The 55755-nt window shown below is 40.6% G+C and carries 70 protein-coding genes, 1 pseudogene and 2 other annotated features (2 of these 73 only partly in view); of the genes and pseudogenes, 69 read left to right on the top strand and 2 right to left on the bottom strand.

The features are described 5' to 3' along the window. From radA to NSQ61_RS14870, 68 genes and pseudogenes are all read left to right on the top strand, one after another. A protein-coding gene (gene radA, locus NSQ61_RS15205) for a DNA repair protein RadA (protein WP_130156460.1) crosses the window boundary here: on the top strand, positions 1–1018 show its 3' portion. The gene continues 359 nt to the left of window position 1, outside the view; the window shows 1018 of its 1377 coding nt (coding positions 360–1377); its start codon lies beyond the left edge, outside the window; the stop codon is at positions 1016–1018. 3 nt (positions 1019–1021) lie between these two features. Further along, positions 1022–2083: a DNA integrity scanning diadenylate cyclase DisA gene (gene disA, locus NSQ61_RS15200; protein WP_066247900.1), complete on the top strand. Its 1062-nt coding sequence runs from the start codon at positions 1022–1024 to the stop codon at positions 2081–2083. 99 nt (positions 2084–2182) lie between these two features. After that, positions 2183–3277, top strand: coding sequence for a PIN/TRAM domain-containing protein (locus tag NSQ61_RS15195; protein WP_063387133.1), 1095 nt, complete (start codon positions 2183–2185; stop codon positions 3275–3277). A gap of 15 nt (positions 3278–3292) precedes the next feature. Continuing rightward, positions 3293–3985 (top strand): 2-C-methyl-D-erythritol 4-phosphate cytidylyltransferase, encoded by a 693-nt coding sequence (ispD, locus tag NSQ61_RS15190; RefSeq protein ID WP_340807468.1) that lies wholly within the window; start codon positions 3293–3295, stop codon positions 3983–3985. Then, positions 3982–4461 (top strand): 2-C-methyl-D-erythritol 2,4-cyclodiphosphate synthase, encoded by a 480-nt coding sequence (gene ispF / locus NSQ61_RS15185; protein ID WP_063387135.1) that lies wholly within the window; start codon positions 3982–3984, stop codon positions 4459–4461. Before ispD ends, ispF begins: the two co-directional genes overlap by 4 nt. Before the next feature lie 71 nt (positions 4462–4532). Further along, positions 4533–5993 carry a glutamate--tRNA ligase gene (gene gltX / locus NSQ61_RS15180; RefSeq protein WP_063387136.1) on the top strand — a complete coding sequence of 487 codons (1461 nt, stop codon included), beginning with the start codon at positions 4533–4535 and terminating at the stop codon, positions 5991–5993. 42 nt (positions 5994–6035) lie between these two features. After that, positions 6036–6269: a binding site (T-box leader), on the top strand. A gap of 35 nt (positions 6270–6304) precedes the next feature. Then, positions 6305–6985: a serine O-acetyltransferase gene (gene cysE, locus NSQ61_RS15175; RefSeq protein ID WP_082829424.1), complete on the top strand. Its 681-nt coding sequence runs from the start codon at positions 6305–6307 to the stop codon at positions 6983–6985. Beyond that, positions 6982–8379 carry a cysteine--tRNA ligase gene (gene cysS, locus NSQ61_RS15170; protein WP_094244874.1) on the top strand — a complete coding sequence of 466 codons (1398 nt, stop codon included), beginning with the start codon at positions 6982–6984 and terminating at the stop codon, positions 8377–8379. The genes cysE and cysS overlap by 4 nt, the downstream gene beginning before the upstream one ends. Positions 8380–8381: 2 nt before the next feature. Further along, complete coding sequence (locus NSQ61_RS15165) at positions 8382–8810, top strand: Mini-ribonuclease 3 (RefSeq protein WP_066247904.1); 429 nt, start codon at positions 8382–8384, stop codon at positions 8808–8810. Next, entirely contained in the window at positions 8800–9543 is a 744-nt protein-coding gene (gene rlmB / locus NSQ61_RS15160) for a 23S rRNA (guanosine(2251)-2'-O)-methyltransferase RlmB (protein WP_327857008.1), read from the top strand. The genes NSQ61_RS15165 and rlmB overlap by 11 nt, the downstream gene beginning before the upstream one ends. A gap of 3 nt (positions 9544–9546) precedes the next feature. Further along, positions 9547–10062 (top strand): NYN domain-containing protein, encoded by a 516-nt coding sequence (locus tag NSQ61_RS15155; RefSeq protein ID WP_063387141.1) that lies wholly within the window; start codon positions 9547–9549, stop codon positions 10060–10062. Positions 10063–10141: 79 nt separating this feature from the next. Then, on the top strand, positions 10142–10795 hold the full coding sequence (gene sigH, locus NSQ61_RS15150) for an RNA polymerase sporulation sigma factor SigH (protein ID WP_063387142.1): 654 nt from the start codon (positions 10142–10144) through the stop codon (positions 10793–10795). A gap of 63 nt (positions 10796–10858) precedes the next feature. Then, positions 10859–11002, top strand: coding sequence for a 50S ribosomal protein L33 (gene rpmG / locus NSQ61_RS15145; RefSeq protein WP_082829425.1), 144 nt, complete (start codon positions 10859–10861; stop codon positions 11000–11002). 34 nt (positions 11003–11036) lie between these two features. Next, complete coding sequence (secE, locus tag NSQ61_RS15140; protein WP_063387143.1) at positions 11037–11219, top strand: preprotein translocase subunit SecE; 183 nt, start codon at positions 11037–11039, stop codon at positions 11217–11219. A gap of 116 nt (positions 11220–11335) precedes the next feature. Continuing rightward, complete coding sequence (gene nusG / locus NSQ61_RS15135) at positions 11336–11869, top strand: transcription termination/antitermination protein NusG (RefSeq protein WP_063387144.1); 534 nt, start codon at positions 11336–11338, stop codon at positions 11867–11869. A 180-nt stretch (positions 11870–12049) separates the two neighbouring features. Beyond that, positions 12050–12475, top strand: a complete 426-nt coding sequence (rplK, locus tag NSQ61_RS15130; protein ID WP_063387145.1) for a 50S ribosomal protein L11 — start codon at positions 12050–12052, stop codon at positions 12473–12475. 103 nt (positions 12476–12578) lie between these two features. Continuing rightward, positions 12579–13277: a 50S ribosomal protein L1 gene (rplA, locus tag NSQ61_RS15125; RefSeq protein ID WP_063387146.1), complete on the top strand. Its 699-nt coding sequence runs from the start codon at positions 12579–12581 to the stop codon at positions 13275–13277. 55 nt (positions 13278–13332) lie between these two features. Then, positions 13333–13475: a sequence feature (ribosomal protein L10 leader region), on the top strand. A gap of 43 nt (positions 13476–13518) precedes the next feature. Then, positions 13519–14019, top strand: a complete 501-nt coding sequence (rplJ, locus tag NSQ61_RS15120) for a 50S ribosomal protein L10 (RefSeq protein WP_063387147.1) — start codon at positions 13519–13521, stop codon at positions 14017–14019. A 54-nt stretch (positions 14020–14073) separates the two neighbouring features. Then, positions 14074–14439 (top strand): 50S ribosomal protein L7/L12, encoded by a 366-nt coding sequence (gene rplL, locus NSQ61_RS15115; RefSeq protein ID WP_063387148.1) that lies wholly within the window; start codon positions 14074–14076, stop codon positions 14437–14439. A 104-nt stretch (positions 14440–14543) separates the two neighbouring features. Further along, complete coding sequence (locus NSQ61_RS15110) at positions 14544–15146, top strand: class I SAM-dependent methyltransferase (protein ID WP_117017154.1); 603 nt, start codon at positions 14544–14546, stop codon at positions 15144–15146. Positions 15147–15400: 254 nt separating this feature from the next. Beyond that, positions 15401–18979 carry a DNA-directed RNA polymerase subunit beta gene (gene rpoB, locus NSQ61_RS15105; protein ID WP_340807465.1) on the top strand — a complete coding sequence of 1193 codons (3579 nt, stop codon included), beginning with the start codon at positions 15401–15403 and terminating at the stop codon, positions 18977–18979. Positions 18980–19021: 42 nt separating this feature from the next. Continuing rightward, positions 19022–22624 carry a DNA-directed RNA polymerase subunit beta' gene (rpoC, locus tag NSQ61_RS15100; protein ID WP_063387151.1) on the top strand — a complete coding sequence of 1201 codons (3603 nt, stop codon included), beginning with the start codon at positions 19022–19024 and terminating at the stop codon, positions 22622–22624. Positions 22625–22735: 111 nt separating this feature from the next. Further along, the gene (locus NSQ61_RS15095; protein WP_340789369.1) at positions 22736–22984 is read left to right on the top strand and encodes a 50S ribosomal protein L7ae-like protein; all 249 of its coding nucleotides are present in this window, start codon (positions 22736–22738) and stop codon (positions 22982–22984) included. Positions 22985–23085: 101 nt separating this feature from the next. After that, positions 23086–23499, top strand: a complete 414-nt coding sequence (rpsL, locus tag NSQ61_RS15090) for a 30S ribosomal protein S12 (RefSeq protein WP_063387153.1) — start codon at positions 23086–23088, stop codon at positions 23497–23499. Between the two features lie 42 nt (positions 23500–23541). Next, positions 23542–24012, top strand: a complete 471-nt coding sequence (gene rpsG / locus NSQ61_RS15085) for a 30S ribosomal protein S7 (RefSeq protein ID WP_063387154.1) — start codon at positions 23542–23544, stop codon at positions 24010–24012. Positions 24013–24059: 47 nt separating this feature from the next. Continuing rightward, entirely contained in the window at positions 24060–26138 is a 2079-nt protein-coding gene (gene fusA / locus NSQ61_RS15080; RefSeq protein WP_066247907.1) for an elongation factor G, read from the top strand. A gap of 131 nt (positions 26139–26269) precedes the next feature. Then, the gene (tuf, locus tag NSQ61_RS15075; protein WP_063387156.1) at positions 26270–27457 is read left to right on the top strand and encodes an elongation factor Tu; all 1188 of its coding nucleotides are present in this window, start codon (positions 26270–26272) and stop codon (positions 27455–27457) included. 272 nt (positions 27458–27729) lie between these two features. Beyond that, positions 27730–28038 carry a 30S ribosomal protein S10 gene (gene rpsJ / locus NSQ61_RS15070; protein ID WP_063387157.1) on the top strand — a complete coding sequence of 103 codons (309 nt, stop codon included), beginning with the start codon at positions 27730–27732 and terminating at the stop codon, positions 28036–28038. A gap of 39 nt (positions 28039–28077) precedes the next feature. Continuing rightward, the gene (rplC, locus tag NSQ61_RS15065) at positions 28078–28707 is read left to right on the top strand and encodes a 50S ribosomal protein L3 (protein ID WP_063387158.1); all 630 of its coding nucleotides are present in this window, start codon (positions 28078–28080) and stop codon (positions 28705–28707) included. Positions 28708–28735: 28 nt separating this feature from the next. Continuing rightward, the gene (gene rplD, locus NSQ61_RS15060; RefSeq protein WP_144597965.1) at positions 28736–29359 is read left to right on the top strand and encodes a 50S ribosomal protein L4; all 624 of its coding nucleotides are present in this window, start codon (positions 28736–28738) and stop codon (positions 29357–29359) included. Then, positions 29359–29646, top strand: a complete 288-nt coding sequence (gene rplW / locus NSQ61_RS15055; protein ID WP_063387160.1) for a 50S ribosomal protein L23 — start codon at positions 29359–29361, stop codon at positions 29644–29646. Before rplD ends, rplW begins: the two co-directional genes overlap by 1 nt. A gap of 27 nt (positions 29647–29673) precedes the next feature. Continuing rightward, complete coding sequence (gene rplB, locus NSQ61_RS15050) at positions 29674–30504, top strand: 50S ribosomal protein L2 (protein WP_063387161.1); 831 nt, start codon at positions 29674–29676, stop codon at positions 30502–30504. A 57-nt stretch (positions 30505–30561) separates the two neighbouring features. After that, a complete protein-coding gene (gene rpsS / locus NSQ61_RS15045; protein ID WP_063387162.1) occupies positions 30562–30840 on the top strand; it encodes a 30S ribosomal protein S19 in 279 nt (92 codons plus the stop codon). 20 nt (positions 30841–30860) lie between these two features. Continuing rightward, complete coding sequence (rplV, locus tag NSQ61_RS15040) at positions 30861–31202, top strand: 50S ribosomal protein L22 (RefSeq protein ID WP_063387163.1); 342 nt, start codon at positions 30861–30863, stop codon at positions 31200–31202. Between the two features lie 3 nt (positions 31203–31205). Next, a complete protein-coding gene (rpsC, locus tag NSQ61_RS15035; RefSeq protein WP_063387164.1) occupies positions 31206–31862 on the top strand; it encodes a 30S ribosomal protein S3 in 657 nt (218 codons plus the stop codon). Positions 31863–31864: 2 nt separating this feature from the next. After that, positions 31865–32299, top strand: coding sequence for a 50S ribosomal protein L16 (gene rplP, locus NSQ61_RS15030; RefSeq protein ID WP_063387165.1), 435 nt, complete (start codon positions 31865–31867; stop codon positions 32297–32299). Further along, positions 32289–32489, top strand: a complete 201-nt coding sequence (gene rpmC, locus NSQ61_RS15025) for a 50S ribosomal protein L29 (protein ID WP_063387166.1) — start codon at positions 32289–32291, stop codon at positions 32487–32489. The genes rplP and rpmC overlap by 11 nt, the downstream gene beginning before the upstream one ends. A gap of 21 nt (positions 32490–32510) precedes the next feature. Next, a complete protein-coding gene (rpsQ, locus tag NSQ61_RS15020; protein WP_063387167.1) occupies positions 32511–32774 on the top strand; it encodes a 30S ribosomal protein S17 in 264 nt (87 codons plus the stop codon). Positions 32775–32815: 41 nt separating this feature from the next. Beyond that, on the top strand, positions 32816–33184 hold the full coding sequence (gene rplN / locus NSQ61_RS15015) for a 50S ribosomal protein L14 (protein WP_063387168.1): 369 nt from the start codon (positions 32816–32818) through the stop codon (positions 33182–33184). A gap of 35 nt (positions 33185–33219) precedes the next feature. After that, on the top strand, positions 33220–33531 hold the full coding sequence (gene rplX / locus NSQ61_RS15010) for a 50S ribosomal protein L24 (protein WP_063387169.1): 312 nt from the start codon (positions 33220–33222) through the stop codon (positions 33529–33531). A gap of 20 nt (positions 33532–33551) precedes the next feature. Next, positions 33552–34097 carry a 50S ribosomal protein L5 gene (rplE, locus tag NSQ61_RS15005; protein ID WP_063387170.1) on the top strand — a complete coding sequence of 182 codons (546 nt, stop codon included), beginning with the start codon at positions 33552–33554 and terminating at the stop codon, positions 34095–34097. 20 nt (positions 34098–34117) lie between these two features. Then, positions 34118–34303, top strand: coding sequence for a type Z 30S ribosomal protein S14 (locus tag NSQ61_RS15000; RefSeq protein WP_063387171.1), 186 nt, complete (start codon positions 34118–34120; stop codon positions 34301–34303). A gap of 30 nt (positions 34304–34333) precedes the next feature. Further along, a complete protein-coding gene (rpsH, locus tag NSQ61_RS14995; RefSeq protein WP_063387172.1) occupies positions 34334–34732 on the top strand; it encodes a 30S ribosomal protein S8 in 399 nt (132 codons plus the stop codon). A gap of 29 nt (positions 34733–34761) precedes the next feature. Further along, complete coding sequence (rplF, locus tag NSQ61_RS14990; protein ID WP_063387173.1) at positions 34762–35298, top strand: 50S ribosomal protein L6; 537 nt, start codon at positions 34762–34764, stop codon at positions 35296–35298. Positions 35299–35329: 31 nt separating this feature from the next. Then, positions 35330–35692 carry a 50S ribosomal protein L18 gene (gene rplR, locus NSQ61_RS14985; protein ID WP_063387174.1) on the top strand — a complete coding sequence of 121 codons (363 nt, stop codon included), beginning with the start codon at positions 35330–35332 and terminating at the stop codon, positions 35690–35692. A 21-nt stretch (positions 35693–35713) separates the two neighbouring features. Continuing rightward, the gene (gene rpsE / locus NSQ61_RS14980; protein ID WP_063387175.1) at positions 35714–36214 is read left to right on the top strand and encodes a 30S ribosomal protein S5; all 501 of its coding nucleotides are present in this window, start codon (positions 35714–35716) and stop codon (positions 36212–36214) included. Positions 36215–36227: 13 nt separating this feature from the next. After that, positions 36228–36410, top strand: a complete 183-nt coding sequence (gene rpmD / locus NSQ61_RS14975; RefSeq protein WP_063387176.1) for a 50S ribosomal protein L30 — start codon at positions 36228–36230, stop codon at positions 36408–36410. Between the two features lie 23 nt (positions 36411–36433). Further along, on the top strand, positions 36434–36874 hold the full coding sequence (gene rplO / locus NSQ61_RS14970) for a 50S ribosomal protein L15 (protein ID WP_063387177.1): 441 nt from the start codon (positions 36434–36436) through the stop codon (positions 36872–36874). Continuing rightward, positions 36874–38166: a preprotein translocase subunit SecY gene (gene secY / locus NSQ61_RS14965; RefSeq protein ID WP_063387178.1), complete on the top strand. Its 1293-nt coding sequence runs from the start codon at positions 36874–36876 to the stop codon at positions 38164–38166. Before rplO ends, secY begins: the two co-directional genes overlap by 1 nt. Positions 38167–38224: 58 nt before the next feature. Further along, complete coding sequence (locus NSQ61_RS14960; protein ID WP_063387179.1) at positions 38225–38878, top strand: adenylate kinase; 654 nt, start codon at positions 38225–38227, stop codon at positions 38876–38878. Further along, positions 38875–39621: a type I methionyl aminopeptidase gene (gene map / locus NSQ61_RS14955; RefSeq protein ID WP_117017136.1), complete on the top strand. Its 747-nt coding sequence runs from the start codon at positions 38875–38877 to the stop codon at positions 39619–39621. Before NSQ61_RS14960 ends, map begins: the two co-directional genes overlap by 4 nt. A 9-nt stretch (positions 39622–39630) precedes the next feature. After that, positions 39631–39971: pseudogene (locus NSQ61_RS14950) on the top strand (KOW motif-containing protein). Continuing rightward, positions 39949–40167, top strand: a complete 219-nt coding sequence (gene infA, locus NSQ61_RS14945) for a translation initiation factor IF-1 (RefSeq protein ID WP_003178377.1) — start codon at positions 39949–39951, stop codon at positions 40165–40167. The pseudogene NSQ61_RS14950 and the gene infA overlap by 23 nt, the downstream one beginning before the upstream one ends. A 35-nt stretch (positions 40168–40202) precedes the next feature. After that, positions 40203–40316 carry a 50S ribosomal protein L36 gene (rpmJ, locus tag NSQ61_RS14940; RefSeq protein WP_003156543.1) on the top strand — a complete coding sequence of 38 codons (114 nt, stop codon included), beginning with the start codon at positions 40203–40205 and terminating at the stop codon, positions 40314–40316. Positions 40317–40339: 23 nt separating this feature from the next. After that, positions 40340–40705, top strand: coding sequence for a 30S ribosomal protein S13 (rpsM, locus tag NSQ61_RS14935; protein WP_063387182.1), 366 nt, complete (start codon positions 40340–40342; stop codon positions 40703–40705). A 20-nt stretch (positions 40706–40725) separates the two neighbouring features. After that, positions 40726–41115 (top strand): 30S ribosomal protein S11, encoded by a 390-nt coding sequence (gene rpsK, locus NSQ61_RS14930; protein WP_063387183.1) that lies wholly within the window; start codon positions 40726–40728, stop codon positions 41113–41115. 184 nt (positions 41116–41299) lie between these two features. Further along, entirely contained in the window at positions 41300–42244 is a 945-nt protein-coding gene (locus NSQ61_RS14925; RefSeq protein WP_063387184.1) for a DNA-directed RNA polymerase subunit alpha, read from the top strand. Between the two features lie 53 nt (positions 42245–42297). After that, positions 42298–42693 carry a 50S ribosomal protein L17 gene (gene rplQ / locus NSQ61_RS14920; RefSeq protein ID WP_063387185.1) on the top strand — a complete coding sequence of 132 codons (396 nt, stop codon included), beginning with the start codon at positions 42298–42300 and terminating at the stop codon, positions 42691–42693. A gap of 183 nt (positions 42694–42876) precedes the next feature. Beyond that, a complete protein-coding gene (locus NSQ61_RS14915; RefSeq protein ID WP_130156452.1) occupies positions 42877–43719 on the top strand; it encodes an energy-coupling factor ABC transporter ATP-binding protein in 843 nt (280 codons plus the stop codon). Next, positions 43695–44570, top strand: a complete 876-nt coding sequence (locus NSQ61_RS14910) for an energy-coupling factor ABC transporter ATP-binding protein (RefSeq protein ID WP_117017135.1) — start codon at positions 43695–43697, stop codon at positions 44568–44570. Before NSQ61_RS14915 ends, NSQ61_RS14910 begins: the two co-directional genes overlap by 25 nt. Further along, complete coding sequence (locus tag NSQ61_RS14905; RefSeq protein WP_340807459.1) at positions 44560–45357, top strand: energy-coupling factor transporter transmembrane component T family protein; 798 nt, start codon at positions 44560–44562, stop codon at positions 45355–45357. Before NSQ61_RS14910 ends, NSQ61_RS14905 begins: the two co-directional genes overlap by 11 nt. Positions 45358–45368: 11 nt before the next feature. Continuing rightward, entirely contained in the window at positions 45369–46109 is a 741-nt protein-coding gene (gene truA, locus NSQ61_RS14900) for a tRNA pseudouridine(38-40) synthase TruA (RefSeq protein ID WP_063387189.1), read from the top strand. Positions 46110–46254: 145 nt separating this feature from the next. Then, on the top strand, positions 46255–46692 hold the full coding sequence (gene rplM, locus NSQ61_RS14895; RefSeq protein ID WP_063387190.1) for a 50S ribosomal protein L13: 438 nt from the start codon (positions 46255–46257) through the stop codon (positions 46690–46692). A gap of 21 nt (positions 46693–46713) precedes the next feature. Further along, positions 46714–47106: a 30S ribosomal protein S9 gene (gene rpsI / locus NSQ61_RS14890; protein ID WP_063387191.1), complete on the top strand. Its 393-nt coding sequence runs from the start codon at positions 46714–46716 to the stop codon at positions 47104–47106. A 114-nt stretch (positions 47107–47220) separates the two neighbouring features. Continuing rightward, a complete protein-coding gene (locus NSQ61_RS14885) occupies positions 47221–47658 on the top strand; it encodes a DUF2521 family protein (protein ID WP_063387192.1) in 438 nt (145 codons plus the stop codon). Between the two features lie 594 nt (positions 47659–48252). Beyond that, positions 48253–51324, top strand: a complete 3072-nt coding sequence (locus NSQ61_RS14880; protein ID WP_340807451.1) for an Ig-like domain-containing protein — start codon at positions 48253–48255, stop codon at positions 51322–51324. A 462-nt stretch (positions 51325–51786) separates the two neighbouring features. Continuing rightward, positions 51787–52500, top strand: a complete 714-nt coding sequence (cwlD, locus tag NSQ61_RS14875; protein ID WP_063387195.1) for an N-acetylmuramoyl-L-alanine amidase CwlD — start codon at positions 51787–51789, stop codon at positions 52498–52500. A 99-nt stretch (positions 52501–52599) separates the two neighbouring features. Further along, positions 52600–53643, top strand: a complete 1044-nt coding sequence (locus tag NSQ61_RS14870; protein WP_063387196.1) for an Mrp/NBP35 family ATP-binding protein — start codon at positions 52600–52602, stop codon at positions 53641–53643. Positions 53644–53660: 17 nt separating this feature from the next. On the opposite strand, the gene gerD is transcribed toward NSQ61_RS14870, so the two are convergent. Then, positions 53661–54263, bottom strand: a complete 603-nt coding sequence (gene gerD / locus NSQ61_RS14865; RefSeq protein ID WP_063387197.1) for a spore germination lipoprotein GerD — start codon at positions 54261–54263, stop codon at positions 53661–53663. Between the two features lie 148 nt (positions 54264–54411). Here gerD and NSQ61_RS14860 point away from each other — a divergent pair, with 148 nt between their 5' ends. Further along, the gene (locus NSQ61_RS14860; RefSeq protein WP_063387198.1) at positions 54412–55029 is read left to right on the top strand and encodes a KinB-signaling pathway activation protein; all 618 of its coding nucleotides are present in this window, start codon (positions 54412–54414) and stop codon (positions 55027–55029) included. 87 nt (positions 55030–55116) lie between these two features. On the opposite strand, the gene pdaB is transcribed toward NSQ61_RS14860, so the two are convergent. Then, a protein-coding gene (gene pdaB, locus NSQ61_RS14855) for a polysaccharide deacetylase family sporulation protein PdaB (RefSeq protein WP_066247916.1) crosses the window boundary here: on the bottom strand, positions 55117–55755 show its 3' portion. 132 nt of this gene lie beyond the right edge of the window; only the last 639 of its 771 coding nucleotides appear in the window; its start codon lies beyond the right edge, outside the window; its stop codon occupies positions 55117–55119.

Raw genomic sequence — 55755 nt, 5'->3', positions numbered from 1 at the left:
CGATGTTTTATACATTTCGGGAGAAGAATCTTTAAAACAGACAAAACTTCGCTCCGACCGACTCGGGGTAAAAGGCGAAAGACTTTTCGTGCTTTCTGAAACGGACTTAGAAATCATCATTCAATCCATAATGGAAACTGAACCGGCTTTTGTCATCATTGATTCCATTCAAACGATTTATAACAGTGAAATTGCTTCTGCTCCTGGAAGCGTATCTCAGGTTCGAGAATGTACGGCTGAATTAATGAGATTGGCAAAGACAAAAGGAATTCCGATTTTTATTGTCGGTCATGTAACAAAAGACGGCACAATTGCAGGGCCGCGCATTTTAGAACATATGGTTGATACTGTATTGTATTTTGAAGGTGATCGACATCATACGTACCGAATTTTACGGGCAGTTAAAAACAGGTTCGGATCCACTAACGAAATAGGAATTTTTGAAATGAAGGAAGCAGGTCTTAAAGAAGTGCTCAACCCGTCAGAAGTGTTTTTAGAAGAGCGTGCAAAAGGGGCATCTGGTTCAACAGTAGTCGCTTCCATGGAAGGGACAAGACCTGTTCTAGTCGAAATACAAGCTTTAATCACCCCGACAAGCTTTGGAAACCCCAGAAGGATGGCAAATGGGATTGATCATAATCGTGTTTCTTTGTTGATGGCGGTATTGGAAAAACGTGTTGGTTTATTGCTCCAAAACCAAGATGCCTACTTAAAAGTTGCCGGCGGGGTGAAATTAGACGAGCCTTCAATTGACTTGGCAATTTGCATCAGTATAGCTTCAAGCTTTAAAGATGTTCCGACGAACATTTATGATGTTTTTGTAGGTGAGGTTGGTTTAACAGGAGAAATTAGAAGGGTTTCACGAATTGAACAGCGTGTACAAGAAGCTGCCAAACTGGGATTTAAGCGGATTTTTTTACCGAAAGCCAATCTGGGCGGTTGGAAATGGCCGGAAGATATAGAAATTGTCGGTGTGCAAAACATTTCAGAAGCGCTCGAACTTGCAATAGGGGGATAAGCTATGAAACAAGAAAAATCGCTTAAGGAAATCTTGCAATTTGTAGCCCCAGGCACACCAATCCGGGAAGGAATTGAAAACGTGCTGCGCGCAAAGACCGGGGGGCTAATTGTTGTAGGATATAACGAAAAAATCAAACAAATTGTAGACGGGGGATTTTATATCAATTGCCCTTTTTCCCCCGCCTATTTATATGAACTAGCTAAAATGGATGGAGCCATTATTTTAAGCGACTCAGGGCAAAAAATTTTATACGCAAACGCACAGCTCGTTCCGGATACGAGCATAGAGGTAAGAGAAACAGGCATGAGGCATAGAACAGCTGAACGAGTAGCAAAGCAAACAGGAAATCTCGTAATTGCTATTTCTGAAAGAAGAAATGTCGTCACATTATATTTTGGCAATTCCCGCTATGCTTTGAGGGATATCGGCGTCATTTTGACGAAGGCCAATCAAGCTTTGCGGACGTTGGAAAAGTATAAATCTGCCACTGACCAATCCATTAATAATTTAGGATCTTTAGAGTTTGAAGATTTAGTCACGATCGATGAAGTGATCCAAGTTTTACATAGAATAGAAATGGTGCTGCGAATTAAGAGTGAAATTATTAATTATATTTACGAACTCGGTACAGAAGGGCAGCTGATTCAGCTTCAGATGACCGAGCTTTTAGCAGATATTGAAAAAGAAGCGGCTCTGCTTATCAAAGATTACAGCATGGAGCGGCTGAATGATCCTATTCCTGTATTAAAGCAGCTGCAAGAATTGTCCAGCTCAGCATTATTAGATGATGCGGTTTTATTGAAGCTGCTCGGATATCCCCATTTTACCAATATGAATGAACCTGTTGTTCCTCGAGGATACCGGTTTTTGCATAAAATACCAAAGCTTCCTTCCGTTATTATTGAAAATTTAGTGACAACCTTTGAAAATTTGAAACAAATTGCAAATGCTACCGTAGAAAAGCTTGATGAAGTGGAAGGAATAGGTGAAGTTAGGGCGAGGAAAATTAAGGAAGGATTAAGGCGCCTCCAAGATCAGTATAACATTGCAAGGGAGCTCTAACACATCCTTTACAGTAATTTATCAATATTTTTACAATCCTTGTTTTTAGATGTTTGAAAGGTTTGAAAGTGTATATAATGAAATAAAGGAGGTGGAGGTATGTTAAAACGAATTGTTCAAATATTTTTCTTTTTTGTTGGCGGAACGTTAGGTGTTTTGTTTATACCGGAATTATTATTTCTCTTAAATCTTGATGATGTTCCATTTCTGATGACACCATATACATTGGCGATATTAGGTGCAATTTTATTTTATATAACCTCCTTCTGGCTAGTGGATTATGTGGTGAATTGGATAAAATTTATAGAAGAGAAATTAGTGAAAGCTCCGGTTACGGATGTATTATTTGGCAGTTTAGGATTAATTTTTGGTCTGATTATTGCTTATTTGATTGGAATTTCATTATCTGAACTTCCATACCCAATTATCAATAACATTGTTCCGATCTTTTTAACCATAATTTTAGGATATTTAGGTTTTCAAATCGGATATAAAAAGCGCGACGAACTGTTGAACTTGTTTTCGATTACAGCAAGAATCAGCAAGAAGAAAGCCTCTCAAGAAGAAGAGGAAAATGTTGAAAAGAAAAGCTTAAAAATATTAGATACAAGTGTTATTATAGATGGCAGGATTGCAGATATTTGTCAAACAGGTTTTTTAGAAGGGACCATTATTATTCCTCAATTTGTGTTGGAGGAACTTCAGCATATAGCGGATTCTTCAGATGTGCTAAAAAGAAATCGAGGAAGAAGAGGTCTGGATATTTTAAATAAAATCCAAAAAGAGCTGGACATTAAAGTGGAAATATGGGAAGGCGACTTCGAAGATATACAAGAAGTCGACAGCAAGCTTGTAAAACTGGCAAAAATCATTCAAGGCGTTGTGGTCACAAACGATTTCAATTTAAATAAAGTATGTGAGCTCCAAAACGTCTCTGTTTTGAACATCAACGATTTAGCCAATGCGGTAAAACCGATTGTACTACCAGGGGAAGAGTTAAATGTCCAAGTAATTAAGGATGGAAAAGAGCATAACCAAGGTGTTGCTTATCTTGATGATGGCACGATGATTGTTGTCGAGGACGGAAGGGACTATATCGGGAAAAATATTGATATTCTCGTTACAAGCGTTCTTCAAACATCTGCCGGACGAATGATTTTTGCAAAGCCAAAGCTGCTGGAAAAAGCATTGTAATAAGGGAGAAAGAAGATGGAATATCGGGTTGTCATACCAGCTGCAGGGCGAGGGAAAAGAATGAGGGCAGGAAAAAATAAACAGTTTATCAAACTTAATTCTTTACCTGTGATTGTTCATACTTTAATGGTGTTTGAAAAAGATCCTCAATGCACCGAAATTGTTCTAGTCATAAACGAGAAAGAGCGTGAAGAATTTCTTTCTTTACTGAAAAAATATAAAATAAAAAAAGTGCAAAAACTAGTTCCCGGAGGACAGGAACGCCAATATAGTGTTTACAACGGGTTAAAAGCTGTTGAAGAAGATGGTATAATATTAATTCACGACGGTGCAAGGCCTTTCATTCGCAGGGAAACCATTCATCAGCTTGTTGAAAAGGCTCATTTAGAGGGCGCAGCGGTCGTAGCCGTTCCTGTAAAGGATACTGTGAAAAGGGTTCGCAATATGGAAGTCATTGATACTGTTGAACGTTCTAGCTTGTGGGCAGTTCAAACGCCACAAGCTTTTCGTCTTTCCATCGTATTAAAAGCTCATGAAGCGGCCAATAGGGATCAATTTGTAGGAACAGACGATGCAAGTCTTGTAGAAAGAATTGGCGAAAAAGTTTGTATTGTACATGGGGATTATTCAAATATAAAGCTTACAACCCCTGAAGATTTGATTTTTGCCCGTGCGATTTTAGAGAGTGAAAGAGGGGAAAGGGAATGATTCGGATTGGACAAGGTTTTGATGTTCATCAGCTTGTGGAAGGAAAACCGCTTGTGATCGGTGGAGTCAACATTCCTTATGAAAAAGGATTGCTTGGACATTCTGATGCTGATGTTCTTCTTCATGCATTGACAGATGCCTGCTTGGGAGCGATTGGAGAAGGAGATATCGGCAAGCATTTTCCTGATACGGATCCTGCATATAAAGATATTGACTCGGCGAAATTGCTTCAAGAGGTATGGAACTTGGTAAAGGAGAAAGGCTATATATTAGGCAATGCGGATTGTACAATTATTGCTCAAAAACCAAAAATGGCGCCTTACATCCATCAAATGCGTACTAGAATTGCGGAGCTCTTGGAGGCTGAACTTGACCAAGTGAATGTTAAAGCAACGACGACGGAGGAGCTTGGGTTTACAGGACGCGGGGAAGGAATCGCTGCACAGTCAATCGTTTTATTGCAAAAGAAAAAGTAATCTTTGAACATCAATGGTTTGGTGGTACAATATTTTAAAGAATTACGGTTTGATTATTGGAGGGACAAAATATGGCTGACAACGGAATACGGGTTCGCTATGCACCGAGTCCGACGGGGCATTTACATATTGGAAACGCACGCACTGCATTATTTAATTATTTGTTCGCTAGAAGCCAAAATGGGAAATTTATTATCCGAATTGAAGATACCGATCAAAAGCGGAATATCGAAGGAGGAGAACAAAGCCAGCTTTTTTATTTAAAATGGCTTGGAATTGATTGGGACGAAAGCATAGACAAGGGCGGAGATTACGGTCCTTATCGACAATCGGAGCGGACAAGCATTTATAAAAAATATTATGAAGAGCTCTTGGAAAGAGACTTGGCGTATAAATGTTATTGTACGGAAGAGGAGCTTGAAAACGAGCGTCAAGCGCAAATCGATCGCGGTGAAATGCCAAGATATTCAGGGAAATGCGCGCACCTTTCTAAAGAACAGCAAGAGGCACTCGAAAAAGAAGGACGGAAACCAAGCATTCGTTTCCGGGTTCCAAAAGGAAAAATATATAAATGGAACGATATCGTAAAAGGAGATATTTCTTTTGAGTCCGATGATTTTGGGGATTTTGTCATCGTGAAAAAAGACGGAACACCGACTTATAATTTTGCCGTCGCCGTCGACGATCATTTAATGGAAATCAGTCATGTGTTGCGCGGAGAAGACCATATCTCCAATACACCGAAGCAAATGATGATTTATGAAGCTTTTGGATGGGAGCCGCCTGTTTTTGGTCATATGACGTTAATCGTCAATGAAAACAGAAAAAAATTAAGCAAGCGTGATGAGAGCATCATTCAATTTATTGAACAATATGCTGAATTAGGGTATTTGCCTGAAGCGCTCTTTAATTTTATCGGTTTGTTAGGATGGTCTCCTGTTGGGGAAGAAGAGATTTTCAGCAAAGAAGAGTTTATTAAAATTTTTGATCCAAACCGATTATCAAAATCACCTGCTGTTTTCGATACACTGAAATTAAAATGGATGAACAATCAGTACATGAAAAAGCTTGATCTCGAAAAAGTAGTCGACCTTTCGCTGCCCCACCTTGTAAAAGCCGGGCGCATCAGTGAAAATATGTCAGAAGATGAAAGAGATTGGGTGCAACGTCTCATTTCCCTGTATCAAGAGCAAATGAGCTACGGTGCAGAAATTGTCGAATTAAGCGAAATGTTTTTTAAGGAAGAGATAGAGATCGATGAAGAAGGAAAGCTTGTGCTTCAAGAAGAACAAGTTCCTTCCGTGTTAAGCGCATTTTTGGAAGAAGTGAAAGCAATTCAAGATTTCAAAGCAGATGAAATCAAAAAAGCGATTAAGTCAGTTCAAAAGGCGACAGGTCAAAAGGGGAAAAAATTGTTCATGCCGATTCGCGTTGCGACGACCGGGCAGACACACGGTCCTGAGCTGCCGCTTGCCCTTGAGCTCTTAGGAAAAGAAAAGATTATCACAAGGCTGGAAAAAGCACTAGATTAACTTTTTAAAAAAATTGTAATATAGTATTGATGAACAGATGACGGAAAAACGTTGAGAAGGAGAAGTAAGAAAGCAAACGGCTTTTCAGAGAGAACCTCCTTTGGCTGAAAGAGGTTTAAGCACGCGCTTTCTGAAATGCCCCTTCGAGTCTTTTGTCGAAACCAGCGGGAGTAGACAAAAGCGGAGACTCACCGTTATAAGAGTTAAAGTTGAGGGAAAAGAAAAGCTATACTTTTCCCTAAACAGAGTGGAACCGCGCTTATTTGCGTCTCTGTATCTACAGAGGCGCATTTCTTTTTCAGTAGGGTATTATGATTACTTTTTATGGGAGGGAGAAAAATATGTGGAAAATATTAAAAGAAGATGTGGAAGTCGTTTTTGACCAAGACCCTGCTGCGAGATCTTATTTAGAAGTGATCTTAACTTATTCAGGCCTTCACGCCATATGGGCTCATCGGTTGGCGCATGCGTTTTACAAACGGAAATTATACTTTATCGCCAGGGTCATTTCGCAAATAAGCCGCTTTTTCACGGGAATTGAAATCCACCCTGGTGCCAAAATCGGTCGTCGTTTTTTCATCGATCATGGCATGGGTGTCGTTATTGGCGAGACTTGTGAAATTGGCGATAATGTTACTGTATATCAAGGAGTTACATTAGGCGGAACAGGTAAAGAAAAGGGGAAACGGCATCCTACCATCAAAAATAATGTTCTCATTGCGGCTGGCGCGAAGGTATTAGGATCTATTACGATTGGAGAAAACTCGAAAATTGGCGCAGGTTCCGTCGTTTTGCGCGATGTTCCGGATAATTCGACTGTTGTAGGCATTCCGGGGAGAGTTGTTGTGCAAAACGGGAAAAAGGTGAGAAAAGATTTAAATCATAGAGATTTGCCGGATCCTATTTCAGATAAATTAAAAGAGCTTGAAAAAGAAATAGGAAAATTAAAGGCAGAATTAGATAATCTGAAAAAAAAGGAGGGCGTTCAATGAGTATCAAAATTTATAATACATTATCCAGGAAAAAGGAAGAATTTATTCCTTTAGAGGACAACAAGGTAAAGATGTATGTTTGCGGTCCTACCGTTTACAACTATATTCACATCGGAAATGCTAGACCAGCCATTGTATATGATACAGTTCGTCGATATTTGGAGTACAGAGGGTACGATGTGAAATATGTGTCGAATTTTACCGATGTGGATGATAAATTGATTAAAGCTGCAAATGATTTGGGCGAAACGGTTCCGGAGATTGCAGAACGATTTATTAAGGCCTATTTTTCTGATATTGATGCACTGGGATGCAAAAGAGCAGATGTTCATCCTCGTGTAACGGAAAATATGGAGACAATCATTGAATTCATCCAAGCTCTCATTGACAAAAATTATGCCTATGAAGTCGACGGAGATGTGTATTATAAAACACGGTATTTTAAGGAATACGGAAAGCTTTCGCATCAATCAATAGATGAGCTTCATGCCGGTGCCAGAATACAAATTGGCGAAAAAAAGAGAGATCCGCTTGATTTTGCACTTTGGAAAGCAGCAAAAGAAGGGGAAATTTCATGGGATAGCCCTTGGGGAAAAGGACGTCCTGGTTGGCATATTGAATGCTCCGCAATGGCAAGAAAATATTTAGGGGATACAATTGATATTCATGCAGGCGGCCAAGATTTAACTTTTCCGCATCATGAAAATGAGATCGCACAATCCGAAGCGCTTACCGGCAAACCTTTTGCGAAATATTGGATGCATAACGGTTATATTAATATCAACAATGAGAAGATGTCTAAATCACTCGGAAATTTTATTCTTGTTCAAGACGTTTTAAAGCAGTATGCCCCACAAGTATTTCGATTTTTTATGCTGTCTGTACACTACCGACATCCTATCAATTATTCGAAAGAACTTTTGGATAGTACAAAAAACGGATTGGAAAGAATCCGCACCTCATATATCAATTTAAAGCATCGGCTGGAAAGTAGTGCGAATCTCACTGATGATGATGAAAAATGGCTGGAAGAAATCAGCCGGCTAAAGAAGGAATTTATTCATGAAATGGACGACGATTTCAATACGGCGAATGCTATATCTGTCATTTTCGATTTAGTGAAAAATGCAAACTATTATTTGGAAAGAAAAAACACCTCCGAAAAAGTAATTAAGGCATTTTTGCAGCTATTTAATGAATTTGGCGATGTATTAGGTTTGACATTTGATGTTCAAGAGCTGCTGGACGAAGACATTGAAAGGCTGATAAACGAGCGAAATCAAGCTAGAAAAGAAAGAAATTTTGCTTTAGCCGACAAAATTCGAGATCAGCTCAAGGAAATGAACATTATATTGGAAGATACGCCTCAAGGAACAAGGTGGAAAAGAGGATAAATATGATTGAGCTTGAAAAAATAAAAGAAGCACGGCAGCTTAACGGTCTTGTTTTAGCATATATGGGCGATGCTGTATATGAAGTATTTGTCAGGCATCATCTGTTATCAAAAGGAACTGTCAAACCGGGCCAGCTTCATAAATTGGCGAAGTCGTTTGTTTCGGCCAAAGCGCAGGCAGCGATTTTAAAAACATTAACTGACAACGGCTTTTTCAATGAAGAAGAGCTGGAAATAATGAAAAGAGGGCGAAATGCCAAATCAAACACGGTGCCGAAAAATACCGATGTACAAACATACCGATACAGCACGGCTTTCGAATCTTTAATCGGCTATCTTTTTTTAACAGGTGATCAAGATCGGCTAAACAACGTCATAGATGCTGCAATCGCTGCAACATACGAGAAAGGGGGAGTTGAACGTGGCGGATGAATATATATACGGGAAGAATTCGGTTATCGAAGCATTGAAATCGAACAGGGATATTAACAAAGTGTTTATTGCGGAAAATTCATATACTAAACAAGCGCAGCAAATTATAATGTTGGCGAAAAATAAAGGGGTAGCAGTTCAATTCGTTCCAAAGAAAAAGCTCGATCAGATCGTTTCGGGCAGCCACCAAGGAGTCATTGCGCAAGTTGCTGCATATAAGTATACGGATTTTGAAGATTTGTTCAAATTGTCTGATGAACGCGGGGAAGCGCCCTTTTTTCTGATTCTAGATGAAATTGAAAATCCGGCAAATCTCGGCTCGATTATGAGAACAGCTGATGCTGCTGGAGTACACGGCATTATTATTCCAAAGAACCGGGCGGTCGGTTTAACCAATGTAGTGGCAAAAACGTCAACGGGAGCAATTGAATATGTTCCCGTAGTCCGCGTGACAAACTTGGCACGCACGATTGACGAGCTGAAAAACAGAGGTATATGGATTTACGGCACTGATGCAAAAGGGGAAGACGATTATCGGACAATTGACGGGAAACTGCCCGTTGCATTAGTAATCGGCAGTGAAGGGAAAGGAATTAGCCGCTTAGTAAAAGAAAAGTGCGACTTCCTTGTGAAAATCCCGATGGTTGGTCATGTTACTTCTTTGAACGCCTCCGTTGCTGCCAGTCTATTAATGTATGAAGTTTTTCGTAAACGGCGGCCATCAGGAGAGTAACCAATGGATATTTTATTAGTCGATGGATACAACATTATTGGTGCTTGGCCTGATCTGCAAAAATTAAAAGATGAAAACAATTTGGAGGATGCAAGGAAGATCCTGATCAACAAGATGGCCGAATATCAAGCATACACAGGGATGAAGGTGATTGTCGTTTTTGATGCTCATTTAGTGAAAGGAATTGAAAAAAAATATTTGGATAATCGCGTGGAAATTATTTTCACGAGAGAAAATGAAACCGCTGATGAACGGATTGAAAAGCTGGCCAAAACATTAAAAAATATTAAGACGAAAATTTATGTAGCAACGTCCGACTATATAGAACAATGGACGATTTTTTCCCAGGGAGCTTTGAGAAAATCGGCGCGCGAGCTATATAACGAAGTGGTGTCTATTGAAGAAAGCATTCGAAAAAAAATTCAGCAAATTCAGGGCGAGCGCCCCGCTTCGAAGATTCGCCTTTCTTATGAAGTTGCCGAAAGGTTCGAAAAATGGAGAAGAGGAGATTTATCGTAATTTTGACATAAGTTGACGTTTATGGAAATCTTGCAGTATAATATTTCTAATAATTGTATGCGCGGTCGGGGTGATTTGCATGAGTGTTCAAGACAACAAGGGGGAAAAAATAAAAAAATTGCAGAAGCTTGAAGATGAACAAATTGTAGAGCTCGTCCACAAAGGCGACAGCGCTGCATTGGATTTCTTGATCACAAAATACCGGAACTTTGTGCGGGCCAAGGCAAGATCCTACTTCCTCATCGGGGCGGATCGTGAGGATATAATTCAAGAGGGGATGATTGGATTATATAAAGCGATTCGTGACTTTAAAGAGGACAAGCTTACCTCCTTTAAGGCTTTTGCTGAGTTGTGCATTACCCGCCAAATGATTACTGCCATTAAAACTGCTACCCGTCAAAAACATATTCCTCTAAACTCGTATGTTTCATTGGATAAACCCATTTATGATGAAGAGTCAGATCGCACACTGATGGATGTAATATCTGGAGCAAAAGTAATGGACCCAGAAGAACTCATCATTAACCAGGAAAAGTTTGATGATATAGAATTGAAAATGGGGGAAATATTATCTGATCTTGAACGGAAAGTGTTGTCCCTTTATTTGGAAGGCCGTTCCTATTTAGAAATTTCAGAAGAATTAAACAGGCATGTGAAATCTATTGACAATGCCTTGCAGCGGGTGAAAAGAAAGCTAGAAAGATACTTAGAGCTGAGGGAATTTACTTCATAACTCATTGACATAAAAATTGCCATTATGTTACTGTTTAATAGAGTAAGTATCGGTAGGTGTAATATGAGGAAAAAAATAGTTCTAGCTTGTTCTCAATGCGGCAGCCGAAATTATTCAACGATGAAAAAGGCGACCGAAGAACGGTTGGAAATCAAAAAGTTTTGTAAAACGTGCCAAGCTCATACCACTCATCGGGAAACAAAGTAAATTGCACGATTCTTGGATTTCTGGAGGTAAACAAATGCAGCGCTTGACTGGATTTTTTCGAGATGTCGTAAAAGAAATGAAAAAGGTCAGCTGGCCGAAAAGAAAGGAATTGGTTCGCTATACGATTACGGTCATTACAACGGTAGCCTTTTTTGCTATATTTTTTGCTATTGTCGACTTAGGAATTTCTGAGTTATTAAGGCTTATTCTTGAATAAAAGCCTTTTATCCATGATATAATAGATATTATTCATAAGTCCGTCAGTAAACCCGGTAAACGGGTTTTTTCATTGCCTAAAAATGAAATGGGGAGGGAAGGACAAGGTCCTCTGATATGGAAAAGAACTGGTATGTTGTGCATACATATTCCGGCTATGAAAATAAAGTAAAAGCGAATTTAGAAAAACGCGTAGAGTCAATGGGCATGCAGGACAAAATTTTTCGTGTGATCGTCCCTGAAGAAGAAGAAATGGATATGAAAAGCGGAAAGAAAAAAGTGACGAAAAAAAAGGTTTTCCCTGGGTATGTTTTAGTAGAGCTCATCATGACGGATGATTCATGGTATGTGGTTCGCAACACTCCCGGAGTTACCGGATTCGTCGGCTCTGCAGGGTCTGGATCTAAACCAACTCCGCTTTTGCCGGAAGAAGTACAGGCAATTTTCAAACGCATGGGAATAGAAGAGGCTCGTGTGGAAGTTGATTTTGAATTAAAAGAAACGGTAAAAGTAAATGACGGCCCGTTTGCTAATTTCACAGGCGTTATCGAAGAAATCGATACAGATAGAAAAAAAGTCAAAGTTCTCGTCAATATGTTTGGGCGTGAAACACCAGTTGAACTAGATTTTTCCCAAGTTTCCAAATTGTAAAATGTAGAAAAACAAACTTGAAATCATTAATTAAAAATGGTAATATTTCTTAAGTCGATATGTCTCTGAAAGAGACTGAATGATGCATTAATCTTTCTCTCATTCATATAAAGAAGGATGTTGCATGAGTGGGAGGGTTTTACCCTATTACCACATCACGGACTTAAGGAGGTGTGTCTCGTGGCTAAAAAAGTGATTAAAATCGTGAAATTGCAGATTCCTGCAGGTAAAGCTAATCCTGCGCCGCCAGTAGGACCTGCTCTCGGTCAAGCTGGGGTTAATATCATGGGATTCTGTAAAGAGTTCAACGCTCGCACGGCTGATCAAGCTGGCTTAATTATTCCTGTTGAAATTACGGTATTTGAAGACCGTTCATTTACATTTATTACGAAAACTCCGCCTGCTGCCGTTCTTTTGAAAAAAGCAGCTGGAATTGAATCAGGTTCTGGTGAACCGAATCGTAATAAAGTGGCAACAATTAAACGCGATAAAGTTCGCGAAATTGCCGAAACGAAAATGCCTGACTTAAATGCAGCTAGCGTTGAAGCAGCAATGCGTATGGTTGAAGGCACAGCCCGGAGCATGGGCATTGTGATCGAAGACTAATCAATATGCATTGGTGTAGTAGGTTGCGAGTTTGTTTATTCAAGTTCGCAACCTTTATTCGTGGGAGGTTATTCCGCTAAAACCACATAAGGAGGAAAATGATATGGCAAAAAGAGGTAAAAAATATTTAGAAGCTGCAAAGCTTGTTGATCGTTCAAAAGCTTATGACGTAAAAGAAGCAATTGAATTAGTAAAGAAAACGAATATCGCAAACTTTGATGCGACAGTTGAAGTTGCATTCCGCCTTGGCGTTGATCCTCGTAAAAACGATCAGCAAATCCGCGGGGCTGTTGTGCTGCCGAACGGTACAGGTAAAACACAACGTGTATTAGTATTCGCTAAAGGGGAAAAAGCAAAAGAAGCGGAAGCTGCTGGTGCGGATTATGTTGGCGACAGCGACTACATCAATAAAATTCAACAAGGCTGGTTTGACTTCGATGTTGTTGTGGCTACCCCTGATATGATGGGTGAAGTCGGTAAACTTGGACGTATTTTAGGTCCTAAAGGTTTAATGCCGAACCCTAAAACAGGAACGGTAACATTTGAAGTTGAAAAAGCTGTCAAAGAAATTAAAGCTGGTAAAGTTGAATACCGTGTAGATAAAGCTGGGAACGTTCATGTTCCAATCGGAAAAACTTCTTTTGACAGTGAAAAATTAGTTGAAAACTTTACAACAATCTACGATGCGCTATTAAAAGCAAAACCGGCAGCGGCAAAAGGCACTTACATGAAAAACGTTTCTGTAACGTCTACAATGGGCCCTGGAATTAAAGTGGATCCTTCCAGCTTTGTCGTGAAATAATAAACCGGTTTGACAAGCAGGGTGTATTTTAGTAAAATAAAAATGTTGTGTAATTAAATAGAATTCATTTATACCGTAGACAGTAGGTGCCGAAAGGCTTAATATCCTACCGAGGTGTATGATATAGATTAAGCGGAACGTTTGCTTATTTGTACGATACCTCCATGTCTGCGGGCATGGAGGTATTTCATTTCACCGGCGGTATAAGTGTTCATTTTCAATTTGCAGGAGGTGTAAACAAATGAGCAGCGCAATTGAAAAGAAGAAACAGATCGTTGAAGAAATTGCAGCCAAATTCCGTGAAAGCGTCTCTACTGTTATCGTAGATTACCGCGGTCTTAATGTAGCGGAAGTAACGGAATTGCGCAAAAGACTTCGTGAAGCAAATATAGAGTTCAAGGTTTACAAAAATACGTTAACTCGCCGTGCTGTTGAACAAGCAGAAATTTCTGGATTAGAAGAAGTGCTGACTGGTCCAAACGCTATCGCATTTAGCACTGAAGATGTCGTGGCGCCTGCTAAAATTTTGAATGATTTTGCAAAAGAGCATGAAGCGCTAGAGATTAAAGCTGGCGTCATCGAAGGCAATGTTGCAACAGTTGATGAAATTAAAGCGATTGCTGACCTTCCATCTCGCGAAGGCTTGCTTTCTATGTTGCTTTCTGTACTGCAAGCTCCTATTCGCAACTTTGCACTTGCAACAAAAGCAGTTGCAGATCAAAAAGAAGAGCAAGGCGCTTAAAGCAAATTTTCGTATTAAACTATTAGCAATTTAAAACATAAGGAGGAAAAACAAATGACAAAAGAACAAATTATTGAAGCGATAAAAGAAATGACTGTTCTTGAACTTAACGACTTAGTAAAAGCAATCGAAGAAGAATTTGGCGTAACTGCTGCTGCTCCTGTTGCTGTGGTTGGTGGCGCTGGCGGCGGTGAAGCTGCTGCAGAAAAAACTGAATTCGATGTTATTCTTGCTAATGCAGGTGCACAAAAAATTAAAGTTATCAAAGTTGTTCGTGAAATCACTGGCCTTGGCTTAAAAGAAGCAAAAGAATTAGTTGACAACACTCCAAAACCATTAAAAGAAGGCGTATCTAAAGAAGAAGCTGAAGAACTTAAAGCAAAACTTGAAGAAGTTGGAGCAGAAGTTGAAGTTAAGTAAAAGCTGTTAAATAAATAGAAAAGCTCGCTGATTCATTGGCGGGCTTTTCTTTTATGTATGAATTTCTGCCCGTAGAAAATACTCCTAAAAAAGGGGTGCAGAAAATGAGCGAACATTATTTTTCGGAAAAACCGGAAGTGGAAAGCAATAGGAGAAAAATTGAGTGCACGTTGAGAAATCATCCATTTGCGTTTATGACCGACCGCGGAGTTTTTTCAAAACGGGAGGTTGATTTTGGAACGCAGCTATTAATTGAAACTTTCGCTGCTCCCGAAATTCCAGGAGATATTTTGGATGTAGGCTGCGGATACGGACCGATCGGATTGTCAATTGCAAAATCGGAACCCGATAGAATGATTGATATGATCGATATAAATGAAAGGGCAGTCGAACTTGCAGAACTGAATGCTCGAATAAACAACATTCAAAATGTCCGTGTGTTTCAAAGCAATTTGTTTGAAAATCTGGAAGGGAAATGGTATGCTGCTATTTTAGCAAACCCTCCCATTCGGGCTGGAAAACAAGTCGTCCATCATATATTTGAAAAAAGCTTTGATCATTTAAAAGACCATGGAGAGCTTTGGATCGTTATCCAAAAAAAGCAGGGGGCTCCTTCCGCTAAACAAAAGCTGGAGACTCTGTTTCGTTCGGTAGAAGTGGCAGAGAGAAAAAAAGGCTATTATATTTTTAAAGCAAAAAAAGATTGACCTGCAATCCAGGATATGTTAACATTATAAAATGCCAATATATTAATTTCCATTTGTAGCTAAATTTTTTCTTGGATGTATAGAACCAATCCATTAAGGAAAAAATAATAAAATCAACTATTTCTGCGCAGTGGTTTTCTTTTTTCATAAAGAAAATCCTTTTTCTTTTTACTTGTAATAGTATTTATTTTATTATATAAAACATGGAATGCTATTTACAAGATATTATTATGCTGATTTGAGGGGTGACTCAGTTGACAAGTCAACTAGTTCAGTACGGACGACACCGCCAACGCAGAAGTTATGCGCGTATTAAAGAAGTGTTGGAATTACCTAATCTTATTGAAATCCAAACCTCTTCGTATCAGTGGTTTCTTGATGAGGGTCTTCGTGAAATGTTTCAAGACATATCTCCTATCGAAGATTTCACTGGTAACCTCTCGCTTGAGTTTATTGACTACAGCTTAGGTGAACCGAAATACTCCGTTGAAGAAGCAAAAGAACGCGATGTTACTTATTCTGCCCCGCTGCGGGTAAAAATGCGCCTAATTAATAAAGAAACAGGCGAAGTGAAAGATCAAGATGTATTTATGGGCGATTTTCCGCTTATGACGGAAACCGGCACATTTGTGATCAATGGCGCAGAACGAGTAATTGTTTCCCAATTAGTCCGTTCACCTAGTGTTTACTACAGCGACAAAATTGATAAAAACGGTAAGAAGGGCTTTACAGCTACCGTCATTCCAAACCGTGGCGCTTGGTTAGAGTACGAAACAGATGCAAAAGATGTTATATATGTCCGCATTGATCGCACTCGCAAATTACCAGTTACGGTTCTTTTACGTGCCCTTGGGTTTGGCTCTGATCAAGAAATCATCGATGTGTTCGGAGAAAATGAATATTTAAGAAATACGTTGGATAAAGACAATACCGAAAGCCCAGAAAAGGCGCTTCTTGAAATTTACGAACGCCTGCGTCCTGGTGAACCGCCAACAGTTGAAAACGCAAAAAGCTTATTGATCTCCCGTTTCTTTGATCCAAAAAGATATGATTTAGCAAGTGTCGGCAGATATAAAATTAACAAGAAACTTCATATCAAAAACCGACTCTTTAATCAACGATTAGCAGAAACTCTAGTCGACCCTGAAACTGGAGAAATCATTGCTGAAAAAGGAACTATTATTGATAGAAGAACGCTGGATAAAATTTTGCCTTACCTTGAAAAAGGAATAGGGTTTAAAAAATTCACTCCTGATGGTGGAGTAGTTGATGAAGACATCACGTACCAATCTATTAAAATTTATGCTCCAAACGATCCGGATGGAGAAAAAATTCTCAACGTTGTTGGCAACGCAAACATTGATGAAAGTGTAAAAAACATTACGCCAGCAGACATTATTGCGTCCATCAGCTACTTCTTTAATTTGCTATATGGAGTAGGAAATACAGATGATATTGACCATCTAGGAAACCGCCGTCTTCGTTCGGTAGGGGAGCTTTTGCAAAACCAGTTCCGAATCGGACTTTCACGGATGGAGCGTGTTGTGAGGGAAAGAATGTCCATTCAGGATGCCAATACGATTACTCCGCAGCAATTAATCAACATCCGTCCAGTAATTGCAGCCATTAAAGAATTTTTTGGCAGCTCCCAATTGTCCCAATTCATGGATCAAACCAATCCTCTTGCAGAACTGACGCATAAGCGCCGTTTATCTGCATTGGGACCTGGCGGACTCACACGTGAACGAGCAGGCTTTGAAGTTCGCGACGTCCATTATTCCCATTATGGACGCATGTGTCCAATTGAAACGCCTGAAGGTCCAAATATCGGATTGATTAACTCATTATCAACATATGCAAAAGTAAACCGTTTCGGTTTTATTGAAACGCCGTATAGAAGAGTTGACCCTGAAACAGGGAAGGTAACAGACCGAATTGACTATTTGACAGCTGACGAAGAAGATAACTATGTTGTTGCTCAGGCTAACGTGCCAGTAGCAGAGGATGGAACGTTTTTAGAAGATAATATTGTTGCCCGTTTCCGCGGGGAAAACATAGTGGTGAAAAAAGACCGTGTCGACTACATGGACGTTTCGCCTAAGCAAGTTGTATCAGCAGCAACAGCTTGTATCCCGTTCTTGGAAAACGATGACTCCAACCGTGCATTAATGGGTGCGAACATGCAGCGCCAAGCTGTTCCTTTGCTTCAACCAGAAGCGCCTATTGTTGGTACCGGAATGGAGTATGTATCGGCTAGAGACTCTGGAGCAGCTGTCATCTGCAAGCACGCAGGCGTTGTCGAACGAGTTGAAGCCAACAGAATTTTAGTTCGCCGTTATGAAGAAGTGGACGGCCAAAAGGTTAAAGGTGATCTCGACGAGTACAAATTGTTGAAATTCGTCCGTTCCAACCAAGGAATGTGCTACAATCAGCGCCCAATTGTATCTGTTGGAGACGAAGTCGAGAAAGGCGAAATTTTAGCTGACGGTCCTTCCATGGAAAAGGGAGAGCTTGCTTTAGGCCGAAATGTACTTGTCGCCTTTATGACATGGGATGGATATAACTATGAAGATGCCATCATCATGAGCGAGCGTCTTGTAAAAGAAGACGTCTATACTTCCATCCATATTGAAGAATATGAGTCTGAATCCCGTGATACAAAATTGGGTCCGGAAGAAATCACTCGTGATATTCCAAATGTCGGAGAAGACGCTCTTCGCAACTTGGATGAACGAGGCATTGTCCGCATTGGAGCAGAAGTAAAAGACGGCGACTTGCTTGTTGGGAAAGTAACGCCAAAAGGAGTTACAGAACTGACTGCTGAAGAACGATTATTGCACGCTATTTTTGGAGAAAAAGCACGTGAGGTTCGTGATACATCACTTCGTGTTCCGCATGGGGGCGGAGGTATTGTTCTTGATGTAAAAGTGTTTAACCGTGAAGACGGAGATGAACTGCCTCCAGGTGTCAACCAGCTGGTGCGTGTATACATTGTACAGAAGCGTAAAATCTCTGAAGGAGATAAAATGGCAGGCCGCCATGGAAACAAAGGGGTTATTTCCCGAATTCTCCCTGAGGAGGACATGCCGTTTTTGCCGGATGGAACACCAGTTGACATCATGTTAAATCCATTAGGAGTACCTTCCCGGATGAACATCGGGCAAGTATTGGAATTGCACCTAGGAATGGCGGCTAAGAAGCTGGGCATTCATGTTGCAACTCCGGTATTCGATGGTGCGACAGAAGAAGATGTATGGTCAACAATTGAAGAAGCTGGGATGGCCCGTGATGCGAAAACGGTCCTTTACGACGGCCGCACTGGGGAACCTTTCGATAATCGCGTGTCTGTCGGAATCATGTATATGATCAAACTGGCGCACATGGTTGACGATAAACTGCATGCTCGTTCCACAGGTCCATATTCGCTTGTTACACAGCAACCGCTCGGCGGTAAAGCACAGTTCGGTGGACAGCGGTTCGGAGAAATGGAGGTTTGGGCTTTAGAAGCCTATGGAGCAGCATATACATTGCAAGAAATCCTTACTGTAAAATCAGACGATGTTGTCGGTCGTGTAAAAACATACGAGGCAATCGTAAAAGGCGAAAATGTGCCTGAACCTGGAGTTCCTGAATCTTTCAAAGTATTAATTAAGGAGCTTCAAAGCTTAGGACTGGATGTTAAAATTCTCTCAAGCGATGAACAAGAAATCGAAATGAGAGAATTGGAAGATGAGGTAAATTCCACCCAGTCAGATGGCCTCTCTTTAACGACTGATACAATCGAAGAGGAAGTTGTTGATAAAGAAGAAAAAGATGCAGTTGCCAAAGAGTAAAGGAATTTTTTGCTACGGAAGATAAAAAGGGAGGTAGGCCCCTTGCTGGATGTAAATAATTTTGAGTATATGCACATCGGTCTTGCTTCACCTGATAAAATTCGTTCATGGTCATATGGTGAAGTGAAAAAACCAGAAACGATCAACTATCGTACTTTAAAGCCTGAAAAAGACGGTTTGTTTTGTGAACGTATATTCGGTCCGACAAAAGATTGGGAATGCCACTGCGGAAAATATAAACGGGTTCGCTATAAAGGCGTAGTATGCGATCGATGCGGTGTTGAGGTTACGCGAGCAAAAGTGCGTCGGGAGAGAATGGGGCATATCGAACTTGCTGCCCCTGTCTCTCATATTTGGTATTTCAAAGGGATTCCAAGCCGTATGGGACTAGTTCTTGACATGTCACCTCGAGCATTGGAAGAAGTTATTTATTTTGCCTCTTACGTCGTGACAGATCCTGGGGACACACCACTTGAAAAGAAACAGCTTTTATCTGAAAAAGAGTATCGCACATACCGCGAGAAATACGGAAATGCCTTCCAAGCATCAATGGGTGCGGAAGCAATTAAAAAATTATTGCAAGATATCAATCTTGATAAAGAAGTAGAAGCGTTAAAAGAAGAGCTTAAATCTTCTCAAGGCCAGCGGCGCACAAGAGCGATTAAACGCCTTGAAGTGATGGAAGCATTCAGAAATTCTGGAAATGACCCTTCATGGATGGTGTTGGATGTACTTCCTGTCATTCCGCCTGAATTGCGGCCGATGGTTCAATTGGATGGCGGACGCTTTGCAACTTCCGATTTGAACGATTTGTATCGCCGTGTTATTAACCGAAACAATCGTTTAAAAAGACTGTTGGATCTTGGAGCGCCAAGTATCATCGTGCAAAATGAGAAACGGATGCTTCAAGAGGCTGTTGACGCTCTTATTGACAATGGACGCCGTGGTCGTCCAGTTACTGGACCGGGAAATCGTCCACTGAAGTCACTCTCTCATATGCTGAAAGGAAAGCAAGGACGCTTCCGTCAAAACCTGTTAGGAAAACGGGTTGACTACTCTGGACGTTCCGTTATCGTTGTCGGCCCAAATCTGAAAATGTATCAATGCGGTTTGCCAAAGGAAATGGCGCTTGAGCTCTTTAAGCCTTTTGTCATGAAGGAGCTTGTTGAAAAAGGGCTGGCACATAACATTAAAAGCGCCAAACGGAAAATTGAACGCGTCCATCCTGAAGTTTGGGATGTGTTGGAGGAAGTCATTAAAGAACATCCGGTTCTGCTTAACCGGGCACCGACTTTGCACAGATTAGGAATCCAAGCGTTCGAACCGACGTTAGTCGAAGGGCGTGCCATTCGTCTACATCCGTTGGTATGTACAGCCTATAATGCTGACTTCGACGGTGACCAAATGGCTGTTCACGTTCCGTTATCGGCAGAAGCACAAGCAGAAGCAAGGCTGTTAATGCTTGCGGCTCAAAACATTTTAAATCCGAAAGACGGAAAACCGGTTGTTACGCCTTCACAAGATATGGTGTTGGGGAACTATTACTTAACAATGGAACGTGAAGGAGCGATCGGAGAAGGGAAAATTTTCAAAGATCCTGATGAGGCGCTCATTGCCTATCAAAACGGCCATGTACATTTGCATACACGAATTGCAGTACATGCCGGTTCCTTAAAGAACGAAACATTTACAGAAGAACAAAATAAAAAGCTTCTGATCACAACGGTAGGAAAATTAATATTCAACGAAATACTGCCGAATTCGTTCCCGTATATTAATGAGCCGTCAACTAAGAACATTCAAGAATGCACGCCTGATAAATATTTTGTTGATCCGGCACAGGTAGATGTGCGGGAGCACATTAAAAACCAAGAAATCATTCCGCCATTTAAAAAAGGAATTTTAGGAAAAATTATTGCCGAAGTCTTTAAGAGATTCCATATTACTGAAACATCGAAAATGCTTGACCGCTTAAAAGATTTAGGCTTTAAATATTCGACTAAAGCCGGAATTACAATCGGTGTTTCTGATATTGTTGTGTTGGCGGAAAAAGAAGCAATTTTAAAAGAGGCGCAAGCTAAAGTTGACAATGTCTTGAAGCAATTCAGACGCGGATTAATCACTGAAGATGAGCGGTACGATCGTGTTATCTCTATTTGGAGTGCTGCTAAAGACACCATTCAAAGCAAGTTGATGAATTCATTAGATAAGCGGAATCCGATTTTCATGATGAGCGATTCAGGAGCTCGCGGAAATGCATCTAACTTCACGCAGCTTGCGGGAATGCGCGGACTGATGGCTAACCCTGCTGGACGAATTATTGAGCTTCCGATTAAATCGAGTTTTAGAGAAGGTTTGACAGTGTTAGAATACTTCATCTCGACCCATGGTGCCAGAAAAGGTCTGGCAGATACAGCATTAAAAACTGCTGACTCCGGTTATTTAACACGCCGCCTTGTAGATGTTGCGCAAGATGTGATTATTCGTGAGGAAGACTGCGGAACAGACAGAGGAATTTTAGCGAGAGCGCTGAAAGACGGTTCAGAAGTTATCGAAAAACTCGAGGAACGGATTATCGGACGATATGCAAGAAGATCGGTTATTCATCCTGAAACGGGCGAAGTGCTTGTCAGGGAAAATGAAATGATTACCGAAGACATAGCAGCTCAAATTATCAATGCAGGGATAGAAGAAGTTTGGATTCGCTCTGCATTCACATGTAATACAAGACATGGTGTATGTAAAAAATGTTATGGACGGAACTTGGCTACCGGCACTGATGTCGAAGTAGGCGAAGCGGTAGGAATTATCGCAGCTCAATCGATCGGAGAGCCGGGTACACAGCTGACGATGCGTACTTTCCACACCGGTGGGGTTGCCGGCGACGACATTACCCAAGGTTTGCCGCGTGTTCAAGAATTGTTTGAAGCCCGTAATCCAAAAGGGCAAGCGGTTATTTCAGAAATTGACGGGGTAGTTGCTGAAATTAATGAAGTGAGAGATAAGCAGCAAGAAATTGTCGTCCGCGGTGAAGTGGAAACACGCACATACACGGCGCCATTTAACGCCCGCTTAAAAGTAGCTGTGGGGGATCGTGTAGAGCGCGGCCAAGAAATTACGGAAGGTTCAATAGATCCAAAAGAATTGTTGAAAGTAAAAGACATTTTAGCCGTTCAAGAATATTTGCTTCGTGAAGTGCAAAAAGTGTACAGAATGCAAGGTGTGGAAATCGGCGATAAGCATATTGAAGTAATGGTGCGGCAAATGCTGCGGAAAGTCCGTGTCATCGATTCCGGCGATACGGATGTTCTGCCGGGAACACTCCTTGACGTTCATCAATTTACAGAAGCGAATAAAAAGGTGCTTTTGGAAGGAAAACGCCCTGCAACAGGACGGCCGGTATTGCTCGGTATTACAAAGGCATCGCTTGAAACGGAGTCCTTCTTGTCTGCCGCATCATTCCAAGAGACAACACGCGTATTAACGGATGCGGCCATTAAAGGAAAACGGGATGAACTGTTAGGCTTGAAGGAAAATGTTATTATCGGTAAGCTTGTTCCGGCTGGAACAGGAATGCAGCTCTATAGAAAAATAAAACCGGTCATGAATAAAAAATCCGTTGACGAAACGATTTCGGTTGAATAATTGTCGGGGAAAAGATGGATGCCGTAAAATGCACAGTTGACATCCATCTTTTCCAATGTTAATATTATCAAGGTGTGTAAATATCACCTGTCACTTTGGAGGATATGAAATATGTCTTATGAAAAAGTAGCACAGGCTGAAAAGGTTATTATTGGTACAAAGCAAACAGTGAAAGCTCTGAAAAATGACACTGTAAAGGAAGTTATCATTGCAGTGGATGCTGACCCGAAAGTGACAAACAAAGTGGTTCAGCTGGCTGAAGAGAAAGAAGTTCCTTTAATTAAGGTCGATTCTATGAAGAAGCTCGGAAAAGCTTGCGGAATAGAAGTTGGAGCGGCAGCTGTTGCAATTATAAAATAAACATTGTTTTTGTAGATTTCTGCAAAAACAATTGTTTTTACCAAATTATGAACCGCCTGGATGTGTGGGTTTGAAAAAACGTTTGAAGGGAGGAAATGTATATGCCTACAATTAACCAATTAGTGCGAAAAGGCCGCACGCGCAAAGTAGTAAAATCAAAATCTCCTGCGTTAAACAAAGGATACAACAGCTTCAAAAAAGAACAAACAAATTTATCTTCGCCGCAAAAACGAGGAGTATGTACACGTGTTGGAACAATGACACCTAAAAAACCAAACTCAGCTCTTCGTAAATATGCACGTGTCCGCTTGTCAAACGGAATTGAAGTAACAGCTTATATTCCGGGGATCGGACATAACCTGCAAGAGCACAGTGTTGTGCTAATCCGCGGCGGACGTGTAAAAGACTTGCCTGGTGTCCGCTATCATATCGTACGCGGAGCTCTTGACACAGCTGGAGTTGAAAACCGTAAGCAAGGCCGTTCCAAATATGGAACGAAACGTCCTAAAAACTAAAAGATAATATAATAAATACAGAATGAAGGGAGGAATTTAGTGATGCCACGTAAAGGACCTGTACCAAAACGTGACGTACTACCAGATCCAATTTACAATTCAAAATTAGTAACTCGTCTAATTAATAAAATCATGATTGACGGTAAAAAAAGCAAAGCGCAAAAAATTCTTTACAATGCATTTGATATCGTAAGAGAACGAACTGGCAAAGATCCAATGGAAGTGTTTGAACAAGCATTGAAAAATATTATGCCAGTATTAGAAGTTCGTGCACGCCGTGTAGGGGGCGCAAACTACCAAGTACCTGTAGAGGTTCGTCCTGAACGCCGCACAACTTTGGGTCTTCGCTGGTTAGTAAACTATGCCCGCCTTCGTGGTGAAAGAACGATGGAAGAACGTCTTGCGGCTGAAATCATTGACGCAGCAAACAACACAGGTGCGGCAGTGAAAAAGCGTGAAGATACACATAAAATGGCTGAAGCGAATAGAGCATTTGCACATTACCGCTGGTAATAAACATAATATTTATCAATACCCATGAAGGAAGGAGAAATTACCCGATGCCAAGAGAGTTCTCCTTAGAAAAAACTCGCAATATCGGTATTATGGCGCACATTGATGCTGGTAAGACGACAACAACTGAGAGAATTTTGTTCTATACAGGCCGCATTCACAAAATCGGGGAGACTCACGAAGGAGCTTCCCAAATGGACTGGATGGAGCAAGAACAAGAACGCGGTATTACCATTACATCTGCCGCTACAACAGCTCAATGGAAGGGACATCGGATCAATATTATTGATACGCCAGGGCACGTAGACTTCACGGTTGAAGTTGAACGTTCTTTGAGAGTCCTAGACGGAGCAGTTGCAGTTCTTGATGCTCAGTCTGGTGTTGAGCCGCAAACGGAAACAGTTTGGCGCCAAGCAACAACATACGGAGTGCCGCGCATTGTATTTGTTAACAAAATGGATAAAATCGGCGCAGACTTTTTATACTCTGTCAAAACACTTCACGATCGCTTAGAGGCTAACGCACACCCTATTCAGCTCCCGATTGGAGCAGAAGATCAATTTCAAGGTATCATTGACCTTGTGGAAATGAAAGCATATTACTATCTGGATGATCTAGGTACGCGTTCGGAAGCTCGTGAAATTCCAGACGAGTATAAAGAACAAGCAGAAGAGCTGCACACTCGATTGATTGAAGCAGTTGCAGAGCTTGATGAAGAATTGATGATGAAGTACCTTGAAGGAGAGGAAATTTCCGTTGACGAGCTGAAAGCAGCTATCCGTAAAGGTACTTGTAACGTTGAGTTTTATCCTGTTTTATGCGGCTCAGCTTTTAAAAACAAAGGCGTGCAGCTAATGCTGGATGCGGTAATTGATTACTTGCCATCGCCAATCGATGTGCCACCGATAAAAGGCGTCATCCCTGATACAGAGGAAGAAACAGTTCGCAAATCAAGCGACGATGAACCATTTGCTGCATTGGCGTTTAAAGTAATGACAGACCCATATGTAGGAAAATTAACTTTCTTCCGCGTATATTCAGGAACATTAAGTTCCGGTTCATACGTATCCAATTCCACAAAAGGTAAACGTGAGCGGATTGGACGTATTCTACAAATGCACGCGAATCACCGCGAAGAAATTCCAATGGTATATGCAGGTGATATTGCTGCTGCAGTTGGTTTAAAAGATACAACAACTGGAGATACTCTATGTGATGAAAACCATCCGGTTATTTTAGAATCGATGGAGTTTCCAGAGCCTGTTATCAGAGTTGCGATTGAACCAAAATCAAAAGCAGACCAAGACAAAATGTCAACAGCATTGCAAAAACTATCTGAAGAAGACCCAACATTCAAATCGCATACGGATCCGGAAACTGGCCAAACAATTATTGCCGGTATGGGCGAACTTCACCTTGACATTATCGTTGACCGTATGAAACGTGAATTTAAAGTTGAGTGTAATGTCGGTGCGCCACAAGTTGCGTATCGCGAAACATTCCGCTCATCCGCACAAGTTGAAGGTAAATTCGTACGTCAATCAGGCGGACGCGGACAATACGGTCACGTTTGGATCGAATTCAGTCCAAATGAAGAAGGAAAAGGATTTGAATTCGAAAACGCAATTGTCGGTGGTGTCGTTCCACGCGAGTACATCCCAGCGGTTCAGGCTGGTTTGGAAGATGCAATGCAAAACGGTGTGCTTGCAGGCTATCCGTTAATTGACATTAAAGCTAAACTTTTTGATGGGTCTTACCACGATGTTGACTCAAGTGAGATGGCGTTTAAAATTGCCGCTTCACTTGCCCTTAAAAATGCTGCTCAAAAATGTAACCCGGTACTCCTTGAGCCAATTATGAAAGTTGAAGTAATTGTACCTGAAGAGTACATGGGAGACATCATGGGTGATATCACTTCACGCCGTGGACGTGTGGAAGGAATGGAAGCACGTGGAAATGCACAAGTTGTAAAAGCAATGGTTCCACTCGCTGAAATGTTTGGTTATGCAACCGCACTTCGTTCCAATACACAAGGACGCGGTACATTTACGATGCACTTCGATCATTACGAAGAGGTGCCTAAAAACATTGCAGAAGAAATTATCAAAAAAAATAAAGGCGAATAATTGATTTTCAACCATTGTTCAAGTATAAATACTTATGTAGCCCTTGGATGCGGATGCACTTGCGCCGCCTCCAAGTATTCTATATATTTATTTAAAATGAAACATATTTTTTTAAGGAGGAAAAATTACTTATGGCTAAAGCGAAATATGAACGCTCTAAACCACATGTTAACATTGGTACAATCGGCCACGTTGACCATGGTAAAACTACTTTGACTGCAGCTATTACTACTGTTCTTGCAAAACAAGGTAAAGCTGAAGCTCGTGCATATGATCAAATTGACGGTGCTCCAGAAGAGCGTGAACGCGGAATCACGATTTCAACTGCACACGTAGAATACGAAACTGACAACCGCCACTATGCACACGTTGACTGCCCTGGACACGCAGACTATGTTAAAAACATGATCACTGGTGCTGCTCAAATGGACGGCGCTATCCTAGTTGTTTCTGCTGCTGACGGTCCTATGCCGCAAACTCGTGAGCACATTCTTTTATCTCGCCAAGTAGGTGTGCCTTACATCGTTGTATTCTTAAACAAATGCGACATGGTAGACGACGAAGAATTATTAGAACTAGTTGAAATGGAAGTTCGTGACCTTCTTTCTGAATATGACTTCCCTGGCGACGATGTACCTGTTATCAAAGGTTCTGCGCTTAAAGCACTTGAAGGAGATGCTGAATGGGAAGAAAAAATCATTGAATTAATGAACGCAGTTGACGAATACATCCCAACTCCAGAACGCGATACAGAAAAACCTTTCATGATGCCTGTTGAAGACGTATTCTCTATCACTGGTCGCGGTACAGTTGCAACTGGTCGTGTAGAACGCGGCGTTGTAAAAGTTGGTGACGAAGTAGAAATCGTTGGTTTAGCTGAAGAATCTAAGAAAACAACTGTTACTGGTGTTGAAATGTTCCGTAAGCTTCTTGATCAAGCTGAAGCTGGAGACAACATCGGTGCTTTACTTCGCGGTATCGCACGTGACGAAGTAGAACGCGGTCAAGTTTTAGCAAAACCTGGTTCTATCACACCGCACAAAAAATTCAAAGCACAAGTTTACGTTCTTTCTAAAGAAGAAGGTGGACGTCATACTCCATTCTTCTCTAACTACCGTCCACAATTCTATTTCCGTACTACAGACGTAACTGGAATTATCACTCTTCCAGAAGGCGTAGAAATGGTAATGCCTGGAGATAACGTTGAAATGACTGTTGAACTCATTTCTCCAGTTGCGATTGAAGACGGTACGAAATTCTCTATCCGCGAAGGCGGTCGTACTGTAGGTGCAGGATCTGTTTCAGCTATCCTTGACTAATTGAAAAAAGCGAGTCGAATAGGCTCGCTTTTTTTATTATAAATATGAAGTCTGCAACGCTTTAACTTTTAAAGAAACAACACTAAATTTTATAGGAAATCCTGATTTTTTCTTGCATTAGACACCTGTTTTTTATATAATGTATAACGTTGGTCTTTGACTGCGATGAAGCGGGAGGTTGCTGATACACCCGGCCGCTTTGCCATGGCGGGCGTACAGGAAATTCTCGTGGAGAATTGTCTATGGAAAGTAGGCGAAAAGGAGGGAAAATAATGGCAAAACAAAAAATTCGAATTCGATTAAAAGCGTATGATCACAGAATCCTTGATCAATCTGCCGAAAAAATTGTAGAAACTGCAAAACGTTCGGGAGCAAATGTTTCTGGTCCAATTCCGCTACCGACTGAAAAAACAGTTTATACAATTCTTCGAGCAGTGCACAAATATAAAGATTCTCGTGAACAATTTGAAATGCGTACACATAAACGTTTAATCGATATTGTCAACCCTACACCGCAAACGGTTGATGCGTTAATGCGTTTAGATTTGCCTTCTGGTGTAGACATTGAAATTAAACTGTAACGATAGATTAAAACATTTGAAATTTAGGAGGTGTGACTCATGACCAAAGGAATCTTAGGAAGAAAAATTGGAATGACGCAAGTATTTGCAGAAAACGGTGAATTAATTCCTGTTACTGTAGTTGAAGCATCCCCAAACGTCGTTCTTCAAAAGAAGACTGTTGAAACAGACGGCTACGATGCTATTCAACTAGGTTTTGAAGACAAGCGTGAAAAGCTTGCAAACAAGCCGGAAAAAGGTCACGCTGCAAAAGCAAATACTGCTCCTAAGCGCTTCATTCGTGAAGTTAGAGGTGCTAATGTAGACGAGTATGAAATTGGTCAAGAGGTTAAAGTAGACATTTTTTCTGCTGGGGAACTTGTTGATGTGACAGGTATTTCTAAAGGGAAAGGATTTCAAGGTGCGATTAAACGTCACGGACAATCACGTGGCCCAATGTCTCACGGTTCACGGTACCACCGTCGTCCTGGTTCAATGGGAGCCATTGCACCAAACCGTGTTTTTAAATCAAAAGAACTTCCTGGAAGAATGGGCGGTGAACGCGTAACCGTTCAAAATCTTGAAGTTGTAAAAGTAGATGCTGAACGCAATCTTCTTTTAATCAAAGGGAATGTTCCGGGACCGAAAAAATCATTAGTTATTATTAAATCTGCAGTGAAAGCGAAGTAATTTCAACAGGAAAGGAGGAAACGGAAAAATGCCGAAAGTTACGTTATATAACCAAAACGGATCAGCAGTTGGCGAAATCGAATTAAATGATTCTGTTTTTGGTATTGAGCCGAATAAACACGTATTATTTGAAGCTGTCATTATGCAAAGAGCTTCTCAAAGACAAGGCACTCATAAAGTAAAAAACCGTTCTGAAGTTAGTGGCGGTGGCCGTAAGCCATGGCGTCAAAAAGGTACAGGACGCGCACGTCAGGGATCCATCCGTTCACCTCAATGGCGCGGAGGTGGGACAGTATTTGGACCAACACCTCGCACATATGCATACAAATTACCGAAAAAAGTCCGCCGCTTAGCAATCAAATCAGCTTTATCTTCTAAAGTTCAAGAGAACAATATTGTTGTATTAGAAGATTTAGTGTTGGAAGCTCCAAAAACGAAAGAAATGGCTGGAATTCTCAAAGGGCTTTCCGTTGACCGAAAAGCGCTGATTGTAACAGGAGACGAAAACGAAAATGTAATCCTGTCTGCACGCAATATTCCAGGTGTAACAGTTGTTACGGCTAATGGAATCAACGTGCTGGATGTGTTGAACCATGATAAACTTGTTATTACAAAAGCAGCGGTGGAAAAAGTAGAGGAGGTGCTTGGATAATGAAGGATCCTCGAGATATTATTAAGCGCCCCATCATCACTGAACGTTCAATGGATCTAGTAGCTGACAAAAAATATACATTTGAAGTAGATGTGAAAGCAAACAAAACAGAAGTGAAGGACGCTATTGAAAAAATTTTCGATGTCAAAGTTGAAAAAGTCAACATTATGAATTACAAAGGAAAACTTAAACGTGTTGGCCGGTTCAGCGGTTTGACAAATCGCCGTAAAAAAGCAATCGTGAAATTAACGGCAGACAGCAAAGAAATCGAATTGTTCGAAGCATAATTTTGAAAGTGAAGGAGGGAAACTGAGATGGCGATTAAAAAATATAAACCAACCTCTAACGGTCGCCGCGGCATGACAGTATCTGATTTTGCTGAAATCACTACTGACAAGCCGGAAAAGTCGTTGCTTGCTCCGCTTCATAAAAAAGCAGGACGCAACAACCAAGGTAAGCTAACTGTTCGTCATCAAGGCGGAGGCCATAAACGTCAATATCGTATTATTGATTTTAAGCGCGATAAAGATGGAATACCAGGACGCGTTGCTACTATTGAGTACGATCCAAACCGCTCCGCAAACATTGCATTAATTAACTATGTTGACGGAGAAAAACGCTATATTCTGGCTCCTAAAAACTTAAAAGTAGGAATGGAAGTAATGTCAGGACCTACAGCTGATATTAAAGTTGGAAACGCACTTCCTCTTCAAAATATCCCAGTAGGTACTGTCATTCATAACATCGAATTAAAACCAGGAAAAGGCGGACAATTGGTTCGTTCTGCAGGTACTTCAGCTCAAGTGCTTGGTAAAGAAGGAAAATATGTATTAGTTCGTTTAGCTTCTGGTGAGGTCCGCATGATTTTGGCAACTTGCCGTGCCACTGTCGGCCAAGTAGGGAATGAGCAGCATGAATTAATTAATATTGGTAAAGCAGGTCGTTCCCGCTGGTTAGGCAAACGTCCAACAGTTCGCGGATCTGTTATGAACCCTAGCGATCACCCGCACGGTGGGGGAGAAGGAAAAGCACCTATTGGTCGTAAATCTCCTATGACGCCTTGGGGTAAACCGACTCTTGGGTTTAAAACTCGCAAAAAGAAAAACAAATCCGATAAATTTATCGTTCGCCGTCGTAAAAAATAACGGGGTTGTTCTACGGTTCATCAGAACCGTAGCGCAATCACGAAGGGAGGTAACATTATGGGTCGTAGCTTAAAAAAAGGACCATTCTGCGATGATCATTTAATGAAAAAAATCGAAAAATTAAATGAAACTGGAAGCAAACAAGTCATCAAAACTTGGTCTCGCCGTTCAACTATTTTCCCATCTTTCATCGGTCATACCATTGCGGTCTATGATGGAAGAAAACATGTTCCGGTATACATTACTGAAGACATGGTAGGACATAAGCTTGGAGAGTTTGCTCCAACTCGTACTTACAGAGGCCATGCCGGCGATGACAAGAAGACAAAACGCTAATATGAGAGGAGGATTTTAGGATGCAGGCTAAAGCTGTTGCGAGAACAGTACGAATTGCTCCTCGTAAAGCTCGTTTAGTTATTGACTTGATCCGAGGAAAGCAAGTTGGTGAGGCAATTGCCATTCTTCGCCATACACCTAAAGCTGCTTCACCAATTATTGAAAAAGTGTTAAAATCGGCTGTTGCAAATGCAGAGCATAACTATGACATGGACGGAAACAATTTATATATTGAAAAGGCTTATGTTGATGAAGGACCAACTTTGAAACGCTTTAGACCACGTGCACAAGGTAGAGCGAGCCAAATCAACAAACGCACAAGCCATATTACGATCATTGTTTCGGAAAAAAAGGAGGGATAATTAGTGGGTCAAAAGGTAAATCCAGTCGGTCTTCGAATTGGCATCATTCGTGATTGGGAATCGAAATGGTATGCAGAAAAAGATTATGCAGACCTGTTACATGAAGACCTCAAAATTCGTGAATACATTAATAAACGTTTAAGCGATGCATCCGTTTCCCGCATTGAAATTGAACGTGCGGCAAACCGTTTAAATATCACTATCCACACAGCTAAGCCAGGAATGGTTATCGGTAAAGGTGGTACAGAGGTCGAAGCTTTAAGAAAGGCTTTGAACCAACTAACTGGCAAACGTGTGCACATTAATATTTTAGAAATTAAAAAAGCTGATTTAGATGCAAAACTTGTTGCGGAAAATATTGCACGTCAGCTAGAAAACCGCGCTTCGTTCCGTCGTGTTCAAAAACAAGCGATCCAACGTGCAATGCGCGCAGGTGCATTAGGTATTAAAACAATGGTATCCGGCCGTCTTGGTGGTGCAGATATCGCACGTTCTGAACATTACAGTGAAGGAACAGTACCGCTTCATACTCTTCGCGCAGACATCGATTACGGAACTGCAGAAGCGGATACAACGTACGGAAAATTGGGCGTAAAAGTTTGGATTTATCGTGGAGAAGTTCTTCCAGCTAAAAAGAACAATGAGGAAGGAGGCAAATAATTATGTTAATGCCTAAACGCGTAAAGTATCGTAGAGAACATCGCGGAAAAATGCGCGGACGTGCAAAAGGCGGAACTGAAGTTCATTTCGGTGAATATGGCATTCAAGCTCTTGAGCCTGCTTGGATCACCAACAGACAAATTGAAGCAGCACGTATCGCGATGACGCGTTATATGAGACGTGGCGGAAAAGTTTGGATTAAAATTTTCCCGTCTAAACCATACACGGCTAAACCTTTAGAAGTACGGATGGGTTCCGGTAAAGGGGCACCTGAAGGCTGGGTTGCTGTAGTGAAGCCGGGTAAAGTATTGTTCGAGGTTGCGGGTGTTTCTGAAGAAGTTGCACGTGAAGCACTGCGTCTTGCATCTCATAAATTACCGATCAAAACAAAATTTGTAAAACGTGAAGAAATTGGTGGTGAATCAAATGAAAGCTAAAGAAATTCGTGATCTAACCACTGCCGAAATTGAACAAAAAGTGAAATCTTTAAAAGAAGAATTGTTTAACTTGCGCTTCCAGCTTGCGACTGGTCAGCTTGAAAATACTGCCCGCATCCGTGAAGTACGCAAAACGATTGCTAGAATGAAAACTATTATTCGCGAAAGAGAAATTGCTGCAAACAAATAATCGTGAGAGGAGGTTTGCCAAATGAGTGAACGCAACAAGCGCAAAGTTTATACTGGACGCGTCGTGTCGGATAAAATGGATAAGACCATCACTGTTCTTGTTGAAACTTATAAAAAACACCCGCTTTATGGAAAACGCGTGAAATATTCTAAAAAGTTCAAAGCTCATGATGAGCAAAACAAAGCGAAAGTCGGCGATATCGTTCGCATTATGGAAACTCGCCCGCTATCTGCAACAAAACGTTTCCGTTTAGTTGAAATTGTAGAAGAAGCAGTTATTATTTAATTTGGTTCGGATGAAAAAAATTCCGAAGGGAGGTCACGAACATGATTCAACAAGAATCTCGTTTAAAAGTTGCTGATAACTCTGGTGCACGTGAATTGTTAACAATTAAAGTTCTTGGCGGATCTGGTCGTAAAACAGCAAATATCGGTGATATTATTGTCGGTACGGTTAAACAAGCAACACCAGGAGGCGTTGTTAAAAAAGGTGATGTAGTAAAAGCTGTTGTTGTGCGTACAAAACGTGGTGTGCGCCGTCCTGACGGTTCGTACATTCGTTTTGACGAAAACGCATGCGTCATCATCCGCGAAGACAAAAGCCCGAGAGGTACTCGTATTTTTGGACCGGTTGCGCGTGAACTTCGCGATAAAAACTTTATGAAAATCGTTTCTCTTGCTCCAGAAGTACTTTAATTATGAGTTTGGCTTACCAAGGAGGTGTGTAATCGATGCATGTTAAGAAGGGTGACAAAGTAATGGTGATCGCCGGAAAAGATAAAGGAAAACAAGGCGTGATCCTTGCAGCATATCCGAAAAAGAACCGCGTGCTTGTGGAAGGCGTGAACATCGTGAAAAAACATGCGAAGCCTTCTCAAGATAATCCACAAGGCGGAATTATCAGTAAAGAAGCGCCTATTCATGTATCAAATGTAATGCCATTAGATCCAAAAACAGGTGAACCGACTCGTGTCGGTTATAAAATTGTGGACGGCAAAAAGGTGCGTGTAGCAAAAAAATCAGGTGAAATTTTAGATAAATAATTTGGAAGGGAGGTCTATTTATGAACCGCCTTAAAGAAAAATACGTAAAAGAAATCATACCTGCACTAATGAACAAGTTTAACTATAAATCTGTTATGCAAGTTCCTAAAATCGAAAAAATTGTCATCAATATGGGCGTCGGTGATGCAGTCCAAAATGCGAAAGCGCTGGACAGTGCTGTTGAAGAATTAACTCTCATTTCTGGTCAAAAACCTGTAGTGACTCGTGCGAAAAAATCCATTGCCGGCTTCCGGCTTCGTGAAGGAATGCCGATCGGCTGCAAAGTTACGCTTCGTGGAGAGCGTATGTACGATTTCTTTGACAAATTGATTTCCGTTTCTTTACCACGTGTGCGCGACTTCCGTGGTGTATCTAAAAAATCATTTGATGGCCGCGGCAATTATACGCTTGGTATTAGAGAACAACTTATTTTCCCAGAAATTGATTACGATAAAGTAAATAAAGTAAGAGGTATGGATATCGTAATCGTTACAACAGCAAAAACCGATGAAGAGGCTCGCGAGCTATTAACTCTGTTCGGCATGCCGTTCCAAAATAATCGCTAATTTAGATTGGAGGCGAAAATGTGGCTAAAAAGTCAATGATTGCGAAACAAAAACGCAAGCAAAAATTTAAAGTGCGTGAATACACACGCTGTGAACGCTGCGGCCGTCCGCATGCAGTCATCCGCAAATTTAAGCTTTGCCGTATTTGTTTCCGCGAACTTGCTTACAAAGGTCAGATCCCTGGCGTGAAAAAAGCTAGTTGGTAGTATCGATAAATGGGAAGGAGGTTATTTATAATGGTGATGACAGATCCTATTGCAGATATGCTTACTCGCATTCGCAATGCGAACATGGTTCGTCATGAAAAACTGGAAGTTCCTGCTTCCAAAATTAAACGGGAAATTGCTGAAATTTTAAAGCGTGAAGGGTTTATTCGCGATTATGAATATATTGAAGATAATAAACAAGGTATTTTGCGCATTTTCTTAAAGTACGGGCCTAACAACGAACGTGTTATAACTGGCCTTAAACGAATCAGCAAACCAGGCTTGCGCGTTTATGCAAAAGCTAATGAAGTGCCACGTGTGTTGAATGGATTAGGAATAGCAATCGTTTCGACTTCTCAAGGCGTTTTAACTGATAAAGAAGCGCGCGCGAAGCAAACAGGCGGAGAAGTGCTCGCATACGTTTGGTAATTTTTTAACACGAAATGGAGGTGTCATTCATGTCACGTGTAGGGAAAAAACCGCTTGAAATTCCTTCAGGTGTCACTGTTACGATTAATGGAAATACAGTAACAGTAAAAGGACCAAAAGGAGAATTAACCCGTACATTTCATCCAGATATGGATATAAAAGTTGAAGATCAAGTATTAACTGTTACTCGTCCATCTGACAATAAAGAGCACCGTGCTCTTCACGGGACGACTCGCAGCCTTCTTGCCAATATGGTTGAAGGTGTTTCCAAAGGCTTTGAAAAAAGTTTAGAACTGATCGGGGTCGGATACCGTGCATCAAAATCAGGAAAGAAACTAGTATTGAATGTCGGATACTCTCATCCAGTCGAATATGAACCTGAACAAGGCATTGAAATCGACGTTCCTTCTCAAACAAAAATCGTCGTTAAAGGTACAGATAAAGAGCGTGTTGGCGCAGTCGCTGCAAACATTCGTGCGGTTCGTCCGCCTGAACCATATAAAGGAAAAGGCATCCGCTATGAAGGAGAATATGTGCGCCGCAAAGAAGGTAAGACTGCTAAGTAATGCCGCATAAAGAAAGAAAGGAGTGACGTAGATGATTACAAAACCTAGTAAAAATGCGGTTCGCAAAACTAGACATGCACGCGTGCGTTCAAAGGTTTCCGGTACAGCCGCTCGCCCGCGTTTAAATGTATACCGCTCCAACAAGCACATTTATGCTCAAGTGATTGATGATACAAATCACCAAACGCTTGTGAGTGCTTCTACTTTGGATAAAGAGCTTAACTTGGAATCAACTGGGAATGTAGAAGCTGCTCAAAAGGTCGGCGAACTTGTTGCAAAACGTGCGCTTGAAAAAGGTATTAAATCTGTTGTGTTTGACCGTGGTGGATATTTATATCATGGACGTGTGAAGGCTTTAGCTGATGCAGCTCGCGAAGTTGGCCTTGAATTTTAATCGACAAAGGAGGGAAAAGTGATGCGTCGTATTGATCCAAGCAAACTTGAACTTGAAGAACGTGTTGTTACCGTAAACCGTGTTGCAAAAGTAGTAAAAGGTGGCCGTCGTTTCCGCTTTGCTGCTCTTGTTGTTGTCGGAGACAAAAACGGTCATGTAGGTTTCGGAACTGGTAAAGCGCAAGAAGTTCCTGATGCTATCCGCAAAGCAATTGAAGATGCAAAGAAAAACTTAATTGAAGTACCAATTGTAGGTACGTCCATTCCACACGAAGTAATCGGTAAATTCGGTGCAGGAAAGATTCTCTTGAAACCTGCTGTTGAAGGTACGGGGGTTATCGCTGGAGGACCTGTCCGTGCAGTACTTGAATTAGCAGGTGTTCACGATATCTTATCTAAATCTTTAGGCTCCAATACACCGATTAATATGGTTCGGGCAACAGTTGACGGGTTAAAGCAGCTGAAGCGTGTAGAAGATGTTGCTAAACTTCGTGGAAAAACGGTTGAAGAACTGTTAGGATAAGGAGGGAAAGACAATGGCAAAAAAATTGGCGATTACCCTCAAAAAGAGTGTAATTGGTCGTCCTGAAGACCAAAGAATAACCGTTAAAACATTAGGCTTGCGGAAATTGCATCAAACAGTTGTTCATAATGACAATCCGGCAATTCGCGGAATGATCAATAAAGTGTCACATCTCGTGAAAGTGGAAGAACAATAATCAAATAAGGAGGTGCCAAGGTTATGAAGCTTCATGAATTAAAACCGGCAGAAGGTTCTCGTAAAGAGCGGAATCGTGTTGGTCGCGGTATTGGTTCAGGTAATGGAAAAACTGCTGGACGTGGTCAAAAAGGACAAAATGCCCGATCTGGCGGTGGAGTTCGGCCTGGATTTGAAGGCGGTCAAACTCCTCTATTCCGTCGTTTGCCAAAACGTGGGTTTACAAACATTAACCGCAAAGAATATCAAGTTGTGAACTTGGACAAATTGAATCGTTTTGAAGACGGTACGGAAATTACTCCAGAGCTTCTTTTGGAAACAGGTGTTGTAAGCAAACTGAAAGCAGGTATTAAAGTGCTTGGAGACGGTAAATTAGAGAAAAAATTAACGGTTAAAGCACACAAATTTTCTGCTTCAGCAAAAGAGGCAATTGAAGCCGCCGGCGGTTCTGCTGAGGTGATTTAATGTTCAAGGCAATCTCCAATTTTATGCGCGTGGGTGACATTCGCAATCGAATCTTGTTCACCCTTCTTATGCTGGTAATTTTCCGGATCGGCACTTTTATCCCTGTCCCGGGTGTGAACGCAGACGTACTAAAAGCACAAGACCAATTGAACGTATTTGGCGTTTTGAACATTTTTGGAGGCGGGGCATTGCAAAACTTCTCCATTTTAGCAATGGGGATTATGCCTTACATTACTGCTTCAATCATTGTTCAGCTTCTGCAAATGGACGTTGTACCGAAATTTACAGAGTGGTCGAAGCAGGGTGAAGTAGGCCGCAGAAAGCTTGCCCAATTCACGCGTTATTTAACAATTATTTTAGGATTTATTCAAGCGCTGGCAATGTCATATGGCTTTAATAATATGGCCGGCGGTCTGTTAATCATAAACCCTGGCATTGGAAACTATTTGTTGATCGCACTTGTTTTAACTGCGGGAACAGCCTTTTTAATGTGGCTTGGTGAGCAAATTACCGCAAAAGGCGTTGGGAACGGTATTTCTATTATTATCTTTGCTGGGATTGCTGCCGGCATTCCAACGGCAGTAAACCAAATTTATGCTCAACAATTTGCGGATGTTGGCGATCAGCTATTTTTAAGAATTGTAACTGTCGTTTTGCTTGTTCTTGCCGTTTTATTAGTTGTTGTAGCTGTTATTTTCGTTCAACAAGCATTCCGAAAAATTCCGATTCAGTATGCAAAGCGGCTTGCAGGTAGAAGTCCGGTTGGGGGACATTCAACGCATCTCCCATTGAAGGTTAACTCTGCTGGAGTCATTCCAGTCATTTTTGCAGTATCGTTTATTGTTACCCCCACTACGATTGCATCGTTCTTTGGACCAAATGATGTAACAAGATGGATTCAAAAAACATTTGATTACACGCAACCTATCGGGATGATCATCTACGTTGCATTAATTATCGCTTTCGCTTATTTCTATACATTTGTTCAAGTGAACCCGGAGCAAATGGCTGAAAATTTGCAGAAGCAAGGCGGCTATATACCGGGTATAAGACCAGGAAAAAGTACACAAGAGTACGTAACGAAAATTTTATACCGTTTAACATTTGTCGGTTCTATTTTTCTAGCAGTTGTCTCAATACTTCCTGTCTTTTTTATAAAATTTGCTGACTTGCCTTCTTCAGCACAAATAGGTGGAACAAGTCTCTTGATCGTTGTCGGTGTCGCTTTGGAAACTATGAAGCAGCTTGAGAGCCAGCTTGTCAAACGTCATTACAAAGGTTTTATGAAATAAGAGGTTGTGGGGCGATGAATGTCCCATTCCCTCGAAAAGCGTTTGAGGGGGAGAGTCCATGAATTTAGTATTAATGGGGCTGCCTGGGGCAGGAAAAGGAACACAGGCTGAAAAAATTGTTGAAAAATACAACATCCCGCATATCTCAACAGGAGATATGTTCAGAGCAGCTATAAAAGATGGAACCGAGTTAGGGTTACAAGCGAAGTCTTATATGGATAAAGGCGAATTAGTGCCGGATGAAGTTACGATTGGTATTGTTCGGGAAAGATTAGGCAAGAATGATACTGATAAAGGCTTTTTATTGGATGGTTTTCCGCGCACCGTTGCTCAAGCGGAGGCTTTGGAGCAAATTTTAAAAGAGCTTAATAAAGAAATTGATTATGTTATCAACATTCATGTTGACCAAGAAATTTTAATGGAACGGCTAACAGGACGAAGAATTTGCAAAAATTGCGGTGCAACGTACCATCTTGTATTCAATCCGCCAAAAGAAGAAGGAATTTGTGATAAGTGCGGAGGAAATTTATATCAACGAGCTGATGATAACGCTGAAACCGTTGGAAACCGTTTGGAAGTGAATTTGAAGCAGACGAAACCGCTGCTTGATTTCTATAAATCTAAAGGCTATTTGAAAAATATTGACGGTCAGCAAGAGATTAACAAAGTATTTGAAGATATTTGCAACTTGCTTGGAGGCTTGGGTGAATGATTATTTGCAAAACAAAGCGCGAAATTGAAATTATGCGCGAGGCTGGACGGATTGTTGCTTTAACTCACCAAGAACTCCAGAAATATATTCAGCCTGGTATTACAACAAAAGAACTGGACAGTATTGCTGAAAAGTTTATACGTGAACATGATGCAATCCCCTCATTTAAAGGGTATAATGGTTTTCGCGGCAGTATTTGCACTTCCGTGAATGAAGAGCTTGTTCACGGAATACCTGGAGACCGTGTATTGCGTGATGGAGATATTATTAGTATTGACATTGGTGCGAAATACAACGGCTATCACGGGGACTCTGCATGGACTTATCCTGTCGGTACAATTTCCGAAGAAACACAGAAATTGCTTGATGTTACAAAAGAATCTTTATATAAAGGATTAGAAGAAGCAAAACCAGGGGGAAGACTTTCGAACATTTCTCATGCCATTCAAGTTTACGTCGAATCTCACGGTTTTTCCATTGTTCGTGAATACGTAGGTCATGGCGTAGGGCAAGACTTGCATGAGGATCCTCAAATTCCGCATTATGGTCCACCGAACAAAGGGCCAAGGCTGAAGCCCGGTATGGTTTTAGCGATTGAGCCTATGGTCAATGCGGGAAGCCGTTATGTCAGAACGTTAGCTGATAATTGGACTGTCGTGACTGTAGATGGCAAAATGTGTGCTCATTTTGAACATACAATTGCCATTACTGATACAGGTTATGAAATTTTAACAACACCCTAAGTGAAGGTGATGTGCGTGAGTGATCCTGAGTCGAGTCCGCAAATAGGTCAGTTTGTCTTGATTACGAAAGGGAGAGAAGCTGGCAAATATGCGATTGTCGTGAAAATTCTCGATGATCGATTCGTATTGATTGCCGATGGAGAAAAGCGAAAGTTTCATTCTCCAAAGAAAAAAAACATCCATCATCTTGAATTTTTTGATTGCGTATCTCCGGAAGTTCAGAACAGTATATTGGAAACTGGCCGTGTGACAAATGGCAAACTTCGATATGCAATAAGCCGATTTGTCAATGAACAAGTTACTGATTTGAGGAAGGGAGACAATTGAATGGCGAAAGACGATGTCATTGAAGTAGAGGGTACCGTTGTTGAGACGTTGCCTAACGCGATGTTTAAAGTAGAGTTGGAAAATGGTCATACCGTGCTGGCTCATGTTTCTGGAAAAATTAGAATGCATTTTATTCGTATTTTGCCGGGTGATAAAGTAACGGTTGAATTATCACCATATGATTTAACCCGCGGAAGAATTACGTATCGATATAAATAATTTGCACTCCGGATTATTAAGGAGGTTGGATAAACATGAAAGTAAGACCATCAGTGAAACCTATATGCGAAAAATGTAAAGTCATTCGCAGAAAAGGAAAAGTTATGGTTATTTGCGAAAATCCAAAACATAAACAAAAACAAGGTTAATTTTTGAAGGAGGTGCTCATATTATGGCGCGTATTGCTGGTGTAGATATTCCACGCGATAAACGCATTGTCATTTCTTTAACTTATATTTACGGAATCGGTCGTTCAACAGCTCAAAAAATATTAGCTGAAGCTGGAGTTTCCGAAGATACTCGTGTTCGTGATTTAACAGAAGAAGAATTAGGAAGAATCCGTGACATTGTCGACACTTATAAAGTGGAAGGAGATCTTCGACGGGAAGTTTCTCTAAACATTAAGCGTCTCATTGAAATTGGCTGCTACCGTGGTATCCGACATCGCCGTGGTTTGCCTGTTCGAGGCCAAAATACGAAAAATAACGCACGTACTCGTAAAGGACCGCGCCGTACGGTTGCTAACAAGAAAAAATAAGTAAAGGAGGTTAACTGTAAATGGCTCGTAAAACAAATACTCGCAAACGCCGCGTAAAAAAGAATATTGAGACAGGCATCGCACATATTCGATCAACCTTTAACAACACGATTGTCACTATTACTGATGTGCACGGCAATGCAATTGCTTGGTCAAGTGCCGGTGCATTAGGATTTAAAGGTTCTCGTAAGTCAACTCCGTTTGCTGCACAGATGGCAGCTGAAGCAGCTGCTAAAGCTTCTATGGAGCACGGAATGAAATCATTAGAGGTTTCTGTAAAAGGACCTGGCGCAGGCCGCGAAGCTGCGATTCGTGCTCTTCAAGCAGCAGGTCTTGAAGTGACATCTATTAAAGACGTCACACCTGTTCCACATAATGGATGCCGTCCGCCAAAACGTCGTCGTGTGTAATTTATCTGTATATATTTTGTAACCCTGTCAATAATGGGTTATGATACAGTTATAGATTCTAGCATTTATTAAGATGTTGTTTGTGCACATTCGGGACTTTATGATTGGGGAATTTCGGTTAGACGCGTTTTCTCTTCTTTGTCTAGCCGGGGTTTCGACGTTTTGAAGGAGGGTTTTATTTAGAATGATTGAAATTGAAAAACCAAAAATCGAAACGGTTGAAATCAGTGATGACGCGAAATATGGGAAATTCGTTGTCGAGCCACTTGAGCGTGGATATGGTACAACTTTGGGTAACTCCTTACGTCGTATCCTATTATCCTCACTCCCTGGTGCCGCTGTAACATCTGTTCAAATTGACGGCGTCCTCCATGAATTTTCTACAATTGATGGTGTCGTCGAAGATGTTACAACGATTATTTTAAATTTAAAAAAGCTTGCTCTGAAAATTTATTCAGAAGAAGAGAAGACGCTAGAAATTGACGTACAAGGTGAAGGGCCCATTACGGCAGCAGATATAACTCACGATAGCGATGTTGAAATATTAAATCCTGATCTTCATATTGCAACTCTTGCGAAAGATGCTCATTTGCGGCTGAGAATGACGGCGAAGCGCGGGAGAGGATACAGCCCGGCTGAAGAAAATAAACGGGAAGATCAACCAATAGGTGTCATCCCAATCGATTCGATTTACACACCCGTTTCTAGAGTTTCTTATCAAGTGGAAAATACACGGGTTGGTCAAGTGACAGATTATGATAAGCTGACAATTGATGTCTGGACAGATGGAAGCATCGGTCCAAAGGAAGCTATCGCACTTGGCTCTAAAATTTTGATGGAGCACTTAAACATTTTCGTTAGCTTAACAGATGAAGCGCAAAATGTTGAAATCATGGTTGAAAAAGAAGAGGACCAAAAAGAAAAAGTGCTTGAAATGACGATTGAGGAACTTGACCTCTCTGTTCGTTCTTATAACTGTTTGAAACGTGCAGGTATTAACACAGTTCAAGAACTTGCGAACAAAACAGAAGAGGACATGATGAAAGTGCGTAATTTAGGACGCAAATCGCTAGAAGAAGTAAAACAAAAATTAGAAGACCTTGGTTTGAGTTTACGAAAAGACGATTAACTAATTTTTCAAAGTCTATATAGATCAACTTCCAACAAAGGAGGGAACATCACATGTCTTATAGAAAATTAGGACGTACTAGTGCGCAGCGTAAAGCAATGCTCCGTGACTTAGCAACGGACTTAATTATTAACGAACGAATTGAAACGACTGAAGCCCGTGCAAAGGAGCTTCGTGCTGTTGTAGAGAAGCTGGTTACTTTAGGTAAACGTGGTGATTTGCATGCTCGTCGCCAAGCAGCACAGTTTATTCGCAATGAGGTTGCGAAAACTGTGACAGTTTCAGGCCAAGACGGAAAGGAAAAAGAAAAACCTTTCTATGCATTGCAAAAATTATTTGATGAAGTGGCACCACGTTACCAAGATCGTCAAGGCGGCTACACACGAATTTTGAAAATGGGTCCTCGCCGTGGTGACGGAGCACCAATGGTTATCATTGAATTCGTGTAATTTAGATATAAATGAACTTCAAGGGCGGGACAGTTGTAATGACTGCATCTATGCCCTTTTTTATTTATCTTCAAGTACTTTACAAAGCGGATTGATTTTCTTTTGGCAGCCTCTGCATCTCATATTTATAGACATGATATTCGCGTTTACTTCATCTGTACTTGAGGCGGGAGGAGGGCATCTGTGGAACGGTCGATCATTCAAGTTCAACATGTAACATACCGCTATAATAAAGAAAGTGAAAAGCCTGCACTAACGGATGTTTCCTTTGATGTGTATGAAGGGGAATGGCTGGCCATCGTCGGACACAATGGATCAGGGAAATCAACATTGGCCCGGATGCTAAACGGTCTGCTGCTGCCTGACGAAGGAACCGTTACTGTATCAGGAATCACATTATCAGAAAAAACCATTTGGGATATTCGAAAACGGATTGGAATGGTGTTTCAAAATCCAGATAATCAATTTGTCGGCGCCACTGTACGGGACGATGTCGCTTTTGGTATGGAAAACATAGGTATACCGAGAGAAGAGATGGTAAAACGAATCGAATGGGCGACGAAAATTGTAAAAATGAATGAATTTTTAGAACGGGAACCTCATCATCTTTCTGGCGGACAAAAGCAGCGGGTCGCGATTGCAGGCGTTTTGGCTGTTCAACCAAGCATTATTGTTTTAGATGAAGCGACTTCAATGCTTGATCCAATTGGACGCCGGGAAGTAATTGAAACCATTTGGTCATTGAAAGAAAAAGGGCTTGTGACGGTCATTTCCATCACCCATGATTTGGAAGAGGCGGCCAAAGCAGATCGGATGATTGTAATGAATGGAGGCAAAAAATTTGCAGAGGGAACTCCGAAAGAAGTGTTTCGCTTGGAAGAGGAGCTGGTAAGCATCGGTTTAGATCTTCCGTTTTCTTACAAGCTGAGCAAACGGCTTCTTGAAAAAGGAGTGCCTTTAGCGACGCGACACCTTAATGTAGAAAGCCTGGTGGACGAATTATGGACATTAAAATCCGACAATTAGAACATCGTTACCAAATGAACACTCCTTTTGAACGGCTCGCTTTGTGTGATATCAATATGGATATTCATGAAGGAACATATTTGGCCGTGATTGGGCATACCGGATCGGGAAAATCAACGATTTTGCAGCATTTAAACGGCCTGCTTTTGCCAACGAAAGGCTCTATTCAACTTGGAGACCGGCTGATTAAGGCAGGAGAAAAACAGAAAAACTTGAAATCTATCCGAAAAAAGGTCGGAATTGTCTTTCAATTCCCAGAGCATCAATTATTCGAAGAAACCGTCGAAAAAGATATAGCATTCGGTCCAATGAATTTTGGCGCATCGTTTGAAGAAGCGAAAAAAAAGGTAAAAGAAGTGCTGCCGCTTGTCGGTCTAGGAGAAGAAATCCTTCATCAATCCCCGTTTGAGCTAAGCGGGGGGCAAATGCGAAGAGTGGCGATTGCAGGTGTTTTAGCGATGGAGCCGGAGGTGCTCGTTTTAGATGAACCGACTGCAGGATTGGATCCAAAAGGCCGAAATGAGATCATGGAGCTTTTTTATCGTCTCCATAAAGAAAAAAAATTAACAACAATATTAGTAACGCATAGCATGGAAGACGCAGCAAAGTACGCTGATGAAATTGCCGTTTTGCACCAAGGGGAATTAAAGATGAAAGGGTCGCCAAAGGAAATATTCCGGTTGACTGGGGAACTGGAGCAGCTTGGGCTCGATTTGCCGGAATCAATTAAATTTGTCATGAAGCTTGAAGAAAAATTTTCTTTAACGGTTGAAGACAAGCCATTGACTTTAGAGGAAACGGCCGATTTCATTGAAGCCCTTTTAAAAGAAGGTGTCGTATATGATCGATAATATCATCATCGGAAAATATGTTCCTGGCAGCACAGTCATTCATCGAATGGATCCCCGTGCAAAACTGCTAACGATTTTTTTATATGTTTTTATCGTCTTTTTTGCCAATAACGGAATCACTTACTTTTTATTAGGATTATTTACGTTCATCATTATTTTGCTGACGAAGCTTCGGTTCTCTTTCTTATGGAACGGTTTAAAACCTGTTATATGGATCGTTGGGTTTACATTTTTGCTGCACATTTTAGTAACAAAAGAAGGGGACATGCTGTTCCGCTTCGGCTTTTTTTCCATTTATGAAGAAGGCTTGCGGCAAGGGTTTTTTATCTCTCTTCGGTTCATTTTCTTAATTTTTATGACAACGACATTGACCTTAACAACAACGCCTATCGAAATAACGGATGGAATGGAAAGTCTGTTAAAGCCTTTTAAAAAATTTAAACTTCCTGTCCATGAACTAGCATTAATGATGTCTATTTCTCTTCGCTTTATACCGACTCTGCTGGAGGAAACAGAAAAAATTTTAAAGGCGCAAATGGCAAGAGGGGTAGATTTTACATCAGGGCCTGTAAAAGAGCGAATAAAAGCAATCGTTCCTTTGCTTGTACCACTTTTCATCAGCGCTTTTAAGCGGGCGGAAGAGCTTGCTACCGCTATGGAAGCCAGGGGGTATCGCGGAAGTGAAGGACGTACGAAAATCAGGCAGCTGAAATGGGGAGCGATTGATTCCATTATGATGGCCTCTATCCTGCTGTTATCAATTATTTTATTACTATTGCGTGCCTAGGAGTTTTAAAAATGAGGATTAAATGTACAGTTTCGTATGATGGATCAGGATTTAGCGGTTATCAGCGCCAGCCCGGCCTCCGGACAGTACAAGGAGAAATTGAGGAAGCATTAATGAAAATCCACAAAGGGGAGCGGATAAAAATTACTGCTTCCGGCAGAACAGACGTCGGCGTGCATGCTGTTGGCCAAGTATTTCATTTTGATACAAGCCTCAAAATTCCGATGGAAAAATGGCCGATTGCTTTGAATACGCTGCTTCCTCAAGATATTTCCATTCAAAATGCAGAGCTTGCCGATCAAGATTTTCATGCCAGATTTTCTGCAAAGAAGAAAGAATACCGCTACCGTTTGTATCGCAGTTTTCAACGAGATGTGTTCCGGCGTCATTATGCATACCATTTTCCAAATCCGTTAAATATTGAAACGATTCGAACTGCCTCCCGTTTCATTATTGGAACACATGATTTTACAAGCTTTTGCTCTTCTAAAACAGAAACGGAAAATAAAGTGAGAACTATTTATGAAGCGGATATATGGGAAGAAGGAGATGAAATTACGTTCCGTTTTGTCGGAAGCGGCTTCCTTTACAATATGGTTCGTATTTTAGTCGGAACATTGATTGAAGTAGGAGAAGGGAAGCGCAAGCCGGAAGAAATAAAACAAATTATCGCAGCCAAAGATAGATCAAGAGCCGGGAAAACAGTTTCTGGATGCGGTCTATATCTTTGGAAAGTTTATTATGACAACTAATCCAGGTGTAACATTTTCTTGACATTCATATCTTAAAAAGATAAGATAACATATGGTATGTATTTCAAGCCCCACGATTAGCCCCGGAAAATAATCGTGTTTTTGAAATAGACTTTTCGACATGAACGATTAAGGAGGGAAAACAATGCGTACAACGTTTATGGCAAAGCCGCATGAAGTTGAGCGCAAATGGTATGTTGTTGATGCAGCTGGCAAAACTTTAGGACGTCTAGCAAGCGAAGTTGCATCTATCTTACGCGGAAAACACAAACCAACGTTTACACCGCATGTAGATACAGGTGACCACGTAATTATTATTAATGCTGAAAAAATCGAATTAACTGGAAAAAAATTAACAGACAAAATTTATTATCGCCACAGCCAGCATCCTGGTGGTTTAAAATCAAGAACTGCATTAGAAATGCGAAACAACTATCCTGAAAAAATGCTGGAACTTGCTATTCGCGGAATGCTTCCAAAAGGTTCCCTTGGACGCCAAATGTTTAAAAAATTGCATGTTTACAGAGGAAGCGAACATCCTCATCAAGCACAGAAACCAGAAGTTTATGAACTTCGCGGATAATTTAATAAGGAGGTTATCATTTTGGCACAGGTTCAATACTACGGTACCGGTCGTCGCAAAAGCTCTGTTGCCCGTGTTCGGTTAGTTCCTGGTGAAGGCCGTATCGTAATTAATAAACGGAACATTGAAGATTACATTCCAACAAAAGCTTTGATTGAAGATATTAAACAACCGCTTGTTTTAACAGAGACAGTTGGCAATTATGATGTACTAGTAAATGTTAGAGGCGGCGGTTTCACTGGTCAAGCAGGCGCTATTCGCCACGGAATTGCTCGTGCACTTTTACAAGCTGATCCAGAATATCGCGGAACGTTAAAGCGTGCAGGCTTATTAACTCGAGATGCTCGCGTAAAAGAGCGTAAGAAATACGGTCTTAAAGGAGCACGCCGTGCACCGCAATTTTCAAAACGTTAATGATTCGAACCTTAAACCACAACAAATTGTTGTGGTTTTTTATTTGCAATTGGAAAGGAGTGGTTGAATGGAACAGCGTGAACTGAAAAAAATAAAAACAAGGAGGAGATTTTGATGAATGTAATTACAGACTTTAATGAAAGACGGCAGGAAAAAAAGCTTCTCACTGAGCGAAAAATGTTAAAAGATCTCCCAATTCGCAAATTGAAAAATATGATTGATGAATGGTTTAATCCTTTTTTTCAAAAACGCTTCCATAAAACTGCAATGGAAGAAGAGTGTGTCCACTCGGCCATTGAATCTTTTTTGCTGGGAGCGGCCTACAGCCGGTTCGGATATTACGGGGAATCGATGGAGCAGGCCAATACACGTTGTATACAGGAAGAACAAGAGCTTATTAACAATTTATTTGACAATATTCTTTATTTGGCAAGGGAATCAAATGATGATTTTGTTATGGAATCCATCTATTTGACATGCCAGCACTTTATTCATTATTGGTGGGAAGAAGGGTTTTTAGCTGGTAAAAAGAGATACAAACTAAAGCTTTAAAAGCAGTTCATGCATGGCTCATTTCAACTTCGTTGGAACGGGCTTTTTTTATGCCTAAAAACGGCTTGTGAAAAAATGATTTGACGGGGGCCATTGCTGAATTCGCCTTTTGATTGGCCTTTTTATTTCAAAAAGGAAAAGTTCAGGATTTATTGGCAGTGCTGCTTATTTTTTGCAAGGAAGAATGAAGCAAAATGGTTTTTATTTCCTGTGTGAAATATTACTCGTGATGACAACATCCATGCACTGTGGCTATGTTATGAAAACTTTTAAAAAACAAAAAATTGCGGTTTTCAAAATGTTCATCTCGATATGAACGTCTTTTCAACGATTCCAGATTTTCGCAGAGAGAAAAAGCTTTTATCATTTGCCGAGCAAACCTCCAATTGTGTAGCGCAGGTGAGGAAATCGGCTTTTATTTGTCTTTTTTCTAATCTTCGAAACGTTTATTTTTCTTTCCACCACATATCAGCACTTTTCATTTAGGCGAATAGGCTTAAAACTTTTGTGACTGTTCAAAAAATTTTAGTGCCTTATACAAAATCATCCATTATAATATTTCTATCAATTTTTTATAAATAAAGAGGTGGAGAAATGGGTTGGTTGAAAAAGTCGTTATGCCTTGTTCTTATTTTTTTATTATTGGTGCCAGCTAGCGGTTTTGCACAGGAAAGAAGTGATAGCAGAAAGGAAATAATTTCGACATTCCAGCAAAGTTCAGGACCAAAGAAACAACACAAAGAGGAAAAAACACAATCTACAAATCCGGCGGATTATCCATTAATTCAGGAGGGAGAAATTGTTGGCTGGCTGTTGGACTCGAAAAATGTCTATCATGAAATTACATTTGAACGTATTTACGATATGAACGACTCGATGGACATTGAAATTCTGTATAATTCAGATAAAAATATAGAAAAAGACAGTTATATTGGAATAGAATTTTATAAAGATATTGGAGGAACATTGAAATTCCTTGGATATGTCGAGTACGATACATATGGAGTATATGAGGCCTACCTCATTGCACAGCTTTTAAAGTCCATTTATAGCGATCAACCTTATATTTATTTAAGAATAGGTGTTTTTCCTGACAAAGAAAGTGAATATTATTCCGATGTAACAACATTTAAGGTGCGGAATCCTTTTTATTCAGAAACAGCACCCGAGGGAAATAAATACGTATTAATCAGCAACGAGTCCGTAGACGTGAATAATACTCAAGACACTGGAGCGTTCAAGATTAATAATGATCAATATACGATAAACAAAAAAATAGGATTGAATGCTTATAAACTGGATGTAATTAGACCGTTTGATACGGAGAAACATGAAGACAAGAAACTTCAACAAAAATCTCTCTCCAAAAAGTTTCTCAATAAAGTTGGCGATACTAAGACATTTTGGGTGCATGATTTTACGACCAATGAAGATAAACAAATTAGCGCCAAGCTGCTGTATTCAGGTACAAAAACGAACGTATGGGTTTATGATAATCAAATTACAGAAGCTGATGCGCAAAAATTAGGGCAAGAATTTGATCAAAAAATTTATCCGCTCATCACACAAAATTTTGCCAGCGAATCCGATGTGGACAGAAACGAGAAAATTCACATTCTTTGTTATGATATACAAGATGGTTTTGCAGGATTCGGGGGGTATATTGCTGGTTACTTTTATGGAGGAGATTTGCATGATATTCCATACTCCAACAAATCAGAGATTTTTTATATTGATACGTATCCTTTAATGGGAACAGGGACGGAAAAGGATGTAAGTGCTGCATACGAAACATTGGCACATGAATTTCAACATATGGTGAATTTTAACCAAAATGTATTTATAGAAAATGGCTCCCAAATGGATACATGGCTAGATGAAGCTTTGTCAATGGCAGCTGAACACATGTATACTGGAAAACCTTTAATGAATACCATTAATTACTACAATATTTCTACCTCCATTACAAATGGTCATTCATTATTGTATTGGGATGATAATGGCGACACTTTGTCTAACTATTCCTTGTCCTATCTTTTTGGACAATATGTCAGAATTCAAGCGAATCAAGGAAACAAGATTTTCAAAGAGATTTTAACAGATACTCATAATGATTATAAAGCAGTAGAGAATGTAGCGAAAAATTATATCGACCCTACCCTTACATTTGGAAAATTGATGACGAACTTCCGCGCCGCCCTTTTACTGAAGAAAAATACGGGAATATATGGTTTTAATGGTGAAGAGGGCTTTGATTCATTAATTCCAAAAATATTTTCGGGAGAATCCGCCAGCTTGCGGGGCGGCGGAGCCATAGTAAAACGGGCTGTTGGTAATGAAACTGTTCCTGCATCTAAAGGAGATGACATCACTTATACTTTTTTTGATGTAGAGGAAAATAAGCCTTCCACTCCTCCAAGCAAACCGATAGTAAACCCGGTAAGTGATAGGGATACATTTATAAATGGGCTGTCTGATCCAGGAACTACTGTTTATGTCCAGCTTGGTTCAAAGATATTGAACTCTGCAGCAGCTGATCGTAATGGATCCTTCCGCATTTCCATCAGTAAACAAAAAGCTGGGACTGTATTAAGCGTATATGCCAAGGATCAGGCGGGAAATAAAAGCGAGTCGGTTCAAATAACGGTGGTTGATAAAACGCCGCCGACAGCACCTGCTGTCAATGAAGTGAAAGATTCAGATAAAGCAGTGACAGGAACGTCGGAGGCGGGTGCAACGATAACGGTAAAATCAGGAACAATTGAATTAGGAAAAGGAACGTCTAGATCAGACGGCAAGTTTTCTGTCCCATTACGGGCACCGCAAAAAGCTGGTACGATTTTGTCTGTAACAGCGACGGATAAAGCGGGGAATGTGAGTCCGGCGCGAAAAGTGACGGTATTGGATAAAACGCCTCCTAGCATTCCAAGCGTAAACCTGGTCAGCGATAAAGATAAAACGGTCAGAGGGACAGCGGAGGCAGGATCAAAAATAACAATAAAGGCCGGCAGCAAAGTATTGAGCACCGGCACGACAGATAAAAATGGGAAATTCACGATTTCGTTAAAAACAGTTCAAAAAGCTGGAACAGTTCTTTACGTAACAGCGACGGATAAAGCGGGGAATGTGAGCCCGGCGCGAAAAGTGACGGTAATTGATAAAACACCCCCGCGTACTCCGAGTGTAAATTCGGTCAGCAATAAAGATAAAACGGTCAGAGGGACAGCGGAGGCAGGATCAAAAATAACAATAAAGGCCGGCAGCAAAGTATTGAGCACCGGCACGACAGATAAAAATGGGAAATTCGCAATTTCGTTAAAAACGGCTCAAAAAGCCGGAACAATTCTTTACGTAACAGCGACGGATAAAGTGGGGAATGTGAGCCCGGCGCGAAAAGTGACGGTACTCGATAAAATACCGCCGGGTGCTCCTAAAGTGAACAAAGTGACAAGAAAATCTTCCTCGGTGACAGGAAAAGCAGAGGCGTATTCAACGGTGTATGTCAAAGCAGGAAAGAAAGTAATCGGTTCGGGCAAAGCGAATAAAAACGGAAATTTCTCCGTTTCAATCAAAAAACAAAAAGCCGGAACAGTTCTCCTAGTGTATGCAAAAGATAAGGCTGGAAATGTAGGAAAAAGCACGAAAGTTACCGTCAAATACAAATAATAAAATTGACCGTGCCAGCCTGATCGGTCTCGTTATAACTGAAACGCAACATTCATCTTAGCTCCCATATTTGCGGGAGCTTTTTTTATGACTCTTAAAATGTTTCTTTTTGAAAAAAAGCGCTGTATAAAAACTGAATCAGAAATACAATTTTATTTTCAAGTGAAGCATTCCATTATCCCCAATTGCCCCCAATTTAAACTTCATATCTAGGACCGAAAAGTGTAAGGCGATTTATCATTAAAGCACAAACAGCTGTATGGCAGAAAGTTGACGGCTTCTACAGCTATATTATCTGTTGGGGAGAATGACGAGTTTGAGCAGATTAGTTAAATTTTGAATGCGCCAATTTTCTGGTGGGAATTGGCTGGAAAAAAGAGATATAAATTAAAATTGCAGTAATCATAAATCCTCACGCTTTTCCATATATTGAATTGAAGGGACGAGCAGGAGGGATGCGGAGTGAAAAAAAAGCTGAAATGGGCGCTGTTTATTGCTGGGTTTCTGATTCTCGTATTTATCATTCAATATCAATTCTCCCTTTTCAATTCATGGAAATCATGGAATCTTCCGTTATCAGGAAAAATCATTTACTTAGACCCCGGTCACGGAGGTCCCGATGGAGGAGCAGTAGGAAAAAAACTACTGGAAAAAGATATAACTTTAAAAATTGCCAATATTGCTCGAGATTATTTACAAGAGCAGGGAGCGTTAGTGTTATTGACAAGAGAAAAAGATGAAGATTTGGCTTCGGACGATACACACGGATATAGCCGGAGAAAATCAGAAGATATTCGAAAGCGCGTTCGCCTAATTGATGAATCAGACGCCGATTTGTTTTTGAGCATCCATTTAAATGCTATTCCATCTCCAAAATGGAGGGGAGCGCAAACATTTTATGACGGAAAATATCAGGAGAATGAAGCTATTGCGAAATTTATCCAAGATGAATTAAGGAAAAATTTAAGAAATACAGATCGAAAAGCAAAGCCAATAAGCGGTGTCTATTTACTAAAGCATGCAAAAAAACCGGGTGCGCTTGTGGAGGTGGGGTTTTTATCCAATCCTTCTGAGGAAGAGCTTCTTGCTTCTGAAGAATATCAGAAAAAAGTGGCAGCCGCCATTTACAACGGGGTTTTGCGTTATTTTTCCAATGAACAGCAAATACCGGAATAAATGGATTCTTCTCAGGCATCTATTTTCAATGGACTGTTGGAAATGTGTTATACTATATACTATTAAAAGTCTTATGGAAAAAAGGTGGTTGTGGATACGATGCGGGAAGAAGATGTAAGGTCCATTGTCGAACAGTTGGAAGATCCATTTTTACATAAATCTTTAAAAGAATTGAATGCGATTGAAGAAATAAAAATCAAGCCCGAAAAAAAACATATTAGTTTAAAAATAGCAATTGCCAAAACGGGAACAAGCGAGCAGTTAACACTCCAGCAGCAAATTGTTGCAAAGCTTAAACAAGCGGGTGCCGAGACTGTTGGGCTGCGTTTTTCGGAGCTTCCAAAGGAAATTGTCCAAAAGTATTATTCTGATAGTACAAGCCCTTCCATTTTATCGAATGAAAAAACAACCTTTATTGCAATAGCAAGCGGAAAAGGCGGGGTCGGCAAATCAACCGTATCTGTCAACTTGGCTGTGTCCCTTGCTCGTCTAGGAAAAAAAGTTGGTCTTATTGATGCAGATATTTACGGCTTTAGCGTTCCTGATATGATGGGGATCATGAACCGGCCGATCGTTCGCGGGGATAAAATTATTCCAGTTGAGCGGTTTGGTGTGCAAGTCATATCAATGGCTTTTTTTGTTGAAGATAATGCGCCTGTTGTTTGGAGAGGTCCGATGCTCGGAAAAATGCTGAATAACTTTTTCCAAGAAGTTGAATGGGGATCGTTGGACTACTTACTCCTTGATTTGCCTCCTGGTACAGGTGATGTTGCATTAGATGTGCATACATTGCTTCCAACTAGTAAAGAAATCATTGTAACTACGCCTCATCCAACAGCTGCATTTGTTGCTGCAAGGGCTGGTGCAATGGCCATTAAAACGGAGCACGAAATTTTAGGAGTTATTGAAAATATGTCCTATTTTGAAAGTAAATTAACAGGCCAAAAAGAGTATGTATTTGGGAAAGGCGGAGGTCAGAAGCTTGCAGAGGATTTGCAGGTCCCTCTATTAGGGCAAATTCCGCTTGAGCAGCCGGACTGGGATGAAGAGGACTTTGCTCCGTCTGTTTATAATGAAAACCATCCAATAGGGAAAATTTATTTAGATATAGCAAGAAAAGTGATTGAGATAACAGAAAAGTAAAGGAAGGGAGAGGAGGTCTATTGGCCTCCGCCCCCGCCTTCGTTTCCGGAGCTGCCCCCGCCTTGTTGTTTACTTTGAGCTTGCTGAGCAGCCTTCAATAGCGCCTCCTCAATTTTCGGTTGAAAGAGCGGACTTGATAGAACATCTGTAATTTGCTGCTGTAAATATTGGCGGTATTCTTTGCTTTTTAAAACCTTCAATAGTTCTTCTTCCATTTGAGGATTTTTCAGCACATCCATAAGCATTCCTTGATATTCCGGATCTTTCATTAAACGTTTGATCACTTTTTCATGTTCTGTTTGCAATGTTTTCGCAAATCCTTCCGCAAATTTTGTATCTTCAAATGTATTTTTCCAAAATTCCTTCCCTTTTTCTGATGTTAACGTTTTTTCAATCGTATTATTGACGGTTTTTTGATCTAAAATGAGGTTTCGTTGAACTTCTTCATCTTTCATAATTTCTTGAACGGCTTTTTTTCCTTCGTCAGATTTTAATATGTCTACAACCATTTTTTTTGTTTCATCATAATTCATTGGTTCACTTTGCTGCCGATCCGCACATCCTGCAACGATCATCCATATAAGCATCATGATGAGGAGCGAACAATTTCTACCTCTCATATTTCATTTAGCTCCTTTCAATAATAACTTCTACCATTATGTTGAGAAACCAACTGTTTTTTATGCGAAAAAAGTTTTGCCATATGGTAATATACAAGTTGGATTGATAAAATCATATGATATTTTACGAAATATGGAGGGGTTGGCAGTGAAAAGCCGAAATTGGGTACGATTTTTCCTTTCTACTCTCATTGTAGGTGGAGTTGCGACAAGTATTGTTGGTTTTATCTTAAGATGGAGCGAGTATGAAAAATTGTTTTTGTCTTTTAATATTGTTGAAATTGTTGCAGTATTGTTTTGGTTGATCGGAGTAGGTTTTATTTTCAGCATCATCAGCCAAATGGGCTTTTTCGCTTATTTGACTGTGCACAGGTTTGGCCTAGGCATTTTTCGCTCAGTTTCGTTATGGAACTCTGTTCAAATCTTGTTAATCATTTTTGTGTTGTTTGATTTAGTTTATTTTCGATATCAATTTTTTGCGCAAACTGGAGATTCCATTGTCCCGTATATTTTAGTAGCTGTTGTCATTTTGTTGTTTTCTGCTGTAATTGCTTATTTTAAGCAAAAACAGACGAATAAAGATGCGTTTGTCCCTGCATTGTTTTTTATGGTTGTTGTTTCAGTGATTGAGTGGATGCCGGCCCTTCGTGTCAATGATAGAGATTGGCTGTATTTAATGCTGTTTCCAATTTTAATTTGCAATGCTTACCAATTGTTGATTTTGCCGAAAATGACAAATGACTCGCCAAAAGCAAAAAAGAGCTGAAGGAGTTTTCCTTATAGCTCTTTAAAATGCTTATTGATTTCCAAAATATTGAAAACGATTGGTTTGAATTTACTTCCAAAGTTCTTTTCATTTGAATGATAGTTCTTTCGTTCTTGCATTGCTGTTTTCAATTAATTCTTGTACGGTTACATTTTTAAGGCCGTTTTGTTTCAAATGTTGAATAATCGCCGGCAACGCTTGGTTAGTTTGTTTAACTGAATCTGATGCGTGAAGCAGGATAATATCACCTGGTTTTAAGTGTTTCGTAACATTTTGGATAATCTTGTTGACTCCCGGGTTTTGCCAGTCATTTGAATTTACACTGTAATGGACGACAGTTAATCCATATTGTTCAGCAATATTTAAAACGTTTTGATCGAATTGGCAGGTTGGGGGCCGCAGCAATTTTATATCCTTGATACCAAGCTTTTGAAATGTATGCTGGGCTAAAGATAAATCACGCTTAATTTCGTTAGTGTCCAACTCAGTATAGTTTTTATAAGCATATCCTTTGCTGCCGAGCTGATGACCGTCATCGATAATTCTTTTGACTACTTCAGGATGGCGTTCGGCCCATGAGGCGGATACAAAAAATGTTGCATTGGTTAGTCCATATTTTTTCAAAGTATTTAAAATTGGAATTGCTTTTTCATCTCCCCAGCTAATATCAAATGTCAAGGCAATTTTCTTACCGCTTCCGTCTCCTTTATAAATTGCTTTCGGCCC

The sequence above is a fragment of the Aeribacillus sp. FSL K6-1121 genome (assembly GCF_038003725.1).
GTDB classification, from domain to species: domain Bacteria; phylum Bacillota; class Bacilli; order Bacillales; family Aeribacillaceae; genus Aeribacillus; species Aeribacillus composti.
This window is presented reverse-complemented; position numbering and strand designations above follow the sequence as displayed.

Coding starts and splice junctions, on each gene's coding strand:
- rpmC (WP_063387166.1), top strand. CDS start 32,289: ATGAAAGCTAAAGAAATTCGTGATCTAACCACTGCCGAAATTGAACAA.
- rpsM (WP_063387182.1), top strand. CDS start 40,340: ATGGCGCGTATTGCTGGTGTAGATATTCCACGCGATAAACGCATTGTC.
- rpmD (WP_063387176.1), top strand. CDS start 36,228: ATGGCAAAAAAATTGGCGATTACCCTCAAAAAGAGTGTAATTGGTCGT.
- rpsG (WP_063387154.1), top strand. CDS start 23,542: ATGCCACGTAAAGGACCTGTACCAAAACGTGACGTACTACCAGATCCA.
- rplA (WP_063387146.1), top strand. CDS start 12,579: ATGGCAAAAAGAGGTAAAAAATATTTAGAAGCTGCAAAGCTTGTTGAT.
- rpsL (WP_063387153.1), top strand. CDS start 23,086: ATGCCTACAATTAACCAATTAGTGCGAAAAGGCCGCACGCGCAAAGTA.
- rpsS (WP_063387162.1), top strand. CDS start 30,562: ATGGGTCGTAGCTTAAAAAAAGGACCATTCTGCGATGATCATTTAATG.
- rplV (WP_063387163.1), top strand. CDS start 30,861: ATGCAGGCTAAAGCTGTTGCGAGAACAGTACGAATTGCTCCTCGTAAA.
- ispF (WP_063387135.1), top strand. CDS start 3,982: ATGATTCGGATTGGACAAGGTTTTGATGTTCATCAGCTTGTGGAAGGA.
- tuf (WP_063387156.1), top strand. CDS start 26,270: ATGGCTAAAGCGAAATATGAACGCTCTAAACCACATGTTAACATTGGT.
- gltX (WP_063387136.1), top strand. CDS start 4,533: ATGGCTGACAACGGAATACGGGTTCGCTATGCACCGAGTCCGACGGGG.
- NSQ61_RS15110 (WP_117017154.1), top strand. CDS start 14,544: ATGAGCGAACATTATTTTTCGGAAAAACCGGAAGTGGAAAGCAATAGG.
- gerD (WP_063387197.1), bottom strand. CDS start 54,263: ATGAGAGGTAGAAATTGTTCGCTCCTCATCATGATGCTTATATGGATG.
- cysS (WP_094244874.1), top strand. CDS start 6,982: ATGAGTATCAAAATTTATAATACATTATCCAGGAAAAAGGAAGAATTT.
- NSQ61_RS15165 (WP_066247904.1), top strand. CDS start 8,382: ATGATTGAGCTTGAAAAAATAAAAGAAGCACGGCAGCTTAACGGTCTT.
- infA (WP_003178377.1), top strand. CDS start 39,949: ATGGCGAAAGACGATGTCATTGAAGTAGAGGGTACCGTTGTTGAGACG.
- rplW (WP_063387160.1), top strand. CDS start 29,359: ATGAAGGATCCTCGAGATATTATTAAGCGCCCCATCATCACTGAACGT.
- secY (WP_063387178.1), top strand. CDS start 36,874: ATGTTCAAGGCAATCTCCAATTTTATGCGCGTGGGTGACATTCGCAAT.
- ispD (WP_340807468.1), top strand. CDS start 3,293: ATGGAATATCGGGTTGTCATACCAGCTGCAGGGCGAGGGAAAAGAATG.
- rpsH (WP_063387172.1), top strand. CDS start 34,334: ATGGTGATGACAGATCCTATTGCAGATATGCTTACTCGCATTCGCAAT.
- NSQ61_RS14910 (WP_117017135.1), top strand. CDS start 43,695: ATGGACATTAAAATCCGACAATTAGAACATCGTTACCAAATGAACACT.
- rplO (WP_063387177.1), top strand. CDS start 36,434: ATGAAGCTTCATGAATTAAAACCGGCAGAAGGTTCTCGTAAAGAGCGG.
- rplQ (WP_063387185.1), top strand. CDS start 42,298: ATGTCTTATAGAAAATTAGGACGTACTAGTGCGCAGCGTAAAGCAATG.
- rplP (WP_063387165.1), top strand. CDS start 31,865: ATGTTAATGCCTAAACGCGTAAAGTATCGTAGAGAACATCGCGGAAAA.
- rpmG (WP_082829425.1), top strand. CDS start 10,859: ATGAGGAAAAAAATAGTTCTAGCTTGTTCTCAATGCGGCAGCCGAAAT.
- rplM (WP_063387190.1), top strand. CDS start 46,255: ATGCGTACAACGTTTATGGCAAAGCCGCATGAAGTTGAGCGCAAATGG.
- NSQ61_RS14885 (WP_063387192.1), top strand. CDS start 47,221: ATGAATGTAATTACAGACTTTAATGAAAGACGGCAGGAAAAAAAGCTT.
- rplX (WP_063387169.1), top strand. CDS start 33,220: ATGCATGTTAAGAAGGGTGACAAAGTAATGGTGATCGCCGGAAAAGAT.
- sigH (WP_063387142.1), top strand. CDS start 10,142: ATGAGTGTTCAAGACAACAAGGGGGAAAAAATAAAAAAATTGCAGAAG.
- NSQ61_RS14870 (WP_063387196.1), top strand. CDS start 52,600: ATGCGGGAAGAAGATGTAAGGTCCATTGTCGAACAGTTGGAAGATCCA.
- NSQ61_RS14960 (WP_063387179.1), top strand. CDS start 38,225: ATGAATTTAGTATTAATGGGGCTGCCTGGGGCAGGAAAAGGAACACAG.
- rpsK (WP_063387183.1), top strand. CDS start 40,726: ATGGCTCGTAAAACAAATACTCGCAAACGCCGCGTAAAAAAGAATATT.
- rplF (WP_063387173.1), top strand. CDS start 34,762: ATGTCACGTGTAGGGAAAAAACCGCTTGAAATTCCTTCAGGTGTCACT.
- truA (WP_063387189.1), top strand. CDS start 45,369: ATGAGGATTAAATGTACAGTTTCGTATGATGGATCAGGATTTAGCGGT.
- NSQ61_RS15195 (WP_063387133.1), top strand. CDS start 2,183: ATGTTAAAACGAATTGTTCAAATATTTTTCTTTTTTGTTGGCGGAACG.
- rplC (WP_063387158.1), top strand. CDS start 28,078: ATGACCAAAGGAATCTTAGGAAGAAAAATTGGAATGACGCAAGTATTT.
- rplL (WP_063387148.1), top strand. CDS start 14,074: ATGACAAAAGAACAAATTATTGAAGCGATAAAAGAAATGACTGTTCTT.
- rplE (WP_063387170.1), top strand. CDS start 33,552: ATGAACCGCCTTAAAGAAAAATACGTAAAAGAAATCATACCTGCACTA.
- rpsQ (WP_063387167.1), top strand. CDS start 32,511: ATGAGTGAACGCAACAAGCGCAAAGTTTATACTGGACGCGTCGTGTCG.
- rpsE (WP_063387175.1), top strand. CDS start 35,714: ATGCGTCGTATTGATCCAAGCAAACTTGAACTTGAAGAACGTGTTGTT.
- rplR (WP_063387174.1), top strand. CDS start 35,330: ATGATTACAAAACCTAGTAAAAATGCGGTTCGCAAAACTAGACATGCA.
- rplJ (WP_063387147.1), top strand. CDS start 13,519: ATGAGCAGCGCAATTGAAAAGAAGAAACAGATCGTTGAAGAAATTGCA.
- map (WP_117017136.1), top strand. CDS start 38,875: ATGATTATTTGCAAAACAAAGCGCGAAATTGAAATTATGCGCGAGGCT.
- NSQ61_RS15095 (WP_340789369.1), top strand. CDS start 22,736: ATGTCTTATGAAAAAGTAGCACAGGCTGAAAAGGTTATTATTGGTACA.
- rplN (WP_063387168.1), top strand. CDS start 32,816: ATGATTCAACAAGAATCTCGTTTAAAAGTTGCTGATAACTCTGGTGCA.
- rplD (WP_144597965.1), top strand. CDS start 28,736: ATGCCGAAAGTTACGTTATATAACCAAAACGGATCAGCAGTTGGCGAA.
- nusG (WP_063387144.1), top strand. CDS start 11,336: ATGGAAAAGAACTGGTATGTTGTGCATACATATTCCGGCTATGAAAAT.
- secE (WP_063387143.1), top strand. CDS start 11,037: ATGCAGCGCTTGACTGGATTTTTTCGAGATGTCGTAAAAGAAATGAAA.
- rplB (WP_063387161.1), top strand. CDS start 29,674: ATGGCGATTAAAAAATATAAACCAACCTCTAACGGTCGCCGCGGCATG.
- rpmJ (WP_003156543.1), top strand. CDS start 40,203: ATGAAAGTAAGACCATCAGTGAAACCTATATGCGAAAAATGTAAAGTC.
- NSQ61_RS14880 (WP_340807451.1), top strand. CDS start 48,253: ATGGGTTGGTTGAAAAAGTCGTTATGCCTTGTTCTTATTTTTTTATTA.
- NSQ61_RS15155 (WP_063387141.1), top strand. CDS start 9,547: ATGGATATTTTATTAGTCGATGGATACAACATTATTGGTGCTTGGCCT.
- cysE (WP_082829424.1), top strand. CDS start 6,305: ATGATTACTTTTTATGGGAGGGAGAAAAATATGTGGAAAATATTAAAA.
- NSQ61_RS14925 (WP_063387184.1), top strand. CDS start 41,300: ATGATTGAAATTGAAAAACCAAAAATCGAAACGGTTGAAATCAGTGAT.
- disA (WP_066247900.1), top strand. CDS start 1,022: ATGAAACAAGAAAAATCGCTTAAGGAAATCTTGCAATTTGTAGCCCCA.
- fusA (WP_066247907.1), top strand. CDS start 24,060: ATGCCAAGAGAGTTCTCCTTAGAAAAAACTCGCAATATCGGTATTATG.
- NSQ61_RS14905 (WP_340807459.1), top strand. CDS start 44,560: ATGATCGATAATATCATCATCGGAAAATATGTTCCTGGCAGCACAGTC.
- rpsJ (WP_063387157.1), top strand. CDS start 27,730: ATGGCAAAACAAAAAATTCGAATTCGATTAAAAGCGTATGATCACAGA.